The organism is Kitasatospora sp. NPDC059673, from assembly GCF_042734215.1.
Lineage (GTDB): Bacteria > Actinomycetota > Actinomycetes > Streptomycetales > Streptomycetaceae > Kitasatospora.
Window position 1 is genome coordinate 475,985 of the sequence record NZ_JBHWEN010000001.1, and the last position, 57,671, is coordinate 533,655.

General features: G+C 70.6%; 46 protein-coding genes and 4 pseudogenes (1 of these 50 cut by a window edge). 21 read left to right on the forward strand and 29 right to left on the reverse strand.

Annotated features, from left to right (window positions below; translation table 11 throughout):
- Positions 1–678: 678 nt before the first annotated feature.
- Together ACFV18_RS01900 and ACFV18_RS01905 are read right to left on the reverse strand one after the other, a co-directional pair.
- A complete protein-coding gene (locus ACFV18_RS01900) occupies positions 679–1,647 on the reverse strand; it encodes an endonuclease/exonuclease/phosphatase family protein (RefSeq protein WP_380478217.1) in 969 nt (322 codons plus the stop codon).
- A 281-nt stretch (positions 1,648–1,928) separates the two neighbouring features.
- Complete coding sequence (locus ACFV18_RS01905) at positions 1,929–2,240, reverse strand: hypothetical protein (RefSeq protein ID WP_380478218.1); 312 nt, start codon at positions 2,238–2,240, stop codon at positions 1,929–1,931.
- Between the two features lie 529 nt (positions 2,241–2,769).
- Between ACFV18_RS01905 and ACFV18_RS01910 the strand changes: the two genes are divergently transcribed.
- The 5 genes from ACFV18_RS01910 to ACFV18_RS01930 all read left to right on the forward strand — a co-directional run bounded on the left by ACFV18_RS01910 (position 2,770) and on the right by ACFV18_RS01930 (position 7,611).
- Positions 2,770–4,158, forward strand: coding sequence for a DUF1254 domain-containing protein (locus ACFV18_RS01910; RefSeq protein ID WP_380478219.1), 1,389 nt, complete (start codon positions 2,770–2,772; stop codon positions 4,156–4,158).
- Complete coding sequence (locus tag ACFV18_RS01915; protein ID WP_380478220.1) at positions 4,158–4,514, forward strand: DUF1214 domain-containing protein; 357 nt, start codon at positions 4,158–4,160, stop codon at positions 4,512–4,514. Before ACFV18_RS01910 ends, ACFV18_RS01915 begins: the two co-directional genes overlap by 1 nt.
- 989 nt (positions 4,515–5,503) lie before the next feature.
- Complete coding sequence (locus ACFV18_RS01920; RefSeq protein ID WP_380478221.1) at positions 5,504–5,695, forward strand: hypothetical protein; 192 nt, start codon at positions 5,504–5,506, stop codon at positions 5,693–5,695.
- Between the two features lie 46 nt (positions 5,696–5,741).
- A complete protein-coding gene (locus ACFV18_RS01925; RefSeq protein WP_380478222.1) occupies positions 5,742–6,458 on the forward strand; it encodes a cytochrome b N-terminal domain-containing protein in 717 nt (238 codons plus the stop codon).
- Positions 6,459–6,468: 10 nt separating this feature from the next.
- Positions 6,469–7,611, forward strand: coding sequence for a hypothetical protein (locus tag ACFV18_RS01930; RefSeq protein WP_380478223.1), 1,143 nt, complete (start codon positions 6,469–6,471; stop codon positions 7,609–7,611).
- Positions 7,612–8,370: 759 nt separating this feature from the next.
- On the opposite strand, the gene ACFV18_RS01935 is transcribed toward ACFV18_RS01930, so the two are convergent.
- The 4 genes from ACFV18_RS01935 to ACFV18_RS01950 all read right to left on the reverse strand — a co-directional run bounded on the left by ACFV18_RS01935 (position 8,371) and on the right by ACFV18_RS01950 (position 12,430).
- On the reverse strand, positions 8,371–8,499 hold the full coding sequence (locus ACFV18_RS01935) for a hypothetical protein (RefSeq protein WP_380478224.1): 129 nt from the start codon (positions 8,497–8,499) through the stop codon (positions 8,371–8,373).
- Positions 8,496–8,777, reverse strand: a complete 282-nt coding sequence (locus tag ACFV18_RS01940) for a hypothetical protein (protein ID WP_380478225.1) — start codon at positions 8,775–8,777, stop codon at positions 8,496–8,498. The genes ACFV18_RS01935 and ACFV18_RS01940 overlap by 4 nt, the downstream gene beginning before the upstream one ends.
- Before the next feature lie 492 nt (positions 8,778–9,269).
- Positions 9,270–10,820, reverse strand: coding sequence for a serine/threonine-protein kinase (locus ACFV18_RS01945; protein WP_380478226.1), 1,551 nt, complete (start codon positions 10,818–10,820; stop codon positions 9,270–9,272).
- Positions 10,817–12,430 (reverse strand): serine/threonine-protein kinase, encoded by a 1,614-nt coding sequence (locus ACFV18_RS01950; protein WP_380478227.1) that lies wholly within the window; start codon positions 12,428–12,430, stop codon positions 10,817–10,819. The genes ACFV18_RS01945 and ACFV18_RS01950 overlap by 4 nt, the downstream gene beginning before the upstream one ends.
- Positions 12,431–12,848: 418 nt before the next feature.
- Between ACFV18_RS01950 and ACFV18_RS01955 the strand changes: the two genes are divergently transcribed.
- Positions 12,849–13,439, forward strand: coding sequence for a hypothetical protein (locus ACFV18_RS01955; RefSeq protein WP_380478228.1), 591 nt, complete (start codon positions 12,849–12,851; stop codon positions 13,437–13,439).
- Between the two features lie 116 nt (positions 13,440–13,555).
- Here the strand turns inward: ACFV18_RS01955 and ACFV18_RS01960 are convergent, their stop codons facing one another.
- The 3 genes from ACFV18_RS01960 to ACFV18_RS01970 form a co-directional block, all read right to left on the reverse strand.
- Complete coding sequence (locus ACFV18_RS01960) at positions 13,556–14,032, reverse strand: hypothetical protein (protein ID WP_380478229.1); 477 nt, start codon at positions 14,030–14,032, stop codon at positions 13,556–13,558.
- Positions 14,033–14,115: 83 nt separating this feature from the next.
- Positions 14,116–15,531, reverse strand: coding sequence for a hypothetical protein (locus ACFV18_RS01965; RefSeq protein WP_380478230.1), 1,416 nt, complete (start codon positions 15,529–15,531; stop codon positions 14,116–14,118).
- Between the two features lie 744 nt (positions 15,532–16,275).
- Positions 16,276–17,463 carry a TetR/AcrR family transcriptional regulator gene (locus tag ACFV18_RS01970; RefSeq protein ID WP_380478231.1) on the reverse strand — a complete coding sequence of 396 codons (1,188 nt, stop codon included), beginning with the start codon at positions 17,461–17,463 and terminating at the stop codon, positions 16,276–16,278.
- A gap of 96 nt (positions 17,464–17,559) precedes the next feature.
- On the opposite strand from ACFV18_RS01970, the gene ACFV18_RS01975 reads away from it, so the two are divergent.
- The 3 genes and pseudogenes from ACFV18_RS01975 to ACFV18_RS01985 all read left to right on the forward strand — a co-directional run bounded on the left by ACFV18_RS01975 (position 17,560) and on the right by ACFV18_RS01985 (position 20,400).
- Positions 17,560–18,429 carry a family 1 glycosylhydrolase gene (locus ACFV18_RS01975; protein WP_380478232.1) on the forward strand — a complete coding sequence of 290 codons (870 nt, stop codon included), beginning with the start codon at positions 17,560–17,562 and terminating at the stop codon, positions 18,427–18,429.
- Positions 18,371–19,911 (forward strand): annotated as a pseudogene (locus ACFV18_RS01980) (glycoside hydrolase family 3 C-terminal domain-containing protein); the annotation flags it as partial. The gene ACFV18_RS01975 and the pseudogene ACFV18_RS01980, both read left to right, overlap by 59 nt.
- A gap of 186 nt (positions 19,912–20,097) precedes the next feature.
- Entirely contained in the window at positions 20,098–20,400 is a 303-nt protein-coding gene (locus ACFV18_RS01985; RefSeq protein ID WP_380478312.1) for a fibronectin type III-like domain-contianing protein, read from the forward strand.
- Positions 20,401–20,602: 202 nt separating this feature from the next.
- Here ACFV18_RS01985 and ACFV18_RS01990 read toward each other — a convergent pair whose 3' ends face one another.
- The 17 genes and pseudogenes from ACFV18_RS01990 to ACFV18_RS02070 all read right to left on the reverse strand — a co-directional run bounded on the left by ACFV18_RS01990 (position 20,603) and on the right by ACFV18_RS02070 (position 35,622).
- On the reverse strand, positions 20,603–21,127 hold the full coding sequence (locus ACFV18_RS01990; protein ID WP_380478233.1) for an NAD-binding protein: 525 nt from the start codon (positions 21,125–21,127) through the stop codon (positions 20,603–20,605).
- Between the two features lie 268 nt (positions 21,128–21,395).
- Positions 21,396–22,505 carry a hydrogenase expression/formation protein HypE gene (gene hypE / locus ACFV18_RS01995; protein WP_380478234.1) on the reverse strand — a complete coding sequence of 370 codons (1,110 nt, stop codon included), beginning with the start codon at positions 22,503–22,505 and terminating at the stop codon, positions 21,396–21,398.
- Positions 22,498–23,622, reverse strand: a complete 1,125-nt coding sequence (hypD, locus tag ACFV18_RS02000; protein ID WP_380478235.1) for a hydrogenase formation protein HypD — start codon at positions 23,620–23,622, stop codon at positions 22,498–22,500. The genes hypE and hypD overlap by 8 nt, the downstream gene beginning before the upstream one ends.
- A complete protein-coding gene (locus tag ACFV18_RS02005) occupies positions 23,619–23,909 on the reverse strand; it encodes a HypC/HybG/HupF family hydrogenase formation chaperone (RefSeq protein ID WP_189272948.1) in 291 nt (96 codons plus the stop codon). The genes hypD and ACFV18_RS02005 overlap by 4 nt, the downstream gene beginning before the upstream one ends.
- A gap of 13 nt (positions 23,910–23,922) precedes the next feature.
- Positions 23,923–26,217, reverse strand: coding sequence for a carbamoyltransferase HypF (hypF, locus tag ACFV18_RS02010; protein WP_380478236.1), 2,295 nt, complete (start codon positions 26,215–26,217; stop codon positions 23,923–23,925).
- A 47-nt stretch (positions 26,218–26,264) separates the two neighbouring features.
- Positions 26,265–27,029 (reverse strand): hydrogenase nickel incorporation protein HypB, encoded by a 765-nt coding sequence (hypB, locus tag ACFV18_RS02015; RefSeq protein ID WP_380478237.1) that lies wholly within the window; start codon positions 27,027–27,029, stop codon positions 26,265–26,267.
- Between the two features lie 6 nt (positions 27,030–27,035).
- Positions 27,036–27,416: a hydrogenase maturation nickel metallochaperone HypA gene (gene hypA / locus ACFV18_RS02020; RefSeq protein WP_380478238.1), complete on the reverse strand. Its 381-nt coding sequence runs from the start codon at positions 27,414–27,416 to the stop codon at positions 27,036–27,038.
- 120 nt (positions 27,417–27,536) lie between these two features.
- Positions 27,537–27,641 carry a DUF6893 family small protein gene (locus ACFV18_RS02025; protein ID WP_380330774.1) on the reverse strand — a complete coding sequence of 35 codons (105 nt, stop codon included), beginning with the start codon at positions 27,639–27,641 and terminating at the stop codon, positions 27,537–27,539.
- Positions 27,635–28,165, reverse strand: a complete 531-nt coding sequence (locus tag ACFV18_RS02030; protein ID WP_380478239.1) for a hydrogenase maturation protease — start codon at positions 28,163–28,165, stop codon at positions 27,635–27,637. The genes ACFV18_RS02025 and ACFV18_RS02030 overlap by 7 nt, the downstream gene beginning before the upstream one ends.
- Positions 28,162–29,523 (reverse strand): hypothetical protein, encoded by a 1,362-nt coding sequence (locus tag ACFV18_RS02035; protein WP_380478240.1) that lies wholly within the window; start codon positions 29,521–29,523, stop codon positions 28,162–28,164. The genes ACFV18_RS02030 and ACFV18_RS02035 overlap by 4 nt, the downstream gene beginning before the upstream one ends.
- Complete coding sequence (locus ACFV18_RS02040; RefSeq protein WP_380478241.1) at positions 29,520–30,164, reverse strand: DUF6084 family protein; 645 nt, start codon at positions 30,162–30,164, stop codon at positions 29,520–29,522. The genes ACFV18_RS02035 and ACFV18_RS02040 overlap by 4 nt, the downstream gene beginning before the upstream one ends.
- Positions 30,161–30,808 (reverse strand): DUF5947 family protein, encoded by a 648-nt coding sequence (locus tag ACFV18_RS02045; RefSeq protein ID WP_380478242.1) that lies wholly within the window; start codon positions 30,806–30,808, stop codon positions 30,161–30,163. Before ACFV18_RS02045 ends, ACFV18_RS02040 begins: the two co-directional genes overlap by 4 nt.
- On the reverse strand, positions 30,805–31,272 hold the full coding sequence (locus tag ACFV18_RS02050) for a thioredoxin (protein ID WP_380478243.1): 468 nt from the start codon (positions 31,270–31,272) through the stop codon (positions 30,805–30,807). The genes ACFV18_RS02045 and ACFV18_RS02050 overlap by 4 nt, the downstream gene beginning before the upstream one ends.
- Positions 31,269–33,050, reverse strand: a complete 1,782-nt coding sequence (locus ACFV18_RS02055; protein ID WP_380478244.1) for a nickel-dependent hydrogenase large subunit — start codon at positions 33,048–33,050, stop codon at positions 31,269–31,271. Before ACFV18_RS02055 ends, ACFV18_RS02050 begins: the two co-directional genes overlap by 4 nt.
- A 79-nt stretch (positions 33,051–33,129) precedes the next feature.
- Complete coding sequence (locus ACFV18_RS02060) at positions 33,130–34,185, reverse strand: hydrogenase expression protein HypE (RefSeq protein WP_380478314.1); 1,056 nt, start codon at positions 34,183–34,185, stop codon at positions 33,130–33,132.
- A gap of 471 nt (positions 34,186–34,656) precedes the next feature.
- Positions 34,657–34,992, reverse strand: a pseudogene (locus tag ACFV18_RS02065) (scramblase); the annotation flags it as partial.
- Between the two features lie 195 nt (positions 34,993–35,187).
- Positions 35,188–35,622 (reverse strand): MarR family winged helix-turn-helix transcriptional regulator, encoded by a 435-nt coding sequence (locus ACFV18_RS02070; RefSeq protein ID WP_380478245.1) that lies wholly within the window; start codon positions 35,620–35,622, stop codon positions 35,188–35,190.
- Between the two features lie 138 nt (positions 35,623–35,760).
- Here ACFV18_RS02070 and ACFV18_RS02075 point away from each other — a divergent pair, with 138 nt between their 5' ends.
- Positions 35,761–36,783 carry a hypothetical protein gene (locus ACFV18_RS02075; RefSeq protein WP_380478246.1) on the forward strand — a complete coding sequence of 341 codons (1,023 nt, stop codon included), beginning with the start codon at positions 35,761–35,763 and terminating at the stop codon, positions 36,781–36,783.
- A 193-nt stretch (positions 36,784–36,976) separates the two neighbouring features.
- Here ACFV18_RS02075 and ACFV18_RS02080 read toward each other — a convergent pair whose 3' ends face one another.
- Positions 36,977–39,757, reverse strand: a complete 2,781-nt coding sequence (locus ACFV18_RS02080) for a SpoIIE family protein phosphatase (protein ID WP_380478247.1) — start codon at positions 39,755–39,757, stop codon at positions 36,977–36,979.
- 525 nt (positions 39,758–40,282) lie between these two features.
- Between ACFV18_RS02080 and ACFV18_RS02085 the strand changes: the two genes are divergently transcribed.
- Positions 40,283–40,633, forward strand: a complete 351-nt coding sequence (locus tag ACFV18_RS02085) for a calmodulin (protein ID WP_380478248.1) — start codon at positions 40,283–40,285, stop codon at positions 40,631–40,633.
- Between the two features lie 418 nt (positions 40,634–41,051).
- Positions 41,052–41,195 (forward strand): annotated as a pseudogene (locus ACFV18_RS02090) (hypothetical protein); the annotation flags it as partial.
- A gap of 672 nt (positions 41,196–41,867) precedes the next feature.
- On the opposite strand, the pseudogene ACFV18_RS02095 reads toward ACFV18_RS02090, so the two are convergent.
- Positions 41,868–43,457, reverse strand: a pseudogene (locus ACFV18_RS02095) (BTAD domain-containing putative transcriptional regulator); the annotation flags it as partial.
- A 457-nt stretch (positions 43,458–43,914) separates the two neighbouring features.
- Here ACFV18_RS02095 and ACFV18_RS02100 point away from each other — a divergent pair.
- The 9 genes from ACFV18_RS02100 to ACFV18_RS02140 all read left to right on the forward strand — a co-directional run bounded on the left by ACFV18_RS02100 (position 43,915) and on the right by ACFV18_RS02140 (position 55,929).
- Positions 43,915–44,679, forward strand: a complete 765-nt coding sequence (locus tag ACFV18_RS02100) for a hypothetical protein (protein ID WP_380478249.1) — start codon at positions 43,915–43,917, stop codon at positions 44,677–44,679.
- A complete protein-coding gene (locus tag ACFV18_RS02105) occupies positions 44,676–45,704 on the forward strand; it encodes a GNAT family N-acetyltransferase (RefSeq protein ID WP_380478250.1) in 1,029 nt (342 codons plus the stop codon). Before ACFV18_RS02100 ends, ACFV18_RS02105 begins: the two co-directional genes overlap by 4 nt.
- A gap of 477 nt (positions 45,705–46,181) precedes the next feature.
- Positions 46,182–46,943, forward strand: a complete 762-nt coding sequence (locus tag ACFV18_RS02110; protein ID WP_380478251.1) for an acetyl-CoA carboxylase biotin carboxylase subunit family protein — start codon at positions 46,182–46,184, stop codon at positions 46,941–46,943.
- Between the two features lie 61 nt (positions 46,944–47,004).
- The gene (locus tag ACFV18_RS02115) at positions 47,005–48,237 is read left to right on the forward strand and encodes an ATP-grasp domain-containing protein (RefSeq protein WP_380478252.1); all 1,233 of its coding nucleotides are present in this window, start codon (positions 47,005–47,007) and stop codon (positions 48,235–48,237) included.
- Between the two features lie 87 nt (positions 48,238–48,324).
- Entirely contained in the window at positions 48,325–48,606 is a 282-nt protein-coding gene (locus ACFV18_RS02120; protein WP_380478253.1) for a 7-cyano-7-deazaguanine synthase, read from the forward strand.
- Between the two features lie 628 nt (positions 48,607–49,234).
- Positions 49,235–50,392 (forward strand): tyrosine-type recombinase/integrase, encoded by a 1,158-nt coding sequence (locus tag ACFV18_RS02125; RefSeq protein WP_380478254.1) that lies wholly within the window; start codon positions 49,235–49,237, stop codon positions 50,390–50,392.
- A 1,911-nt stretch (positions 50,393–52,303) separates the two neighbouring features.
- On the forward strand, positions 52,304–52,684 hold the full coding sequence (locus ACFV18_RS02130) for a peptidase inhibitor family I36 protein (RefSeq protein WP_380478255.1): 381 nt from the start codon (positions 52,304–52,306) through the stop codon (positions 52,682–52,684).
- A gap of 72 nt (positions 52,685–52,756) precedes the next feature.
- Complete coding sequence (locus ACFV18_RS02135) at positions 52,757–53,446, forward strand: ABC transporter ATP-binding protein (protein ID WP_380478256.1); 690 nt, start codon at positions 52,757–52,759, stop codon at positions 53,444–53,446.
- 95 nt (positions 53,447–53,541) lie between these two features.
- The gene (locus tag ACFV18_RS02140) at positions 53,542–55,929 is read left to right on the forward strand and encodes a hypothetical protein (RefSeq protein WP_380478257.1); all 2,388 of its coding nucleotides are present in this window, start codon (positions 53,542–53,544) and stop codon (positions 55,927–55,929) included.
- Between the two features lie 307 nt (positions 55,930–56,236).
- On the opposite strand, the gene ACFV18_RS02145 is transcribed toward ACFV18_RS02140, so the two are convergent.
- Positions 56,237–57,671: the 3' portion of a competence protein CoiA family protein gene (locus tag ACFV18_RS02145; RefSeq protein WP_380478258.1), read on the reverse strand. The gene runs 206 nt beyond the window's last position; 1,435 of the gene's 1,641 nt are visible here — the last part of the coding sequence; the start codon falls outside the window, past its right edge — the gene reads right to left on this strand; the stop codon is at positions 56,237–56,239.

The following is a 57,671-nucleotide window of genomic DNA, read 5'->3' on the forward strand; positions in this document are numbered from 1 at the left end:
CCGGACTCGTCCAGTGTGCGGGCGCTCTCCGGCGGTCTCCCCGGCCAAGGCCGCCGATCTCACGGATAGACCACCGATCAGGCCGCCCCCCCCCCGCTACCTCGTCACGGATTGGGTGGCCGACCGGCCTGACCGTATGTCGTCGCGTCAGGAAGCCGTCCGAGGAACACCCGAGAGGACGGAGAGGGCCGGAGCCCGACCGTCCCGGGAGCGGTGCCCTGTTGGGGTGGTGGCACGAGTGAACGCAAGCCCTACCCAAGCGACTTGACGAACGAGCAGGGCTCGCCTACGGGATCCTGATACTGCACCGGCGCCTGGTTCGCGAGTACGAGCACCGCCCGTCCTCCTCCGCCTCCAGGTCTCGCCGACCGCCTCCCGACCCGCCCCTCCTCGCCCGGTCTGCCGAAGCACCCGGACCACCCGCGCATCCTCACCGTCCTCCACGAGGCGCCCGGCCCCCTCCGGGCCCGTGACGTCTGCGAAGCCCTCGACCACGAACTCCTGCCGAAGACCATCGAAGGCACCCGGGCCAAGCCGAAACGCCTCGTCAAGCTTGACGTCCTCACCGAGATCGACATCGGCTGCTTCACCACGAAGCAGTAGCCAACCGAACGCCGGCCACCGGAAGTCCCACCCCAAGCTCATCCCGAACCGGACATCAACTCACGAACCGCCCCCTCAGAGGTTGAACGTGGCGGTCACCGGCGAGTGGTCGGAGGGCTTGCCGTGCGGGGCGGCCGGCCGTGCGCCTGTCACACTCGGGAGCTTGCCGTTGCCCGTGGAGACCTTGTCGAACTTCGCGAGCAGCGAGTGGCTGATCAGGATGTGGTCGATGAGTTCCGGCTGACCCTCGAAGATCCGGGAGAAGCCTCCCTGTTCCAGGATGTGCGGGGCGAGGTTCCACAGCCGCTTCGCGTCACCCTGGTCGGGGTGGTCGAAGCCGCTGGTGCCGATCTGCGATCCGGGAGGCCCGTAGAGGATCTGGGTCGTGGCGGCCTCCCAGCCGTCGTTGAAGTCGCCCAGCACGATCACGTCTCGGTTGGTGCCGTCGCCCTGCAGCAGCTGATCGGCGAGGTCCCGCATCGTGACGGCCTCCGCTGCGCGGCGGAAGAGCGCGTACGCGGCGAACCGGGCCCGCAGGCCCTCGTCGTTGGTGCTGTGCTGGTTGCCCGGGAACGTGAGCAGTTTCGACTTCAGGTGACAGACTGCCACGTTCAGGCTCTGCCCCGGCGCCGGTTCGACGCGTACGGCCAGGCCGCCACGGCCCATCTCGCCGATCGTGCTGCCGTCGTCACCGACCTGCACCGCCCCGAGATGTGCCGGGAACGCCACGCGCTGCTGAACGTCCAGAAGCGGCCAGCGACTGAGGACACCGACCCGGATGCCCCGAACGTCGGGGTGGTCCGAGATGGCGGTGTGCCACGTACCCGGGAGCTTGGCCACCAGATCGTCCAGCGCCTCCTGGCTGCCGACCTCCTGCACACCGAGCAGATCCGGCGCGAGATCGCTGATCACCCCCGCGAGTGCATCGACCTTCGCGTCGTACGTCGCCTGATCCTTCGCGGCACATTTATTGGCGTCGGGTGCGGCGCCCGCCGGCAGCGGCCGGCAGAAGTTCTCCAGGTTCCACGTCCCGATGATGCTCACAAGCTGCTCCCGTCGTCGTTGGCCAGGCCGGCATCAGTCTTTGGGTCGCACCCGAACGGCGTCGAGAAGTCAGGCCGGACACGCCCGCACATTCACCCCCTCTCAGGAGTTCTCCGATGGACGGACAAGAAGCGCGCCGGGCACTTCTGCCGATCCGTCAGAACAGAGCGGCGCCAGGCGGCGCGGAGAACTGATCCGGAGGGACAGCTCCATGACCCGCTACTGGGTCGATCCCGACCAGCACGACCGCTACCTGGGGCCGGAGTCGTGTCCGCGGCGGCTCAGAGCGATGTGGCCGTCAGCGGCTGGTAGCCGGAGAGCTGTCCGGTGATCCGGACGGTGTAGACGTGCCCGGCCGGGTTCGCCGGCACCGTGAACGTACCGGCGCGTGCCTCGGCGATCGGGGCGCCGTTGTCGAGCCACTGGTACCGGTGGCAGGCGCCCGCGGTCCAGTTGGTCGGGACGGCGGTGAGGGTCTGCCCGGCACTCGGGGTGCCGCTGACGGTCGCGGTGCCCTGCTGGGTCGGCAGCGGTGTCGCGTTACTCCCGGACGGGTTCGTCAGCGTGACGGTGATCTGCGCGGTGCCGTTCACGGCTCCGGTCGCGTCCGCGTGGACGGTGAGGCCGCCCCCAGTGCAGGTCTCCGCGGCCCGGAGCGCGAACTGGCGCGGCGAGGTGGCCTGGATGATCGGCTGCAGGACCGGCTGGCTGTTCCCGCCCGACAGGACCTATGTCACACATCGTCACATCATGTGCAGTCGAAGCACGTTGGAACCGGAGCGACAGCATCCGGCCAGCCCGTGGGAGGTGGACCTCCTCCCGCCTCGTGGCACCCCGGAGCAGCCCCGAAAGACACAGCCACCTGCGGCGCGGCAACGCCCCACATGGGCCGGAGCCCGGCCGACGTCCCGGAACGGGCCCCGCCCTCCATCACCTGGTCTCCATGGGGATCCGGGTGGAGTCGGATCCGTTGGAGACGGCTTGTGCAGGATGTTCCCGACCTACGGCGGAGGTCGCCCGGGAAGCGGAGTGAGCACGGCCTGTTTTCACAGTCACACACAGCGTGATCCCGTTCTAGACTCCGTGGCCGTTGCCAGCAGCCACCGATCGGAAGGAACCGTCGTGAGTGCTCCCACCGACTCGAACGTGCCGGCCGTCGCCGAGGACGCCTACGTCTTCGGCTATCCCCTGGTCCTGATGGACCTCACCCGGCAGGTCATGACGAACGCCACCACGGCGACCAGCTTCCAGGCGCCGACCAACCAGTTCTGTCTCTCGCCGCTGCCCACGCCCGACAACAAAGCCGTCGTGCGCCCGAACGTGGACACCCTGTATGCCACCGCCTGGCTCGACCTCGGCCCCGAGCCCATGGTGCTGTCCGTGCCGCCGATGACCGACCGCTACTGGCTCATGCAGATCCTCGACAACTGGACCAACACCACGCACGACCCCAGCAGCACCAACACCGCCGCCACGGACGTGCCCCTGGTGTACGTCATCACCGGCCCCGGCTGGACCGGCAGCGTGCCGAACGGGACCACGCAGCTGGCCATGCCCACCGACACCGCCTGGATCGCCGGCCGCATCGAGGTCCACGACGACGCCGACCAGGCCAACGCCCAGGACCTGCAGAAGCAGCTCGGCCTCGTCCCGCTCAGCGACTGGAACAGCGGCTCCTACACGCCGCCCGACGGCGTCTTCGACCCCTCCATCGACATGGTCACCGCGACCGACCAGCAGATCGCCGCCCTCCGCGGCCGGGACTTCTTCAACCGCCTGTGCGGCCTGCTCGCCGTCAACCCGACCACCCCCGACGACGCCGCCGCCATGGCCGAGTTCGCCACCGTCGGCATCGTCCCCGGCGGCAACGTCTACGCCCTCTCCGACGCGGACCTGGACGCCGCAGCCGCCGCCGGCCAAGCCCGCATCCAGGGCCACACCGGCCCCGACCCCGTCAACGGCTGGAGGTTCGCCACCACCGACATCGGCGCCTACGGCACCGCCAAGTCCGTCGCCAACGCCGTCGAGTACGCCCAGCGCCTCGCCCTGTACCCCTACAACCCGGACGGCAGCACCACCCCCACCGTCTGGACCGACGTCCTCGACCAGCCGTACAACGCCGCCATCCGCTACGACACCACCTTCTTCGGCACCCTCAACACCATGGTCCAGGCCGAACCCTGGCTCGACCGCGACCGCGCCCTGATCGACCAGCTCGCCTCCCTCGGCATGAAGCAGGGCACCCCGTACGCCCCCGACGCCGACACCACCCAGATCCTCGCCACCGCCGTCGCCGACGCCCACACCGGCTCGACAACCGCTACCGGGCCATCTTCGACACCCCCTACTGGGACGGCACCCACTGGGCCACACCGGCCCTGCAGGACCTGGTCGACAGCACCGCCGCCGGCTTCACCATCCCCGACGCCTACCCCGTCGACGACCGCGGCGTCACCTACACCTTCGGCTTCTTCTCCACCCGCCACCTCGGCACCGGCCAGTCCTACCTGATGGCCATCGACGACGCCGACGGCAACCCCTTCGACGGGCAAGGCAGCTATCGCCTCACCGTCACCGCCGACGTCCCGGTCAGCCAGTACTGGTCGGTGACCGTCTACGACCGCGGCACCCACACCTTCATCCAGGGCTCCGACCGACTCAGCCGCTCCTCCCTGGACCCCGACCTCACCGTCAACCCGGACGGCACCGTCGACCTCTACTTCGGCCCCCAGGCACCCGCCGGACACGAGACCAACTGGATCCCCACTCACTCCACCGACTTCGAAGTCATGCTCCGCCTCTACGGCCCGACCTCCGCCTTCTCCGACAAGACCTGGACCCTGCCCGACATCCAGCTCCTGCCCTGAGGCTCCCGTCCGTCCCCGGCCGTCCCGACCGGGCCGGCCGGGGTGCCGATTCACCGCTGCCGTCCGTGGGAGCGGCGTCCCTCCGTCTCCCGGTGATCCTGTTCGCACCGCCGCGCCCGGCACGCGGTACCGTCCGACCTCGACAAGGTCGACGCGCTGCAACGGCGGGTCACTTCCCGCACTGTCGCCGCCTGTCGGGTCGATCGTCGTTGGACACTTCGGTGATCCAGCGACAAAAGGACAACGGGTGAGCAGGGCAGGCCGCGCCGGACGCTGGCGGCCACGGTGGAGTGGATGCCGGCGCACCTGCCGATCACGACCGCAGTCCGCCTTCCCTTTGCCACTTCCCAAGGGAGAACCGCAGGTCAGAATGGGTCTTCCTCTGCCGGTGGTCGCTCGGTGGTCGCCGAAGCTGCACAGAATGGGAGGCAAGACCGACGCGCCCGACCCTTTCGAGGCGATCACCACGCGCAGCACACCCGTTCCCGAGCGGGGCCGTGTCCATCGGCGCTGCGGCCCCCACCCCGCTGCCCATCACCGCCATCGAGCGCCTGGACGAGCGGAACCAGGGGCGGGAATCGGAGCGCGACAGAAATCCGTGGAACGGGCACGTGCGAGCGGCCCCGAACCAGTTGCTCCGATTGGCACAGCGCTCGCCAGGCGGCTGAAAGGATTCGCCCCACGGAAATCCGGTCCATTCTTCCCTGTCGCGGTTTCGCCTCTCACACGATTGAGGGATTGAGGCCAGTAAAGTCCTCTTGCCCGTCCCCGCCGAATAAAATGCCAGAGAATCAAGGGGATTTCCGCGGGTTCCTTGCACACGGCTCAAGCTCACGCGAGCCTCGCTGAGCACCAGTTTCGGTGCGACTCACTCGGTGGCCCTGCCGCGCCGCTGCGCCTCTCCGAGAGGGCCACCCCTGGCTGCTGCGGCCCGGCAAGGGCATGCGGTGCAACGTGTCGTCCGACCGATCGTCGAAGGGAGGTGAAGCATGATCAAACAGCTCTGGGGGCCGGTGTTCGACCTGGTGGGCGACGGCGGCTTCAACGCCGCCACGTTCAGTTGGTTCACTCTCAAGGTCGGCAACCTCATCGAGATGGGCCTGGTCGTGCTGATCTTCGTTGCCGGCATGTTCATCAAGCTGCCCGGCGGCAAAACGGAGCCGCCGGAGGACGCGCGATGACCGGCCGGACCGTCATCTCCCGAGATGCAGCCGCCGGGAATGCCCGGTGAGCGGCGGCGGTGCCGCCCCGGGCGGCCGGGGACCGGACCCGACCACGAACACCACGGGTGCCGAAGGGTTCTCGTGGAAGCGTCCAAGCCCGTGGCTGCGGGCCTACCTGGTACGGAACCTCCCGCTGCGCAAGTTGCTGCCCGACCGGGAGCCGGCATTCGTCTCCTCGGTGCTCTACACCATGGGGGTGTTGACGCTCGCGGCACTCATCATCACGGTCGTCAGCGGCGTGATCATCGCACTGGGTGGGGTGTCGTTCTGGCACACAAACACCTTCGGCGCTTTTATGAACAGCATTCATTTCTGGGGTGTGCAGGCCATGTTCTTGTTCATGGCCGTCCACTTCATGACGAGCTTCTTCACCATGGGCTGGCGCGGCGGGCGCGGTTGGACGTGGATCACCGGTGTCCTCGCCTTCATTGTGAGCATCCTGACTGCTTTCACCGGCTTCTTGATGATGACGAACTGGGACAGCCAGTGGATCGGCCAGCAGGCCAAGGACGCGTTCAACGCACTCGGCATCGGTTCGATCTGGAACGTGATGAACGCAGGTCAGCAGTTCACCATGCACATGGTCGTCACCGTCGCCGTGCTGCTGTTCATCGTCCTGGTGCACATCGGCCTGATCCGACGCAGGGGCGTCGCGCCGCCACCTGGGGCGGAAGCACTGGAGGTCCCCGACGAGCCGGCCCGAACCGCGGTCCGGGGCTGAGGAGGCAAGGATGGCAGCACCCGCGCAGGAGCCGGGCACCACTCGCACCAAGCACCACGCGCTCGCCACCTGGCAAGGCCCCGAACGCCGCTTCGATCTCATCGCCGAGGGCACTGTCGCGGTGGTCGTCGTCGCCCTGCTGTGCGTACTTGCCGCAAGCCTGTGGGGTTCCCCGAACGGTGGTCTGACCTATCCCAAAGGCCCGACCTCCCCACCCGGGCAGGCGTTCAGCGCCAAGTACTGGGACACCAACGACCCCTCCGACCTGACCCAGACGGCGGTGCAGGAGCTGCTCGGTGGGAGCAAGACGGCCGGGTACGGCCCGCCGTTCAACACCACCTCCGGGGCATCGCAGGAGATCGCCGGGATCCGCCCGGCGGAGATCGCGAAATCGGTCTTCGGTCTGACCCTGCCGATCAACACCGCCGACGACTTCGTCCTGGCCCCGGTCTCCCGGCTCGCCGCACCCTTCGACCCCGCCGTCGCGGCGGCCGTCAGTCAGTACAAGGCCGCCGGCGGCGACCTCTCACCGGGCGCAGCGGCGACCCGGATCGCATCGCCTCAGCAGACGATCTGGCTCAACAATTACGCCAAGGCGCTGGCCGACCCGAGCGCGACGTTCACCCCCACCTCCGCCACGGTGGGCCCGGGCGACTACGGACCTGTCCCGGTGATCATCCAGGCGGAACAGCTGATCGCTCAGAACGGCAGCCTCGACGGCTATTTCCAGAGCAGTGATCAGCAGCTGAGCACCAACACCACGAAAGCGGCCATGTTCTTCGGTGACGGCAACCTCTGGGCCGACATCGCGACGGCGCAGGGCGTCGCGGGTGACCAGTGGGGCGTCATGAACGAACTGTGGAACTACCCCGGGCAGGTCTGGCTCTGGCTGTATGCCGGCATGTACCAGATTCCTGCGCTCAACCCTTCCGGAAACGCCAATCTCGACCTCGATGTCGGGCTGCTCATGATCTTGCTCGGCTTCCTGCTGCCGACGTTCGCGCCATGGATTCCGGGCATCAATCGCATTCCACGCTGGATCCCCCTCTACAAGATCATCTACCGGGACTACTACCGCAGCACCGGCGGTGGCCATCCACCCGCCGAGACGTCCGACGAGCCAGGTCCCGCCCCGTCGAGCCCCACGACATGACTGAGCCCGGATGGAGCCCCTGAACGACAATGCCACCAGCCCCCGCCGGAGCCGGGCGCCGGCTCGACGCCGGCGGGGGCCAGCCGGAGCCGGGCGACGGCTCGACGCCGGCCCGGGGCGAGTCTGGCGCACGTCCGACGCCTGTTGGCGTTCCGATGGTGCCGCTGATGAAGTGCAGCAGAGCCGTCTCCGCGGGGTCGGTGGCCGGACCGCGAAATCGCCGGACGGAGCGCGCGGCGCACCAGATTGACGGCGGGCGCGGCGGTCGTCCTGGATCCGCATCCGAGCGCCGTGGGCCGCTGGCAGGTGACCCGGGCCGGCGCCGTGAACTCCTGGCGGCCCGCCGCGAGCAGCCCGACGGAGCGAACTCCCAGTCGTCGCGGCGGCCTGACCAAACCGGCGAATCCACCCGGTCAGGCCGCGTCCTTACCTGCGGCTGAACGATCACCTCACGGGGATCGGAGGGACATCCGGATCTACTCCGCTATTTCCCGGGCCCTGCACGCGGTAGCGGCCACCGCCGATCGGCGGCGAATGACCGGCCCGAGTCCTGCGGGCCACATGGTCTCGTCCGACCCGATCACAGCGGGGAGCACGGCAGAATCCGTGAAACGCGTGCCCGAGGCCGCCTGCCAATCACCCAGATTGGCATCACTCAGGTTCGCACTGGTCAGCCTTCGGTTGACCTCCGTGACGGCGCGCACCTCCAGCGCGGACACCCGGGCGGCACCGAGCAGGCCCTGTCATCGTTCGGCGGCGTCAGCGGACGAAGATCCGGTGCGGGGTGTTCGTGGTGGTGGGCTGGTCGCGGTCCACGCGGACGCCCGAATAGGTCTTTGCCCCGTTGCGTACGCCGAAGCTGGCGGCCACGGCCAACAAGCCGGTCACGCCAAGCCGGCACCGGCGCCGCTGCCGCCGATGAGGCAAGCGATGACAACAAGGCCGATCCCCGCCACGAGCAGGAGCCAGCCGAGCGTGCTGCGGGTCCGCTGCTTCTGCGCGGCGGTCGGCTCGGATTCCAGCACGACCCTGATGGGAACGCGGCAGTCTCCGCACACTACGTCGAGAACCACGGACCCCGTTTCCGGGCGTCGGCTCGCGCCGAGCGGGAACAGGTGCCACTGCGACCGATAGGTCGTGCTGCGCAGCCCCTCGGTGCGGGTCATGCTCGTTCGGTGGCCCAGGCGAAACTGTGAGATCTCAGTAGGTACGCTCATGGATCTCGCTCCGTTCTCCCCGTGCACGGTCCCCCACAAGTCCGCGCGAGTCGCGATGCTAACAGGCGCGCATGTACACGCAGAGGCCACCGGGCAACGCCCAGGCGGCGAGCTCAGCCGCCGACTGGCGGACCAGCGGACATAGCACTTCGGCTGGTGATCCGGCGCCACACCGGGTCGACATGCTGGACGCGCTCGGGATGCTGTGGTCGATGCCGGACGCGCGGTTCGAGGCCGGCCTGGACTGGGCGCGGGTCTGGGCAAAGGGGCCCGGCAGGAGCCTGGCGGCCGTTGCGCAGCAGCCGGTCGCCCGACCCCTGGCGGCACACCCGGCTGCTCCACGCCGAGAAGTACCCCAACCCTTGACGCCCTCCAGGAGCCGGAACGCTGCGGTAGCTGCTGGCAGGGATCAACAAGGTTGAGGGGTGACACGGGAGCGGTTCACGCTCCCGCCGGGATGGCCGCCAGGGTCGCCCTCGCGACGTCCCGGGCCGACGCCTCGCAGTCGGGGTAGGTGTCGCGCTTCAGGTACACCCGGATCACCAGGTTGCCTGCGCGTACGTTGAGCTGGCATTTGGGGCCGGTGGTGGTGGCGTCGAGCCAGTCGGCCTGGTCGCCGAAGCCCAGGCCGGTCTCGGGCCGGTTGCCCGTCCCGCCGAAGTCCTGTTCGGCAGCCCGGGTGCCGTTCTGGGCGCGGGTCGAACGGTACATCTCCCAGGAGACGATGCCGCTCTCGTCCGGGACCGGATCGCCCTGGCTGAGGGGGGCCACGGGGAACCAGTGACACTCGGTCTTGGCGTGGTTCCCGATGTTCGTGTCCGATCCCTTGTCCGCCTGCAGCTGATCCTTCATCGGAATAACGGGCGCCATCTGCGCGCAGGTCGGCATCGTGTAGTAGGCGTCGGGCGGTTCGCTGCCGCTGCCTTTCTGGCTGGGCATCAGGTAGCCGCCGATGCCGAGTCCGGCCGCGAGCAGCCCGCCCACGACCCACCACCTGATATGGCGTGGGGCGCGGGGACGGGGCGGTGGGACGGGGAGGTCGGGCACAGTGCGCAGCGCGGTCGGCGGGGCGGCCGCGGTGGGCGGCGCCGGGTACTCGGCCCCGCCGCTCAGCAGATGCTCGGCGCGGGCCCGCTGCGCCGCCACCATGAGCTGCACGGCGGGTGGCCACGGCTCGGTCGATGGGGGCACCGGCCCGAGCAGGGCCAGTAGTTCGGCCGGCACGGGGCGGTCGGCCGGCTGCTTGGCCAGGCAGCGCGCGACGATCCCGTGCAGGGCCGGCGGCAGGGCGGTCAGGTCGGGTTCGGCGTGCACGACGTTGTAGAGCGTCTGCAGGACGGACGGGCCGGCGAACGGGCTGCGGCCGGTCGCCGCCAGCACCAGCACCGAGCCGAGCGAGAAGACGTCGCTTGCCGCGGTCAGCTCCCGGCCGTCCGCCTGCTCCGGCGACATGAACTGCGGAGAACCGATCACCCAGCCGGTGCCGGTGAGCTCGGTGGTCTCCCGCCCCTCCGCCGCGCGCGCGATGCCGAAGTCGATGACCCGGGCCCCGTCCTCGGCGAGCAGCACGTTTTCGGGCTTGAGGTCGCGGTGGACCAGGCCGGCCCGGTGGATCTCCGTCAGGGCCGTTGTCAGGCCGACCGCCAGCCGGTGCAGTGCCGGTCCCGGCAGTGCGCCGGCCTTCCCGACGGCTGCGGCGAGCGACGGGCCGGCCACGAACACGGAGGCCAGCCAGGGCTGTTCGGCGTCCGGGTCGGCGTCCAGCACCGCCGCCGTGTACGCCCCGGAGACCCGGCGGGATGCGGCCACCTCGCGCCGGAAGCGGGCCCGGAAGTCGGGCTCGGCCGCGTGCCGGGCGTGCACCAGCTTCACCGCTGCCGGGCGCCCGTCCGGTGTGACGCCGAGCAGCACCCGGCCCATGCCGCCCCGGCCCAGTTCGGCGAGCAGCACGTACGGTCCGGCCTGCCGGGGCAGTTGGTTCTCTCCGCTCACAGGGCCGCCACCGCCGCCAGGCCCTGGCGGGCCATGTCCTTGGCGAGGTTCTGGCAGACCGCCCCCGTCGGGTAGTGGACGCCCTTGACCATGATGAACATCTCCAGGTTGACGTCCCGAACGTACAGCTCGCAGTTGGCATCATCGGGGGTGGCATACCACATGCCCTCCTCGCCGACACCGAGGTTCGGGTCGCGCGGGGTCTTGGCGCCGAGGTACATGCCCTCGTAATGCTGCTTCGCGAGTTGGGCACCGGTGAGGCCCCCCGGTCGGGAGAGGAAGAGGTCCCAGTAGACCTCGACCTCGTCGCCCGCGCGGCTGTTCCAGACGCAGGAGTTCGCCGGATGCTGCTGCCCGTCCGGGCCGGGCTCCTGGCCCACGCCGTCACTGTTACCGCTGGGCATGCCGAAGTCGGCCGGAGCCTTGATGCTGCGGTCGGCCTGCGCGCAGGTGGGAACGGTCTTGGTGTACTTGTCGGCGACCTCGGCGAGCGGGGTGCTGCCGGGTGTCGGCACGGGGTCGGGGGCCACCGCCTGGTACACCTTTTCCGGGTCGGCTGTCAGCACCAGGGCCGCCACTGCGGCGAGCACCACGCAGGACGCGATGACGGGGACGAGCCAGCGGGGGCGGCGGCGCGGGGCGGGGGGCGGCGCGACGGGGGCGGTCATGGTGGGGGCGGTGGCCACAGAGGCGGTCACCGCCGGAGCAGGGGTGACCGGGGGCGCGGCCTGAGCGAGCCGGGCCGCGGTGCTTCTCTTCTCTTCGATCTGCGCGTACACGCTCGCCGGCCACGGGCGTCCGGTCGGGGCCAGCGGGCCGACCAGCTCCAGGAGCTGGCTGGACGTCGGCCGGTCGGCCGGCTCGTTCGCCAGGCACGGGTCGACGATCCGGCGCAGCCCGGCCGGTACCGCGGCGAGGTCGGGCACGCCGTGCGCGACGGCGTGCATCACGGCGAGCGGCGAGTCACCGGCGTACGGGCTACGGCCGGTGGCGGCTGTGACGAGTGTGACGCCGAGTGAGAAGACGTCGCTCGGCGGCCCCGGCTGCTCACCGCGCACCTGCTCGGGCGACATGAACGCGGGCGAGCCGATCACCGCTCCCGTGCGGGTGAGCACCGTCTGGTGGTCGGCGGCGCGAGCGATCCCGAAATCCACCACCCGGACGCCGTCGGCCGTCAGCAGGACGTTCGACGGCTTGAGATCCCGGTGCACGAGCCCGACCCGGTGCACCTCCGCCAGCGCCTGCGCGAGCCCGGCAGCGAGCAGGCGCACCGTCTGCTCGGGCAGCGCCCCGCCCGCCTCCAGCGCCTCGGCGAGGGTCGGCCCGGCGAGGAAGAGCGAGGCGAGCCAGGGGGTGGGCGCATCGGGGTCGGCGGCGATGACGGGTGCGGCGTACGCCCCGGAGACCCGGCGGGATGCGTCCACCTCCCGCCGGAAGCGAGAGCGGAACCCGGGGTCCTCCGCGAGGTCGGCGTGCACCCGCTTGATGGCGACGAGCCGCCCGTCCGGCGCCACCCCGAGCAGTACCTGCCCCATGCCGCCCTGTCCGAGCACCCCGGCCGTGCGGAACGGTCCGATGTGCGTCGGGTCGTGAGATGCCAGTGATTGCACGCCAGGTCCCCCTTGCCGTGAGTCTAATGCCTTGCCGGTTGGCCGCCTGCTCGATGAGTCCCGAGCAGGCGGCCAACTCCTTTCACGCAAGGCAAAGTTGATTCCAAACGATTGCTCGCGCGGCTCGCGCGACCTGACGGAGGCCCAGGTGCTACCTCGGCCAGAGATGTCCAACTCCGTTCACATGCGTCCACCGGCGGCCATAACAGCTGGTCCCAAAATGGCCCCAAGGCCCAGCAACGACCCCGGACACGCCGAGCAACAGCACTCCAACCACCACCTGCAGCATCCCGCACCCGCCGACGGGGCGGTTCGCCACCCGGGCCGAGGCCGCACGGGAGATGGCGGCGGTCCTGGACGGCGAGCTGCGCGGAGTGCACGAGAACCGCCGCACCACGGTCGCGAGCTTCCTGCGGGAGTGGCTGGTCCTGCAGAAAGTGCGGCTGCCGCACTGTGCCAGGCCCGCCAGAGCGAACACACCCCGCCGTGCTGGCGCGTCCTGCACCGCGTCACCTTCGTCAGCCGCAAACTCCCCGGAGTGATCCCCGCCGACGCACCCCGCTTCGGCCTGGAGAAGGCCATGCGCGCCGTGGACATCTCCAGCAGCTTCGAACTCGTCCGCCGCCTGGAGCCCTACGTCGACCCGGCCGCCCAGGACACCGGCGAACTCGCCCGCCAAGTCCGCGAAGCCATCACCCTCCACCTGCCCGAACTCACCGACCACACCGACCAGATCACCCGCTTCATGGCCGACTACTACAGCCTCGCACAGCCCCTCCCCGCACTGTCGCCGGCCACCCCGGCCGGCGGCAACCGGAAGGACAGTCAGGCACGCGGCCCGCCGCACCGCCACCGGGTCTGCCCGCGCAGGTGCCGCGTCGGAAGCGACTGCCGGTCCGGCCCGACACCGCGCTGCACCGGCACCGGAACCCGGCAGCCGACCGCGCACCCCACCGTGCCCCGGCCCTGCGCCCCGCCCCGCCTCGTCCCAGAGAATCCGGGCTTGTAGCGGACGTACTCCTCACCCGCGACTTCTTCGAAAGGGTCGCCCTGCCCGGAGCGAATCCCACGCCTCCGGCCTGCCGGGTCACCGGCGGCCCGGCCACCCAGGGTGTCCGGACCTGACTACCTGGCCCGCCAGGCATCACGCGCGGTCTCGACGGCGTCGACGGCGCGCAGCCATCGTCCTTCGATCCCCTCCAGTACGGTCAGCCGGATCCAGGTCCATCGGAACCACCAGGACAGCTGCCGGAACGGGATGAAGGTCAGAGCGTCCCTGATTGCCGTGTCCGCCACCCCGCCGAGTCCTTCCGCTCGCAGCGCCGCGTAGATGCCGGGAGTCAGACGGCCCGAAGTTCGGGCGAGGTCGCCTGCGGCCACGCAAGCCAGCTGCCGAACCTTGAACCGGTCGGCTCCCAGAGCACGCTCGACCCTCGCCGCGACAGCCTCGAAGTCGTCGCTCGCGAAGACCAGCTCGATCACCTCGGTCCCGGCGTCGGGGCCGCCCCGATCGAGGGCGGCATCGACCGCGGCAAACCTGGGATCGATCCCGCCCGAGGTCGGGTCCGGCATGGCCGGCGTGCCCTCCTCTGCTTCACTCATCAAGCCCTGCCCACTCCTCGCCGGCTGTCCTCGCGGGGTCCGGACCCGCTCCTTCCTGCATGGTGTCGCCTCGGACGGGCCGGTCAGGAGTGGGCGCCCCCACCCGGCTCGCCTTCGGCTTCGGTCGTGAGGGATCCGCCGTTCCGGATCCGGTGCGCCATCAGGCTGCGGAGGGCGCGAAGGTGGGGCGTCTCGCCGGGCAACGCAGAGATCGTTTCCCCGGTGCGGAGGACGACGCCGACCTCATGGTCGGCCGTGGTGACGTGGTGGATGTCCCGCCATGGGTACGCCGTACCGTCGACGGTCAACGCGGCGGCGCTCAGGGTGAATTGGCCGTAGGTGACCGACTCTCCCCGGTCGAGTCGCTCCTGGGTCCGCGGGACTTCGTAGGCCGCGAGCAGCTCGGCGAACCGGTCCACCTCCCGCTGCCCGAGGAATCCGAGCAGTTTGGTGCCGGCGGGGGAACGCAGCTCCAGGCAGCGGTGGTAGGAGGTTCGTGAACTGCTCCCGTGGCCACTGCTGCTCCTCAGGGCCTGCATGAACTCGAAGGGGACGACGTCCTGCCAGGAATGGGGTTCGCATCCCCGCTCGGAGGCGATGACCATGCCGGACTCGTACCCGTACACGATGGGCGCCCTGGCGGTGTCGCGTCTGTCGCGTCGGACCGTGAGCACCACGACGGCCACCGCCGCGACAAGGAGGACGACTCCCACCAGGCTCGGGGCCGACCCGAAGCCGGTGGCCGCCACCAGGGCGACCCCGAAAACGATGAGCAGGACCGCGCCCATGCACCCGCCGACGAAAACGGCACTGCCCGGCATCTTCTTCCTGGCGACGAACGAACCGAACCCCTCCGCTTCGGCCACGCTCCGTGCCTCCGGCGCATCCTGCTCCGGCTCAGGTGCGTAACCGTCGCGACCAAGCCGAGCGAGGTCCCGTTCACCGTCCACCAGCCCCCACGCCGCCCCCGCGGCCGTCAGCGCGGAGAGCACGATGCCGACCCACAGGAGCTTGTAGTCCTGGTCCGCCCTCCCCAGGTCTCCCGGGTGGGCCGGGTCGACCCGCAACGTCACGGGAAGAGACCCCCCGAAGTTGCCGTCGCCGAGGTACTCCCGCCCGTTCACGACGTAGGAGTAGTGGCACTTCTGCCCGTGCTTGCCGGAGTCCTCGCACTCCACCGTCAGGGCCTGGACACGAAGCGTCGCGGTGTCGTCGAGCTCACGGCCGTGGAACCAGACGCTGACGGTCAGCGCGAAGGCCACCGCCGCGACGCACAGCATCAGGACCCAGACGAAGGCGAGGACGGCGGTCGCCCGCCTCTTCACCTCGTCGGCCGGCACCTCGCATATGCGCCGGGGCCACGCCACGGCCACCGCGACGAGGCCGAGGCCCGTGATCAGCCAACCCGCTTTCCACTGCGGCGAGAACCACGTCCCCGACGCGGTGGTGAGAGCCCCGGCCACCACCACGCACACCGCGGCCACCGCCGCACCGCGCACCGGACCCGGCTCGGCTGACTTCCCCGTACTTCCCTGATCGGCCACAGGATCTCCAAGGTGAGTGCACATCGCCGGGCATTCGCGGGTGCCGCGAGCCGGGGTACCAATCTCAGGCGTTTCAGCGCGACCAGGCGCAACAGGTCAGATTCCCGGCGGCTCTCGACTTCTCCTCGACCGCTTCGCCGCTCACCCCAATGCCCCTCCGTCGTAAGGCAGTTGTGGCGGCCTGGCGCTCGGACAACAACGCGACTCGCCGTCACGGACACTACTGGAAGCCATGCCAATGGTGGAAGTGGTTCCAATACCAGGCGAGTGTGAAGTCGCCCCCGTGGCAGCGAAAGAGTCCTCCCGTAGGAGCCGTGCACACGGTTCGACCGGGCCCCACAGCCCGAGCAGTCGGCCCCGTCGACGGTCGACCGCGCCTCCACCCGCACCACGGAACCTGCCGGGCCCCGGAGCGTCGGCGCGCTGCCGAGGTCGCCGGTCTTCGGCTGGACCACGGAACGTAGCACACGCACCGTTTCGAAGATCGACACGACCTGCAAGCGATCACCGTCACACTCGATCCAGCCTCTCCCGATCTCCAAACGGCAAGGTCGGACGCCCAGTTGGTGTTCTCACCGCCCACACCATGGCACCGGGGACTACCCGACGGAGCATCTCGGGCGGGTGCGGGCACCCCCGGTACGGCTGGCGTCGTGGGCGGGTGCTTCCCGTCCGGGACGGCCGCCGGGCGCCGCGGTGTCAGCGTGCGAGCGGCTCGCGCGCGATACGTCCGTGCGGGCGGGGCGGGATCGCGTCCTCGATGAGGGTGCCCAGCTCCACGTCCTCGGGCTCGTAGAGCCAGGCGATGAGCCCTCCGAGCGCGAGCGCGAGGAGCCACTGTGCCGCTGTGCGCACCTCGTCCCGCGCTGCCGGTCCAACCGCTGCAAGGTCGCGCTCGATGCTGGAGAGGCTGTACTCGAGTCGTCCGGTCATCAGGGCGTGCGCGGGATGGGAGGGCGTGGTGGCCTCGCACATGAGCACGATCTCCGCGGCGGCCTGCCAGCGGGGGCGGGCCAGGAGCGCCGCGAGTCGGCTACCGGGGTCGGCTTCGTCCGGTGCGGGGGTCGTGAGCTCGGCGATGACCAGGTCGAGGAGGGCGCGCTTGGTCGGGGCGATGTGCACCAGCGCGGCCTTGGTCAGGCCGGCCCCGTCGGCCACGGCCTGCATCGAGGTGCCGTAGTAGCCATGGGCCGCGTAGAGGCGGGCCGCGCTCTCGAACGCCCTGACACGCGGCGCCGGTGCCGGCCGCGTGGCCGCCTCCTCGGTCGGCGGGGCGTCGGGCGGACGCACCGTGGGCGGGGGAGCGGCGGGGATCCCGTGCCTCGTCAAGTCGTCCTGGTAGGCGCCGAGCAGGCCGGGGATGTCGATCCGGCCGGGGAAGTACAAGGAGAGGATCTGCAGGCCGTCCCACGCTGCGCCGAGCCGCTGGGCGGCGAGCTTCACCGATCGTTCGTCGCCGCCGAGGCCGCCGAGCAGTCGGACGCCGAGCCGCTTGCTGATCCGGTGGCGGGTCCGCATGAGCTCGTGGCCCGGGTGCTCGGGGCTGGTCGCCTCGCCGATCAGGGCGGTGAAGAGCGGGATCCACCCGGCCTCGGCCTCGTTGCGCCGGGCCACCTCTGCCACGGAGAGGGGCCATTCCGCGCCGCCCGCGCCGTCCGCGAGCCAGCTCCCGTGCTTGCGGTCGAGCCGGTCGACGAGCGCGGTGAGGATCTCCTGCTTGGAGCCGAAGTGACGCAGCAGTGCCGGGTGGGAGATTCCCGAGGCGGCGGCGATGTCGCGCAGCGAGGTGGCCCGGTAGCCCGCTTGGATGAACAGCCCGTGGGAGGCGTCCAGGATGCGTTCGACGCGCTCGCGCCCGGTCCGGTAGCTGCCCCGCTTCATCGCCATCGCTCCAGTATCGCGCCTGTGTCACCTCTCCAATTAATACCGCCAGCATGGTAACTTTTCGAGCCGAGGGCGGACCTGTGACCGAAGGAGACCGGTATGACCGGCTTGCGCGAGGATTTCCTCTGGGGAGCTTCCACCTCGCCGCACCAGATCGAGGGCAACAACGTGAACGCGGACTGGTGGGCGACGGAGAACGCCCCCACCTCCCCGTTCCCCGACCGCAGCGGCGACGCGGTCGACAGCTACCACCGCTACGCCGAGGACATGAGGCTGCTGGCGGACGCCGGGCTGAACGCCTACCGCTTCGGCTTCGAGTGGGCACGGATCGAACCGGCGGACGGGCACTTCTCGCGGGCCGAGCGGGACCACTACCGCCGGATGGTCGACACCGCCCACGAGTTGGGCCTGGCACCGGTCGTCACGCTCCAGCACTTCACCCTGCCCCGGTGGTTCGCCGAGTCCGGCGGCTGGCGGCGCCCCGATGCGGCCGACCGGTTCGCCCGCTACATCGAGTTCGTCTCCACCGCGCTGCGGGACGTGGACTGGGTCTGCACGATCAACGAGCCCAACATGCTCGCCGTGTTCGCGAGCGTCCAGGAGGCCTGTCCGAGCGCCATGATGGGCCAGCAGGCCGGCGAGGCCGACACCGGCCAGGCCGGCGGGCAGGCGGCCACCGAACTGGCGACGGCGCTGGCCGCCGTCCGCCCCGACCAGGCGCTCGGCGACACCCTCGCCAAGGTGCACCGCCGCGCCGTCGAAGTGGTGCGCGCGACGACGAACGCGAAGGCCGGCTGGACGGTCGCGCAGCAGTCGTTCACCCCCACCCCGGGCAACGAGGAGGTCTTCGAGCGCGTCCACCACGACTGGGAGGGCTTCTACCGTCGCCTCCGTCCAGGCGCACGGCGTCGCCACCACCGCGAAGCACTACGTCGCCAACGACTCCGAGACCGACCGCTTCACCGTTGACGTCCACGCCGACGAGCGGACGCTGCGGGAGGTCTACCTGGCACCCTTCGAGCGGATGGTCGACGAGGGAGCCTGGCTGGTGATGTCCGCCTACAACACCGTCAACGGCGTGACGATGTCCGCCAACCCGCTGCTGCGCGACCCGCTGAAGGACGAGTGGGGCTTCGACGGCGTCGTCGTCTCCGACTGGGCGGCGGTGCGCGACACCGAGCCGTCGGCCGCCTCCGGCCAGGACCTCGTCATGCCCGGCCCGGAGGGGCCCTGGGGCGAGGCACTCGTCGAGGCCGTGACGGCCGGACGGGTCCCGCAGAGCGCGATCGACGAGAAGGTCGCCCGGCTGCTGCTGCTCGCCTCACGCGTCGGCGCCCTGGAGAGCGGCCCCGCGGCCACCCCGGTCGAGCCCTGGGACCGCACCGCCATTGCCGACCTGCTGCGCGAGGCCGCCGCCGACGGCATGGTGCTGGCCCGCAACGACGGCACCCTGCCGGTCGAGCCCCGGGACGGACTGACGGTCGGCGTGATCGGGCAGCACGCCCTGCGCGCCCGGGCCCAGGGCGGCGGCTCGGCGACCGTGTTCCCCTACCACGTCGTCACGCCAGTCGAAGGCCTGCGAGACGCCTACGGACAGGACGCCGTCACCTACGCACCCGGCCTGCCGCCGGCCGACGAACTGCACGCCTTCACCCGGGGCACGGTCACCGCTCCGGTCTCGGGCGCCGACGGGGTCCGCGTCCGGTATCTCGACCATGACGGCACCGCGTTCGATGAGGAGATCATTCCCTCCGGCCGCCTCGCCTGGCTCGGCGACCCGCGCCTGGCCATGGCCGACCGCATCGAGCTGACCACCCGCCTCGTCCCCGACCGCGACGGCCGGCACGACCTCGGCTTCGCCGGGGTCGGCGGCTTCACCTTCGAGATCGACGGCGAGACCGTCAGCGCCGAGTCGCTCGCCGCCCCCGGCGGCGACCCCGTCACCGCGATCCTCAACCCCCCGAACCGGGTGGTCTCCCGCGACCTGAACCACGGCCAGGCCGTCGAGCTGCGCCTGACCTACCGCCCGGAGCTCCCGGGCGGCTTCCCCGTCGCGATGGTCCAGCTCGGCTACAAGGACCTCTTCGGCGACCCGGCCGAGGAGCTCCGCCGGGCGGTCGAGGTGGCCGCCGCCAGCGACATCGCCGTCGTGGTCGTCGGCACCACCGAAACCCTGGAGTCGGAGGGCTTCGACCGGTCGGGCCTCGGCCTGCCCGAGGGCCAGGACGAGCTGGTGCGCCGCGTCGCCGCGGCCAACCCCGCACGGTCGTGGTCGTCAACTCCGGTGCCCCGGTGCTGATGCCCTGGCTCGACGAAGTGGCCGCCGTCGTCCTGTCCTGGTTCCCCGGCCAGGAGTTCGGCGCCGCGCTCGCCGACGTCCTCACCGGCGCCCGCGAGCCCGGCGGGCGGCTGCCCACCACCTGGCCCGCCCGCGAGGAGGACGTCCCGGTGTGGACCGTCGAGCCCCGCGAGGGCCGGCTCGCCTACACCGAGGGCCTCCACCTCGGCTACCGCGCCTGGCTCAAGCGCGAGCAGGCCGGTGGCCGCGGACCGGCGCTGCCGTTCGGCTCCGGCCTCGGCTACACCACCTGGCGGATCGACCAGCCCACCGTCAGCACCGCCGGGGACCGCGTCGTCGTGCTGGCGGACGTCACCAACACCGGCGCCCGGCCTGGCAAGCAGGTCCTCCAGGCCTACCTGTCCCGCCCGGAATCGACCGTCGAGCGGCCGGTCGCCTGGCTCGCCGGCTTCACCGCCGTCCGCGCCCAGGCCGGCGAGCGCGTGCTCGCCCGCATCGAGATCGCCCCGCGGGCCTTCCAGCACTGGGACACCGACGCCCACGCCTGGACCACCGAACCCGGCACCTTCACCCTGCGCCTGGCCACCTCCGCCACCGACCCCGGCCACGCCCTCACGGTCACCCCTCCCACCGGGGCGTAATCCCGGCCCCCGCTCCCGGCCTCGCGTCTGCGCCCGGGAAGGGGTGCCCGCCGTGGAACCGAGGTCTTCTCCTTCATCGAGACCTTCTGTAACCGCAGGCGGCTGCGCAAGCACCCCGAGTGGGGCTACCTCACGCCACTCGAGACCCGCCAGCGGCATCGGGGCGGGTGCCGGGGTTCGGCGACGCGCAGGAGCCGGCCGTCTACGTGCAGGGCGGGGGTGGCGGACAGCACAGCGGTGGACGCGTCCAGGGCGGCGGCGGACAGCCCGGGGTGACGGCCAGGACGGCGCGGTCGAGGAGCTGTTCGACGCGCTGGCCCAGGCGCCGGTTGAAGACTCGCACCACCAGGCGCAGGTCCGGGTTGAGTCGGGCGGGCGCGCGGGCGGCGTGCAAGTTGGCCTGGTTGTCGTCGGAGGTCAGGGCGAGCGCGGCCGCGTGCTCGACGCCGGCCGCGGCCAGGGCCCTCTCGTCGGCCTGGCCCGCTTCGGTGACCTCGGCAGTGCGCTGCGGGTCGGCGGCGAGCGCGGCGATCCGCGGTCCGTGGCAGTGCTGGAGCAAGGGGACGAGTAGGACGACGTGCTGTCCGTAGCGGTCGGCGAGTTCGACCGCCAGGCGGTGGGTGAGCGCGTCGCCGCCGCACACCACCATGTGCCCGCCGGACTGCGACGGCGCGCCGGGGGGTGCGGGGACCGGGCAGCGGGACCGGGCGGTCGCGGTCCGTGGCACCGGGTGGGGTGCTCACCCGTGCGGTCTCCTCACTCGGCCGCCCCAGGTCTCCTCCCGAGCGCGATTCGTTGATGACCCGTCACATTGAGCGGGTGAGCAGAGGGCCGCTCCGTGCCGGCTCGCGCCCGACGAAGCCGGGCCGGACCGCAGGTACCCGCACCCGTGCAGATGACAGCCGAGAGCACGCTCTCCCCCGGGCACCGGTTCCAGCGTGCCGGTGTCCGTCCGCACACCTTCCTCGTTCCGATGGGCAGGCGTTGCTGCGCGATCAGCAGATTCTCGGTAGCTGCTCGCCAATGGGCAGGTCCATCACCCGGGTGGCGCCGAACGCGGTTCGAGCGACGACCATGCCGGGGTGGTCGGGGACGCATTCACCGATCACTGCCGCGCCGACGCCGAGCGGGTGCGCGCGCATCGCGTCGAGCACGGCGTCGGCGGTCCGGCGGGGCACGAAGGCGACCAGCTTGCCTTCGTTGGCGACGTACAGCGGGTCGAGGCCCAGCACCGCACAGGCGTTCGCCACCTGCGGCGGAATCGGCACCGACCGCTCGTTGACCACGACACCGACCCCGGCGGCCAGCGCGATTTCGTTGAGAGCGGCGGCGAGACCACCGCGGGTGGGATCGCGCAGGACGTGCAGGTCGGGGGTGACGGCGAGCATCGCCTCGACCAGGCCGCCGAGCGAGGCGCAGTCGCTCTCGATCTCGACTCCGAACTCCAGGCCCTCGCGCACGCTCATGATGGCCACGCCGTGCAAACCGATCTCCCCGCTGACGATCACCACGTCACCGGGAGCGGCCCGCTGCGGCCTGATGTCCACGCCGGCCGGGACCAGCCCGATGCCGGCCGTGTTGAGGTAGATGCCGTCGCCGTGACCGGCCTCGACCACCTTGGTGTCGCCGGTGGCGATCTCCACTCCGGCCGCCCGCGCGGCAGCGCCGATGGCTCGCGCGACCCGGTCGACGGCGGCCATCTCCACTCCCTCTTCAAGGATGAAGCCGCAGGACAGGTAGGCGGGCCGCGCGCCGCTCATCGCGAGGTCGTTGACTGTGCCGTTGACGGCGAGGTCCCCGATGCTGCCGCCGGGGAAGAACAGCGGCCGCACCACGTAAGAGTCGGTGGAGAAGGCGAGCCGCGCGCCGCCGAGTTCCAGTACGGCGGAGTCGCCGAGGCCGGCGAGGGCAGGGCCGCCGAACGCGGGGGCGAACAAGTTGGCCACCAGCTCGGCGGACATCGCCCCGCCGCCGCCGTGCCCCATCACCACCCGGGGGTGGTCGCGCAGCGGCAGCGGGCAGGACCACCCGGAGAAGTCGGGCGCCGAGGGCGGCCCGTCGGGCGCGGTGGTCGGCAGCGCGGTGAGGATCTCGATGTCAGCCAACGAAGCTCGCCTCCTGGGGAGTGGTCGGCGCGCCCAGTCGCCGGTAGAGGTAGTAGGCCGCGCACGCCCCTTCGCTGGACACCATGGTGGCGCCGAGCGGGGTGCGCGGGGTGCAGAGCGTGCCGAAGGCCTCGCACTCGTTCGGCTTGAGTTGCCCTTGCAGCACCTCGCCGGCCCGGCACTGCGCGGGCTCGCAGGTGGTGATCCCGGAGACGTCGAAGCGGTGCTCGGCGTCGTGGTCACGGTAGCGCGGAGAGAGCCGCCAGCCGCTCTGCGGGATCACTCCGATGCCGCGCCAGGCCCGGTCGGTCACCTCGAAGACGTCTTCCAGCATGGCCCGGGCCGCCGGGTTGCCCTCGGGGCGGACGGCCCGCGGGTAGGCGTTGTCGACGGTGTGCTCGCCGCGCTCCAACTGCCGTACGGTGCGCCGGATCCCTTCCAGGATGTCGAGCGGTTCGAAGCCGGTGACCACGATCGGCACCCGGTGGCGCTCGGCCAGCGCCGGGTACTCGTCGATGCCCATCACGCTGCACACGTGCCCGGCGGCCAGGAAGCCCTGCACCCGGCAGTCGGGCGAGGTCATGATGGCCTCGATGGCCGGAGGCACCCGGACGTGCGAGACCAGCATGCTGAAGTTGCGCACGCCCTGCTTCCGGGCCTGGTGGACGGCCATGGCGTTGGGCGGGGCCGTGGTCTCGAAGCCGATGCCGAAGAAGACCACCTCGCGGTCCGGGTTCTCCCGGGCGATCCGCAGCGCGTCGAGCGGCGAGTAGACCACCCGGACGTCGCCGCCCTCGCCGCGGACCCGGAACAGGTCGCGGTCGGTGCCGGGCACCCGCAGCATGTCACCGAAGGAGCAGAAGATCACCTCGGGCCGGGCTGCGATGGCCAGCGCTCGGTCGATCACCTCGAGCGGGGTGACGCACACCGGGCACCCCGGCCCATGGATCAACTCCACCCCCTCCGGCAGCAGTTGGTCGATGCCGTGCCGGATGATGGTGTGCGTCTGCCCGCCGCAGACCTCCATCAGCGCCCATGGCCGGGTGACCGCCGCGCGGATGTCGGCCAGCAGCCCGCCCGCCAACCCCGGGTTCTGGAACTCCTCCAGGTACCTCACTGCCGCTCCTCCGTCGCGCCCGTTCCTGCCGCCGCCTCCCATGGGTCGCCGAACTCCTCCTGCAGCAGGCCGAGTTCCGCGAAGAGGTCGAGGGTCTTCCGGGCCGACTCCTCGTCCAGCCGCTGCAACGCGAAACCGACGTGCACGATGGCGTACTCACCGACCTCGAGGTCGGGCAGGTACTCCAGGCACACGTCCTTGACCACCCCGCCGAAGTCGACGACCGCCATCCGCGTCCCGTCCCTTTCCGAGATCTCCATCACCCTGCCGGGCACCGCCAGGCACATCCCTGCTCTCCTCTCAACCCGCGCCCGGGCCGCCGGCCCGGGCGGCCACCATCAGCTGGCCGAGCGCCAGCCCGCCGTCGTTGGGGGGCACCCGGCGGTGCCGCAGCACGGTGAAGCCGTCCTCCCGCAGCCCGTGCGCGCAGGCCGACGAGAGCAGCGCGTTGGCGAACACGCCACCGGTCAGGGCGACCGTGTCCGTGCCCTGCTCATCGCGGGCGGCCCGGCACTGGGCGCGCACCAGCTCGGCCACCGCGGCATGGAACCGGGCGGCGACCAGGCCGCCGGACGCCCCTCGGGCGAGGTCTGCGACCACGGCGGCCAGCACCGGCTCGGACTCCCCGAGCAGCACGCTGCCGTCGCGCCGGAGCCCGAAGGCGTACCCCTCGGCGGGCCCGTGGGCCAGCGCTGCGGCCTCGAGCTCAATGGCCGCCTGCGCCTCGTACTCGGCCAGCTGACAGACACCGGCCAGCGCGGACACCGCGTCGAACAGCCGCCCCATGCTGGAGGTCGGCACGCAGTTCAACGACCGATCCAACTGGGTTTCGAGTACCGCCAGTTCGTCGCGCGGGCAGGCCCGGACCGGCGCCAGGTCGGCCGACCACGGAATGCCCGCCGCCCACAGGTGGGCGAGCGCCATCCGGTACGGCCGGACCACCGCGGCGTCGCCGCCGGGCAGCGGCACGTACGCCAGGTGTCCGAGCCGCCGGAAGCCGTCGTAGTCGGCGAGCAGCACCTCGCCGCCCCAGACGGCGCCGTCGTCGCCGTACCCGGTGCCGTCGAACGCGACCCCGATAACGGGCCGACTGCCGTCCAGCCCGTGTTCGGCCATGACGGAGGCGATGTGCGCGTGGTGGTGCTGTACCGGCTGCACGCGTGCGTCGCCGAAGGACCGCCGGGCGTGCCGGGCCGACCGGTAGTTGGGGTGCCGGTCCACCGCCAACACCTCGGGCTGGACTCCGGTGACGGCCTCCAGGTGCGCCGTCCCGCGGTCGAAGGCTTCCAGTGTGGCGAGGTCGTCCATGTCCCCGATGTGGCCGGACAGCCAGGCGTAGCCGTCGCGCGCCAGCGCGAAGGTGTTCTTGAGGTCCCCTCCGACGGCCAGCACCGGCCGGACCGGCACGGGAAGCGGCAGCGGCAGCGGCACGTGGCCGCGGGAGCGCCGGACCGGCAGCTGCCCCCCGTCGACCACCCGTACCACCGAGTCCTCGCACGGGACGTGGATGGTCCGGTCGTGCGTCAGCCAGCCGTCGACCAGAGGAGCCAGCCGGTCGAAGGCGTCCTGGTCGTCGGTGACGATCGGCTCGCCGGAGAGGTTGGCGCTGGTCATCACGAGCAGCCCCGGCCCGGGCGGCGCGAGCAGCAGGTGATGCAGCGGGGTGTACGGCAGCATCACGCCGAGGTCGGGGCTGCGGGGCGCAACGGCCTCCAGCGCCGCCACCGACCCCGGCGCCGAGACTTTCGGGCCCACGCGGCGGAGCAGCACGATCGGCCGGGCCGCACCGGTGAGCAGCTCCTCCTCCACCGGCCCCACCTGCACCAGCCCGGCGAGCTCGGCGAGGTCCCGGGCCATCAACGCGAACGGCTTGGAACCGCGCCGCTTGCGCCGGCGCAGCCGGGCGACGCTCGGCACGTTCAGCGCGTCGCACGCCAGGTGGTACCCGCCGATGCCCTTGACGGCCAGGATCGCGCCGCCCCGGAGCATCCGGCGGGCCCCGTCGAGGGCGTCCTCGCGGCGGGTCGTCCGGTCACCCGGTACGACGAGGGAGAGTTCGGGCCCGCAGGCGTGGCAGCAGACCGGCTGGGCGTGAAAGCGCCGGTCGGCGGGGTCGGTGTACTCCCGTGCGCAGTCCGGACACATCGGGAAGTCCGCCATGGTGGTGTTGGCGCGGTCGTACGGCAGACCGGTGACGATGGTGTGGCGCGGCCCGCAGTTGGTGCAGCTGATGAACGGGTGCCGGTGGCGGCGGCCGTGGGGGTCGGCCAGTTCGGCGAGGCAGTCCGCACAGGTGGCGGTGTCCGGCGGGACCAGGGAGCGCCGCAGGCCGTCGCCGCAGGACGGGGTGATGGCGAAGCCGGTCGCGCCGGTTGGCGGCAACGGCGCATGTTCGACTGCGTCGACGCGTGCCAGCGGCGGCGCGTCGCCGGCGACGCGCCTGCAGAACGAATCGAGCGCCTCGGTCTGCCCTTCGATCTCGGCGAGCACCCCTTCGCCGGTGTTGGTGACGGTCCCGGCAAGGCCGAGTTCGGCGGCCAGCGCGAAGACGAACGGCCGGAACCCGACGCCTTGGACGACCCCGCGCACAGCCACCCGCCGCCGCTCCAACCCGGCTGCCGGCGAAGCTTCCTGACCGACCTTCACAGGTGCTCCGCGGCAGCACCGTCGTGCGAGTGCGCATCCCCGTGGGAGTGCAGGTGCCCGGGCCCGTTCGCCGACGCTCCCGCCATCACCGGCCGGTGCACCTCCGCACCGTCCAGCACGGCGCACGCCCGGTCCAGCAACCCGCCCACGCCCTGCCCGGTCCGGGCCGAGGTGAACACCACCTCCACCCCCGGGTTGACCCGGGCGACGTTGGCCAGGAACGCCGTCTCGTCGAACTCCACCGCCGCAGCGAGGTCGGCTTTCGTCACCAGCACCAGGTTGGCCAGCCCGAACGCGGTGGGGTACTTGAGCGGCTTGTCCTCGCCCTCGGTGACCGAGGCGAGCGCCACCCGCAGCGTTTCGCCGAGGTCGTACGAGGCCGGGCAGACCAGATTGCCGACGTTCTCCACGAACAGCAGCCGGGTGCCGTAGGGCAGCCAGCCGGCCAGCTGCCCGGTGAGCATCTCGGACTCGAGGTGGCACAGCCCTTCGGTGAGCACCTGCTTCACCGGCACGCCCGAACGGGCCAGCCGCAGTGCGTCGTTCTCCGTCGCGAGGTCGGCGGTGAGGGCGGCGACGGCAATCCCGCGGTCCCGGGCCAGGCAGAGTTCGGCCTCGAGCAGCGCGGTCTTCCCGCTGCCGGGGCTGGAGAGCAGGTTCACCGCGACGGTGCCCTGGGCGGCGAGCCGGGCGCGCAGGGCGCGGGCACCGTCGTCGTTCCGGGCCAGGACCGCCTGCCGGAGTTCCACCGTACGACACATGGGAGTTCAGCCTTCCTGTCGGGCTCCGGCGCCCGCCGGGCGCTCGGCCCGTTCAACGCCGATGATCTGCAGCTCGCGGCCGGCCAGCAGTTCGACGCCGGAGCCGTCGCAGTTCGGGCAGCCGAGGTCGGGCGGCATACCGACGGACCATTCGGTTTCGCACCCGAGGCACCTCGCGCGGGCCGGCACCGTCTCGGTCTCCAGGACCGCGCCTTCCAGCAGCGTTCCGGCGCAGGTCAGTTCGAAGCAGAACTCGAGAGCCGAGGGCACCACGCCGGCCAGTTCGCCAACCTGCAGCCGCACCAGGACGACGGCCTCCATCCCGTGCTCGCGCGCCGCGGCGTCCACCTGTTCGACGACTGCCGCCGCGATCGACATCTCGTGCATGGGCCCCGTTCCCGCTGCTGGGAGGCAACAAGGCTTCATTGAAGAGCGCGGCGGCGGCAGCGGCTCGGAGCCGCACCACCGCCGCGCCGGGGGGCTACGCCGTTCGCAGCAATCCGCGGCTCACATCCGGCTGATCCTCACGTACCGCTTCACGTCGTCCAGGTTCTGCCAGATCACCGCCGCCACGGCCGTCACGACGGCCGCACAGAGCAGCTTCTTCACCATGCCGTTGTCTCTCTCTCCACTTGCAGGTCCGCCTTCGCGCCCGTCAGCTCCTCCGCGCCGACGATCCGCAGAACCACCCGGACCGCCTCCTCGACGGCGGCGGCAACCGGTGTGCTCAGGCCGATTCCCTCGTCCAGCGACTCCGGCTCGCAGCCCACCACGAGCACCCGCTCGGGCAGAGTGCCTCCGGTACCTGCGGCCAGGGTGCCGAGCAACGCGAGTACGGCGTCGGGTCCCATCCGGTGCCCGTCCAGGACGGGCACCTCGACCGGGCCGGCGTCCGGTTCGATCAGGTGGACAGTGCCCGGCCCGCCGCCTCGCGCGGTGGCGTCGACCAGCACCAGCAGCCGGTAGCCGTCCAGGGCCTGGTATGCGAGGTGGACGCCGCGCACGCCCACGTCGAGCAGTTCGACGTCGTCCGGCAGCGGGTGCTCCCTCAGCCGCCGGACGGTCTCCACCCCGAACCCGTCGTCGCCGAGGAGGATGTTGCCGACCCCGGCGACCAGGACGCGGCCCGTGCTCATGGCCCCTCCAACAGGGCGATCTCGTCGGGCTGGAAGTAGCGGAAGCGGCCCTGGGCCCGCCACAGGTCCGCGCCGGGGTCGTCCTCCACCGTCACGGCGAGGTGGACCGAGCCGTCCACGTCGTGCAGCACGGCCTCGACGAGGGCGGTCCGCCCGTCCAGGAACAGGTCCTGCGCGTCGGTGCGCCGCCGCCCGGGCCTGAGCACGACCCGGCTGCCCGCACCGACCTGCCGGCCGTTGACGACGACCCGGTCGTGTTCCGGGTCGGCCTCGGGGTCGTCGCCCGGATCCCACCACGGCCGGCCGGGCACGTTCCCGGTGATCTCGCGCAGGCCTCGGACGGCGCCGTGCAGGCGTTCCAGCACCTCCGGCGGCATCGAGTCGGCGAGGTCGATCACTGCGCCGGCCCGCTCGTCGGTACCGCGGGCCTCGCGCTTCTCACGGTCGGTCAGGGCGGCGGTCCGCAGTGCGAGAATCTCGTCGATCTCGGTCGCGTCGTAGAGCGCGCCGGGGCTCTCGGGGGCGATGCTCGGGTGGTCCTCCAGGATGATCGGCGAGGAGAGCAGCACCCGGCAGCGCCCGGGCGGCCCGGCGAGGACCGGCCAGGTGTGCTCGTTGCGGCACTGCGCGACCGCCTCCCTGGCCCACTCGGGCGGGTCGGTGACCGACAGGAAGGAGCCCCGATCGAGCCCCAGCAACAGGTGCGCCGAGACGAGCGAGTGCTGCAGCGCCGCCTCCCGCCCGGCTGCCGGCGCCGCCGTCCGGACGGTGGTGTTCTCCACCACGACGGTCAGCCGCTGGGCCGCGTACGGCCCCGGGACCGCGCAGGCCGTCAGCCTCAGCACGCCCTCGACCGACTCCCGTCGCCGGACCAGCCGTCCGATCAGCACGTCTTCCTCATGGAGGATTTCGATGTCCTCGCCGGCCAGGAGGTGGAACGGGTGCACTACCCCCTCGGCCGGCTCCGTGACCGGGAGCAGTAGCTCGATGCGCTCCTCGACGCCTTCGTCCCAGGGCACCATCACCCGGTCGGCGAGCTCCAACTCCTCGACCGGCTCGAACCCGCCGCCGGGCAGGGCGCGTTCGACGGTGCGGCGCTGAGCCCGCAGGAAGCGCAGTTCCACAGCCAGTCGGTCGCCGGGGCGCGGCTCCATCAGGCACTCGGTGCGCTGGTGGGAGTGCTCGCCGCTGTCCTCGCCCCAGCAGGGCGGGACGAGCACGCCGAACTGCCAGCGGAGCCGGTTCTTGGCGGCCGAGGCGCGGTAGGGGTACAGCACGTACCCCTCGAAGAGCACGGCGTCGGCGATCTGCCGGGCCTGCGCGAATCTGCTGTCGAACTCCTCGGTCAAGGCGGTCACCGGGCGGCGTCCTCGAGCTCGGTGGCGGTCAGCAGTTCCCGCACGGTGGCCTCCCAGGAGGGCAGGGCGCGGCGGGAACGGTAGGCGAGCAGCGCGTCCATCACGTCCTCGGGCAGCCGCAGCCAGCCGCAGCCGGGGAAGTGCCGGTCGATCGCCTCCCGCCACACCGCGACGGGCATCCGCACCGAGGCCTCCCGGTCCCACGGGACCGGGGTGACCTGGAACCCGCGGGGCCCGGCGAACGCGGTGCCCGAGAACAGAAGCAGCAACGGGACCTCCCCGCCGTCCAGCGCCCTGAGGTAGCGGGCGGACGCGACGTCCATGTCGTAGGTGCACGGCACGGGCAGGTCCACCTCGGTCTCGCCGGTGAACCCGGGGACCATCAGCGGCACCTGGGCGAGCTGGACCGGGTTGAGCGTCGTGCCCCAGCGGGAGCGCTCGCCGAACAGGTCGGCGAGCCGCTCGCCCTCCGCCTCGCCGTAGCCGCGGCGGGCGGGTTCGATGCGAAGCTGGCAGCGGAGCGCGAGGGCGTGCACCCGGGCGGCGGCGGGCGCGGTGATCCGCAGCCGGAAGACGAGCGTGGGCCCGGCGGCGTGCGGATCGGTCGTCACGCCGGTACAGGCGAAGCCGAGTTCGGTCATCGGGAGACCTCCGCCGCCAGCGGCCTGACGCGCTCGTCGAGCCGGGCGAAGAAGGCGTCGAGTTCGGCCCGGGCCTCGGCGCCGCCGTCGAACCCCCGCCAGCAGCGCCGCAGCCGGCCGACCAGTTCGTAGCAGGTGTCGATGGGCACCAGGTGGCACTGGACGCCGTCGTCGGTGTGCCGCAGCAGCAGCGCCTCGACGTCCGGCTCCAGGACGGCGGCGAGCCGGCTGCCGTCGAGGGCGCTCTGCCAGGCGGCCTCGTCCGGCTCGCTCTCGGTGGCACCGGCCGGGCCGGGGTAGAACACCACCAGTCGGTCCTGCCTGGCGTTGCGGAAGAGGAAGGCGGTCCCGACCGGGATGCCGAGCGCCGCCCAGGCGTCCTCGCCGATCCGGTGGTCCGGGTCGATCAGGTGGCGGTCGGGGACACTGCGGTAACGGCCGCCGGCCGCGCCCGGCTGCTGGAAGAGCAGCCCGCACGCGGTGCAGACGCAGGTCAGGGCCTGTTCCTCGGTGTCCACCAGGTGCCGGTGCTGCTGCGGAACGCGCTGGCCGCAGAAGGTGCAGCGCTCGGGCTGCGGAGGGGCCGGTTCGCGCAGCCGGCGCAGCAAGGCAGTGCCGAGCCTGTCGAGTCGACGGATGCTCACCGTGCCTCCGCCGGGCTGGGCGGGCGGGCGGAGATCTGCAGCAACTGCGGGGCCTGTTCCAGCTCAAGCGCCGTCACCTCGGGTGCGTGGCAGGCGAGAACGGTCTCGATCTCCTGCTCGGAGCAGCCGCAGCCTCCTCGGGTGCGGCGGAGCCGGGCGGTGCCGGTGGCAGGTTCGTAGCCGGACAGTTCGATCGGCTCGGCGAGGGTGGCGAGCGCCCGGCGGATACGGGCGGTGGCGTCCTCGGGGTGCAGGTCGTGCAGGACGAGCAGTCCGGCCACCACCGGGTCGTCCAGCAGCCGCTCCAGCGCGGGCGGCGGCACCGCCCGGACCAGGCGGGTGAGGCCGTCGCCGTACATCTCCATCAGCTCGCGCACCAAGTGCTCGCCGGTCTCCTGCGCGCCGTACGCGGCGAGCCGGTCCAGCGCTTCCTGGACCCGTTGCCCGGTCTGCTCCGCCGTCATGCGAGCCCGCTCAGGCCGGTGGGCACGTGCATCTGCTGCACGGTCCTGCCGCCGCCCACGTACATGTGGACGCCGCAGGGCAGGCAGGGGTCGAAGCTGCGGACGGCCCGCATGATGTCGATGCCCTTGAAGTCGTCCGGGGAGTTCTCCTCGAAGATCGGCGTGTTCTGCACCGCGTCCTCGTACGGGCCGGGCGTGCCGTAGCTGTCGCGGACGCTGGCGTTCCACGGGGTCGGCGGGTACGGGTGGTAGTTGGCGATCTTGCCGTCCCGGATCACCATGTGGTGCGAGAGCACACCGCGGACCGCCTCGGTGAAACCGCAGCCGATCGACTCGTCCGGTACCTCGAAGCGCTCCCAGGTCTGGCTGCGGCCGGCGCGGACCTCCGCCAGCGCCTTCTCGGCGAAGTGCAGGGCCGCGGCGGCAGCGTAGGCCTGGAAGTAGGTGCGGGCGCGGTTGCGCTCGATGGCGTTGCTCCACTGCGGGATCTTCCACTCGAAGGTGGTCTCCGGCTTGGTCATCGAGCGCGGCAGGTTGATCACCACGCTGTGGCCGGTGGCCTTGACGTAGCCGATGTCGACCAGCCCGGACAGCGCGGTGGACCAGAGCCGGGCGATCGGGCCGCCGCCGGTGTCGAGGGCCAGGTGATTCTTGCCGTCGAACCAGCGTGGGGACATCACCCAGCTGTACTTGTCGTCGAAGTTGCGCTTCTGCGGCTGCGGGATGGTGTGCTGGTTCCACGGGTGGCGCGGGTCGACCGGGTTGCCGAGCGGGTCGTGGGTGACGAACAGTTCCTTGCCCTGCCAGTCCTCGTAGTAGGAGCTGCCGAGCAGGATCCGGATGCCGAGGTTGATCTCGGTGAGGTCGTTGGTGACCAGTTTGCCGTCGACCACGATGCCGGGGGTGACGAACATCCGCCGGCCCCAGTCGGTCATGTTGCGGTAGGTGAAGTCGCAGTGGTCCGGGTCGTTGAGGCTGCCCCAGCAGCCGAGCAGGACGCGCCGCCGACCGACCTCCTCGTACCCGGGCAACGCCTGGTAGAAGAAGTCGAAGAGGTCGTCGTGGAGCGGCACGACCTTCTTCATGAACTCGACGTAGCGCATCAGCCGGGTCAGGTAGTCGGTGAACAGCTGGACGGTGGCCACTGTGCCGACTCCGCCCGGATAGAGCGTGGAGGGGTGCACGTGGCGCCCTTCCATCAGGCAGAACATCTCCCGGGTATAGCGGCTGACCTGCAGCGCCTCGCGGTAGAACTCACCCTCGATCGGGTTGAGCGAGCGCATGATGTCGGCGATGGTCTTGTAGCCGTGGTCGCCGGCGTGCGGCGCTTCCGTGCGCTCGGCCAACTCCAGCACGCCGGGGTTGGTCTCGCGAACCATCTTCTCGCAGTAGTCGACCCCGACCAGGTTCTCCTGGAAGATGTTGTGGTCGAACATGTACTCGGCGGCCTCGCCGAGGTTGATGATCCACTCACCGAGGTGCGGGGGCTTCACGCCGTACGCCATGTTCTGGGTGTAGACCGAACAGGTGGCGTGGTTGTCACCGCAGATGCCGCAGATCCGGCTGGTGATGAAGTGCGCGTCGCGCGGGTCCTTGCCGCGCATGAAGACGCTGTAGCCGCGGAAGACCGATGAGGTGCTGTAGCACTCCGCCACCCGCTTCTGCTTGAAGTCGATCTTCGTGTGGATGCCCAGGCTGCCCACGATCCGGGTGATCGGGTCCCAGGACATCTCCACCAGGCCGCTGCCGTCCCCGGCCGCCTTGGTCATCGGTGCCATCGTGTCTGTCGTGCCCTTCTGAAGGGGTGGGAGGAGCGGCGGGCGGGCCGCCACGCGGGGTGCGCAGCGGCCCGCCGGGTCACCACGGGGCGCGGTAGCCGGTCGTGAGCTTGCGGCCGGTGCGGCGCCACCTGGGTTCCTTGTCGAGGGTCTTGAGGGTGATCGCCCGCAGCCGCCGGATCACCGAGCCGTACGCGGAACTGGCCGCCGTGGAGACGGTCGAGCCGGGAGGCGGGTCCATGAACGGCATGAACTTGTCAGGAAATCCGGGCATCGTGCAGGCGATGCAGATGCCGCCGACGTTCGGGCAGCCGCCGACCCCGTTGATCCAACCGCGCTTGGGGACGTTGCACTTCACGACCGGGCCCCAGCAGCCGAGCCGCACCAGGCACTCCGGCGTGCCGTAGTCGGTGGCGAACTGTCCCTGTTCGTAGTAGCCGCCGCGGTCGCAGCCCTCGTGCACGGTGGCACCGAACAGCCAGGCGGGGCGCAGCTTGTCGTCCAGCGGGATCATCGGCGCCGAGCCGGCCAGCTGGTAGAGCAGGTACGTCAGGGTCTCGGCGAAGTTGTCGGGCTGGATCGGGCAGCCGGGCACGCAGACGATCGGCAGCCCCGCCTTGGACTTCCAGTCCCACCCGAGGTAGTCCGGCACACCCATCGCACCGGTCGGATTGCCCTCCATGGCGTGGATACCGCCGTACGTGGCACAGGTGCCGATCGCGACGACGCCGGTGGCCTTCGGAGCGAGCCGGTCCAGCCACTCACTGGTGGTGATCGGCTGACCGGTCGCCGGGTCGTCGCCGAAGCCGCACCAGTAACCCTCCTCCTTGATCTCCTCGTTGGGGATGGATCCCTCGACCACCAGGACGAACGGGTCGAGTTCGCCTCGGTCCGCCTTGAAGAACCACTCAACGAAGTTGTCGGCGCCCTGCGCCGGTCCGCACTCGAAGTCGATGAGCGGCCAGTGGACAGCGACCTTCGGCAGGCCCGGCAGGGCCCCCGTGACGATCTCCTCGATGCTCGGCTGCATGGCGGCCGTCAGAGAGACCGAGTCGCCGTCGCAGCTGAGCCCCGCGTTGATCCAGAGAATGTGCACCACGTCGGTGTCGGTGGCGCTCGTTGTTGCAGCACCCATGAGGATGCCTCCTCGGAGCCGGGAGAGCCGGACACAATGGCTCAGAACCGTCTTAACAGCGGTTGGCCCGGCACGCCGGTCCACACGGCCGTGCGGGACATCCGATGGACCGCGGACAGGTCCGCCGTTCGGCTCAACACACCGCCGCTCGGGGGCGAAGAACTGGCGGCGCATCACCGCCGGCTCCTCGGCACGGTACGCGGCCGGCGGCCGACTGCGTTCATCGACCTTCCGGACGGCCTTCTTCGCCGCGATCCGGCCCTCTTGCCCCATAGCCGAACCGGGGGTTCCCTTCATGGTGCTCATCGCCGCGTTCGGGGCCACGCTGCTCGTCGCGGTCCTGCTGTCGGGCCTGGCCGCTCGCACCATCCCCTCCACCTCGTCGCTGTTCCTCGCCGCGGGCGCTCTCAGCGGCGGCCTCGAACGCAGCCACTCGCCTGACGACTGACCACAAGGGGGGCGCCGACGATGGGAGAAGTTCCAGGCCCGCCAGTTCTCCGCCTTGATGGCGCCAACCTTCCGACCACCGACCTCCATCGCGAAGTTGATCTTCCCGAGGACGTTCTGCTGGACGATCTGGCCGACCTCCTGGCCGTCCGGCCGCTGCACGATCACCCGCGACTTGATGATCTTCGCCGGGCGGGTCAGCAGCAGCACCGGGGTGCCGTGCGCGTCACGGATCTCCAGCTTGTGGGTCAGGTACTGGTCGATGGAGGAGAGCAGCCGGAGCACCTTGCGCAGGCTGCTCTGGAAGACCTGGACCACCGAGCCCAGCGTGGCGCCCTGCTGGTCGAAGACCGCGTACTCCAGGACGGGCTCGGCGACGGTCCGCCGCGGGCAGCCGGGTGCCTGTCGACCACCCCGCTGTCCCGCAGGGTGAAAGTCACCGGGTTCGCCTGCGGCGACCGTCGCGATCGGCCGCGAGCCGCTGAGCTCGGAGGCAGACGCAAGCCATCGAATCAGGCCGTGACCTCGCCGTTCGCTCGGGCGCGTCGGGTCCGGTCAGGCGGCCGCGTTGTAGCGCTCAAGATGACGACTGAACTGCTGGAGATCCTCTTCCGCCCAATCCGCGAGGCGCTCCAGAAAGGCCAGGCGGCGGTACTCGTTGGCCTGCTCCCCGACCTTTCGGCCGGCAGTCGAGGGGCGCAGGATCCGGCCCCGACGGTCGTCGGGATCGGTCTCACGAACCACCAGCCCCAGCTTCTCGAGCGCGCCGACCTGCCGGCTGACGGTCGATTGGTCGAGCATGAAGTAGGTGGCGAGGTCCGTCGCCCGGCAGTCGCCGCGCTCGGTCATGACGTCGAGCATGCTGCAGGCGACCAGCGACATTCCGGGGTGCAGGCCCCCGGCGCGGCCGCGGGAACGCCGGGCGAAGGCCGTCAGCTCCCGCTGGATCGACTGCAGGGTCTCCTCGAAGGTTGGGGCACATTGTCTCATTGGTTGTATTTACCAACAGCACCTCGCCGCCAGGACGGACCGCCCGATCATGAAGACATCAGACGGGGCCGAATCGGCCCAGCCCACCGCCCCCACCACGCCGCACCGAACCGCTGGCACAGCATCGGGCACCTGGCCGTGCACCTGCTCACGCCGCTACTGATGTGCCTGGGCATGGCGCTCGCCTACCAGGGCGCCTTCCACCAGCCGGAGCCCCACCACCTGAAGGTCGCCGTGGTGGGCACCACCGCGCCGGACCAGGTGCTGGCGCAGACCCTCAAGGACCGGGCGGGCGACGCGCTCGACGTCACCACCCTGCCCGACCGGCAGAGCGCCGAGCAGCAGCTGCGCGACCGGGACCTCGTCGGCGCGTACGTCCCCGACGCCAACCGTCCGGAACTGCTCGTCGCCAAGGGCAACTCCGACACCTCCGCGATGGCCGCGGAGGCGGTGTTCCAGCCCGTCGCCGCGCACCAGGGCGTGCCGCTGGCCGTCACCGACGTGGCCCCGCTCGCGGCCGGCGACCCGACGGGGCAGGGGATCTTCTTCCTCCTGGTCGCCCTCAGCATCGGCTCCTACGCCAGCGTGCCGGTGATCGGCACGGCAGGCGCGGCCCTCGGCATCCGAGTGCGCGCACTGGTCGGGCTGGCGACCTCGCTCGTCGTCAGCGCGATCGGGATCGTCACCGCGGGACCCGTGTTCCACATCGTCGACCACCAGCAGGTCGCGATCTGGGCGCTCGGCTGGCTCTACTCGGCGGGCATCGTCGCCATCGGCACCGGCCTGCACGCCTTCCTCAAGCGGTGGACCACGCTGACCATGATGGTGCTGTTCGTGATGCTCAACTTCACCACCTCCGGCGGCATCTACCGTCCCGAGCTGCAGAACGGCTTCTTCGGCGCGCTGCACGGATTCTGGAACGGCGCCGGATTCATCGAAGGCGCGCGCAGCATCCTGTACTTCGACGGTGGCGCGGGCCTCGGCGGGCGGGTGCTCTCGCTCGCGCTGTGGCTCGTGGTCGGACTGGCGCTGCTCGTCGCCGCCGGTATCTACGAGCAGCGGCAGCGGACTGCCGCGGTGACGGGTCCGACGGCGGAGCCCAGGTCCGACGAGCTCACCGAGGACGAGCTGGAGGAACTGGAGGAGACCGTCGCGGTCTGACGCGAGCGCGCCACTGAATGCCCAAGGGACGGCGCATCCCTCCGCAAGACGGGCAACGAGTCCTTCTCGCTGACGGATCGACAGCAACCGAGTGGATTCCTCGACACCGGAGAATTCCCGGCGCGCAGCCCGCGGCACCCGCGGCACGGTCTCCTCACACCGACGCGTGCCGGCGTGCCGGGCGTTCGCGGGCTCACGGGTGCAGCTCGCCGAAGCCCTCGAACCGGAACTCCGGCGCGACCAGCGACTGTTCGGCCCAGATGACCTTGCCCCGGGCCGAGTACCTGGTCCCCCACCGTTCGGCCGTCTGCGCCACCAGGAACAGGCCCCGGCCGCCCTCGTCCGTGGTGGCTGCGTAGCGCAGGTGCGGGGCGGTGCTGCTGCCGTCCGAGACCTCGTGGACGAGGCTGCTGTCGCGCAGTATGCGGACCCGGACCGGCTCGGTGCCGTAGCGGATGGCGTTGGTGATCAGCTCGCTGAGGATCAGTTCGGCGGTGAAGGACAGGTCCTCCAGTCCCCACGCGGACAGTCGGTCGGCGCACTCCTTCCGGATGCGTGACACCGAGGCGAAATCGAACGGCACGTCCCAACTGGCCACCTGGTCGGCTTCGAGCAGCCGGGTGCGCGCGACCAGGAGCGCGATGTCGTCGGTGGGGCGCGACGGCACCAGCGCGTCGGACACGGCCTGGCAGATGTCGTCCGGGGAGTGCCGGACATCGGCGCCGGCCAGGGAGCGGCGCAGTGCCTCCAGTCCGGTTCCCAGGTCGCGGTCGCGGTTCTCGACCAGCCCGTCGGTGTAGAGCACCAGGGCGGTTCCGGGGGCCAGTCGCAGCCCGGTGGTTTCGAAGGGCAGTCCGCCCACGCCGAGCGGCGGCCCGGCCGGCAGGTCGACGAACTCGGCGCTGCCGTCGGGCTCCACCAGCACCGGCGGTGGATGTCCGGCCCGCGCCATGGTGCATTCGCCGGACGTCGGATCGTAGATCGCGTACAGACAGGTGGCGCCCGTGACGGCCGCCCGCTCGCCCTGGCCCCCGATGTCCCGCTCTCCCCCGGAGTTCTCCGCCGGGTCGAGGCGGGTGACCAGTTCGTCGAGGCGGGCGAGCAGTTCGTCCGGGGGCAGGTCGAGGGCGGAGAGGTTGAGGACGGCCGTGCGCAGGCGGCCCATGGTGGCGGCGGCGTGCAGGCCGTGGCCGACGACGTCCCCGACGACGAGCGCGACGCGGAAGCCGGGCAGCGGAACGACGTCGAACCAGTCCCCTCCCACCCCGTGCAACGCCGGCAGGTAGCGGTAGGCCGCCTCCAGGGCGCTCTGCTCGGGCAGTGCTCCGGGCAGCAGGCTGCGCTGCAACGCCTCGGCCATCGTGCGCTCACGGGTGTACCGGCGGGCGTTGTCGAGGCAGACCGCCGCGCGGGCGGCCAGCTCGTCGGCGAAGGAGAGGTCGTCCTCCTCGAACGGTGGCGACCCCGCCCGCCAGAAGTGGACCGTTCCCAGGGTCGTGCCACGTGCCCGAAGGGGTGCGCAGATCAGCGAGTGGACCCCGTACGAGAGCACTCGGTCGGCCGCCTCCTGGCCGGGCGCCCGCCAGGCGTCGGACCGGCGCAGGTCGGCGACGAGCGCGGCGCGCCCGGTCTCCAGCGCGGTCTCCTCCGGGGTGCCGGGGCACGGATCGAGCCGCGAGCCGACGGGGAGGAACGGCCCGTCCTCGCCGACGCCGCCGACCGCGACGCGGCGGATCCGCGGGCCCTGCGCGGTGCCGGGGTCCGGGGGCTCCTCACCGTTCAGCACGGCGTCGGCCAGCTCGACCGTGGCGAAGTGCGCGAAACCGGGAACGGTCACGTCGGCCAGCTCCTGCGCGGTCTGCACCACGTCCAGGGTGGTGCCGACCCGTAGCCCGGCGTCGTAGAGCAGTTGCAGTCTGGCCCGCGCGGTCTCGGCCTGCCCGGCCAGTGCGCGCAGTTCGGTGGTGTCGCGGACGGTCGCGACGCTGCCCGGCTCTCCGCCGAACGGTGCGGTGGGGCGGTTGTTGACGGCGAGCAGCCTGTCCCCGGCCCGGTGCACCTCGTCGGTGGCGGCCCGCCCGGACGCCAGCAGCTCGGCCAGCGCGGGATCGAGCCCGAGTTCGGAAGCGGCCCGCCCCTCCACGTCGGGCGGCAGTTCGAGCAACCGGTGGGCCTCGTCGTTGGCCAGCAGCACCTGTCCGTCCCCGCCGACGATCAGCACACCCTCGCGGACGGCGTGCAGCACCGCGTCGTGGTGCTCGTACATCCGCGTCATCTCGGCCGGGCCCAGGCCGTGCGTCTGGCGTCGCAGCCGCCGCCGGGCCAGCGCCGCCCCGCCCGTGCCGACCGCGAGCGCGGCCGCCGCACCGCCGATCAGGATCGGCAGCTGCCGGCCCACCGCGCTGCCCACGTGGGCGACGGTGATTCCGACCTGGACCACGCCGGCGACCGAGCCGTCCGGCCGGTGGACCGGCGCGCCGGACTCGACCACCCGCCCGACGGGCGTCCGGAAGCTGTCGGTGGTCGGCCCGGCGAGGGTGTGCTCGAACGGACCGATGACGTGTTTCCCGATCAGGTCGGGGCTCAGGGCCGTGTAGCGGATCCCGGCCGGGTTGGCGAACACCACGTAGTCGACGTTGCCCTCGTGCTCGACCTTGTCCGCCAACGGCTGCAGCACCGCGGTCGGATCGGGACCGTCCATCGCGCTCACCACGCCGGGGGCCCGCGACAGGGCGACGGCCACGGCCCGGGTGCGGCCCGCGGCCTCACCGGTGGCGGATCGCCGGGCCTGCAGCACGAGCGCCGTCAGCGCCACGCCGACCAGCAGCAGCACGACCACCAGCAGCACCACGAACACCTGCCCGGCAACGGTGCGCACCCGCAGCCGCGAGCGCACCCCGCTTCGGGCGGATCGCTGTCCGTCCGACCCGCCCGGTCCGGCACGCCGAGCGGCATTGCCGTCCGCTGCATTCATCCAGGCCATCCCCGCGCGTTCGGGTCCCAGCTCTCTCCACGCTGCCACCCCGCCCGATGTCGCGCACAGCGGGAGAAGGACCGGAGGTCCGACGAGGACCCCGACCGGGTCCGAGCCCAGGGTGCACGGCATCCTCGTCCCGGCCCGCGTACTGCGGGCCGCGCCACCGTGCGCGGACGCCCTCGACGACCCTCGGGGGCGACGCGGCAGTTCGCGCAGCCCGGGTGACCGGTCGATCGCCATCCGCACCGGTCCCGAGTCGCCCCGCCGGCGCCGCGCGCTGTCCCCGGCCGCGGCTGGTTCGTCATTGTCCGCTTATACGGCCCCGGGAGGCCTTCTTCGATCGCCAGTACACCCCGGCGACTTCGAGAAGCTCCCGGCGTCCGGCGTCCGACCGGAGTGCCGCACTCGGGCCGGGGACCCGGCCGGGTGGTGTTTCGAGCCGATCCGCGATCCCGGAACGGCGCTGCGCTACTGTCCGGAGCCGAAGAAACCTCGTGACCAGTACTCGCACCGGAGCTCCCCATGGCGACTGCCCGATTCGGTCTCGAAGCGGCCCCGGACGATGACGAGTTCGCCTTCCGGCTGGACGACGAGGAGAAGATCGGGCAGGCCCGGGCCATCCTCGCGGGTACCGAAAGCTCCAAGGTCCACGTCCAGGGCCGGGTCGTCGCGGAGACGGCGGACCACAACCCGGACTGGAACTTCCATCTGGACCCCGGCAGCATCACGTTCTTCCAGGAGGCGGACGCGGACTGCGACGCCTCGGCGCACTACGTCGCGACGCAGCTGGACGACATCGGCCAGGAGGGCTTCCTGCCGGACAACATCTGGGCGCCCGCACGCTCGAAGATCACCCGCGAGCTGGACGGCTGAGCACGCCCGCCACGCCGGTGCGACCTCGTGGTCTCGCTCCGAAGCCGGGTGGGTACGGGCGACTCCCACCGTCTGGCGATCGGCGAAGCGGCGGGCGTCCAGTTACGTCGTTACGTAGCGCAGGCGGGGCGGGAGCGCGCTTCGACCTCACTGCTTTCAGTGAATGCCGACGATGCGTCAGTTCCCTTCTCTGTGAGCCGACCATGATGCCGATCGGTATCCGTTCGCAGAGGAGGTGGTTCCGAAATGACCAGTGACCCGACTCCGTTGGTCACCGAAGCGACGCTCACCGACATTGCCAGCGCGGTACCACGTGCTGGCCTACTCGCCGCGCGGCATCGGCATCAAGGGCTGGCCGTCGACCTCCGAGGGCTTCGTCGACGTGGCCGGGCCCAACGACTGGGCCGACGGCACGTTCGTGATCGACTACGCGCAGCAGTTCTTCGAGCCCAGCAGGCTCGGGTTCCTCGGCGAGTCCTACGGCTCCGGGATCAGCCAGCTGGTCGCCGCGCACGACCCGACCGCCCGCGTCGCCGCCGTGGTCGCGCTGAGCACCTGGGGGAACCTCGCCACCAGCCTGTACAACAACGGCACCCGGCACCTGGAGGCCGTGCAGACGCTGATCGACTTCACCGGCGGCCCGCTGGAGGAGAAGTTCGACGAGGGGACGCAGCGAATCCTCGAGGACTTCCTGAGCGGCCGGAACCTCGACGAGCGGGTCGCGTGGGGCACCCAGCGTTCCCCGGAGGCGTACGTCGACCGGACGAACGCGCGGGGCATCCCGGGCGACCTCGACCAGGTTGGAGGCCTCCCCCGTGAGCAGTTCGATCGCCTCGGTCACCGAGGACGGCACCGGTATACCGGTGAACGAGTGAGTGATGTCCCGCACGGGACGGAAGGGGCCCTTCGCCAGCGGAGCGCACCAGGACCCGGCCAGCTGAAGGTGGTAGTCGATCAACCGCCTGCGAGCGCCGTCCCTGTCTGCCTCGCTGTCGTGTTCCGCGCACACGCGCACCGCATAGTCACGGACGAGGTCGTGGAAGTGGTAGCGGCCGGGCTTGTCCTGAAGCAGGAGGGCGTCGTCGAACAACGACTCGAGGATGTCCTGAGTCCGGTCAATCGGAAGGTCGGCAAGCACGGAGGCGGTTCGCGCGTCGAAGGCGGTCCCCGGGTGGAGGCTCAGCAGCCGGAAGAGTCGACTTCCGCCACCCGACAAGTGCCGGTACGACAGTGCGAGTGCGGCCGATACGCTCCGCTCCCCGAAGTCGAGGAACCTGGCTCGCCGCTCCTGGTCGTTGAGCTGCTCGATGAGGTACTGCACGGTCCAACTGGTGCGGTCGCGAAAGCGGGCGGCAGCGATCCGGATGGCCAGCGGCAGGCGGCCGCAGAGCTCGACGACCTCGGCGACTTCGTCCGGGTAGGGGGCCACGCGCCGGGCCCCGACGACACGGGTGAACAACGTGACCGCGTCGTCCAGCGGCATCAGGTCGAGGGACAGGGGTACGGCACCCTCCAGAGCCGACAGCCGGCGTCTGCTGGTGATGAGCACGAGCGGTCCGTTCGTACCGGGCAGCAGCGGCCGCACCTGCTGGACATCCACCGCGTTGTCGAGAAGGATCACCGCCCTCTTGCCGGCCATGGCACCGCGCCAGGCGACGGTCCTGCCCTCCAGGCCGGGGGGGATGAGCTCGTCGGGCAGACCGCACTGGCGCAACAGCATGCCGAGGGCGTCTCCCGGATCGAGTGGCTCCACGCCGGCGGCGAAGCCTCTCAGGTCGACGAAGTACTGCCCGTCCGGGTAGTCGGCCGAGACGGTGTGCGCGAATCGCACCGCGAGGGTGGTCTTGCCGATTCCGCCCATCCCGTTGATCGCCGAGATCACGAGGGACACCGAGTCGGACTGTCGGCCGTCCTCCATGAGCTGGAGCATCTCATCGTGACGCCCGGAGAACTCGCGCGGATCGTGCGGCAGGAACTGCCGCAAGGTCTCCCTCTCGGCAGTAGTGGTGTCCGACGCCCGCACAGGCGGCACCGGAACAGGCGACCACTTCGATGCAGATGTCTCCGCCACGGGAAGCCCGTGCAGGATGCGCTCGTGCAGAGCCTTGAGGTCGTCGCTCGGGTCGAGGCCAAAGCCCTCGGCCAACTGCTGCCGGCCTTCCTCGTAGACCTCCAGCGCGTCGGTCGTCCGCCCGGTCGAGTGAAGCGCAGTCATCAGGGTCGCCCGGAGCGACTCGCGCGACGGGTTCAATGCAACCAGTTCGACCAAGTCACCCGCCACGAGTGCTCCGTCGCCTCGCCGTACGCGCAGTTCCAGCAGCGACTCGATCGCCGAGAGGCGCTCCTCCTCCAACCGGGTGGCGACATTGCCGAAATAGTGCCCGTCGAGACCGGCCAGCGCCGCTCCGCGCCACAGCGCCCTCGCGCTCGTGAGCAACGAGATCGCCGTGGTCGTATCCCCTGACGCCACGGCTTCGTTGGCGCGCCCCACAGCGGACCGGTATCGGACAAGATCGATCAGGTTCTCGTCGAGGTCGATCCGGTAGCCGACCTGGCTTGTGACGATGTCCAGCTCCGGCACCTGCGCGACAATCCGACGCAACGCACCCACTGTGTTGTGGACCTGCTGGCGGGCCGATCGCGGGGCGACCTCCCACATGACATCGATCAGCCGGTCCGTCGGAACCATGGTGTTGGCGTTGAGCAGAAGCGTAGCCAGCAGACGGCATGAACGAAGGCCACCGATCGCCAGCAGCTCTCCCCCGGCTTCGACTTCCAACGGCCCCAACAGGCGAACGTCGAGCTCCATCCGATCCCCCCACATGTTCTTGTCCGCGCCGGTCGCGATGTCGACGACGTGTCCATCCAACCCGTACGACCACCTTGGTCCCACCCGGACCGCACGAAAGGTTCCGGCAACAGTGCAGCCGGAGGAGACTCCCAAGGTCAGCCGAACAGTAGTCGGGCAATAGCGGTGCTCAGTACGTTCGGCCACGTCCGGTGACGGACGCAACACCCGGAATGTGTACTACTTCAGATAGGGGAGATGTCGCATGCGTTTCGCAGCGATTGGCGCCGTCGTCGGTTTGGTCCTGATCGGAGCCGTATGGACCTCTACGGACAACTCTGCGCCGGTACGGCCCAACGCCACCTGTCAGTCGTGCGCGGTGTGACAGCACCCACATGGCACCGTCCGGCACGAAGCCGCCGCTGACTACGCACCGGGTCTGCCGGAGGGCATGCGCTGCTACGGCGCACACGCCCTGTCGCTGTGGTGTCGAATGACCGCGATCGTCCTGCTCACCGTCGCCGCGTCCGGATACCGACCCCGGTGGACGTGCGTGCCCCAGTGGTTCGTCACCTGGAGCCTGGCGGCCAGCATGACACTGCCCGACGGTGGCGACGAAGCCGCGCTCATCACAACCATGCTGCTCATACCGGTACTTCTGGGAGATCGCCGCGTCTGGCACTGGACCGGGCCGCAGGAACCCCTCGCTCCGGTGTGGGCCGGCAGCTCCTGTGCCGCCTGGTACGCCATTCGCTGCCAGATCGCGATCATCTACCTCGTCGCCGCCCTCTCGAAACTCTTCACGCCCCAGTGGCGGGACGGCACTGCGATGTATTCGGTCTTCGTCGACCCCAACTACGGTCTCCCGCTCGGGATCCGGCAGTTCCTCGGTCCAGTGATCGCCTCTGACGTGGTCGTCGGATCGCTCACTTGGGGTGTGCTCGCCATCGAGCTGGCCCTCGCCCTGTCCGCCCTGGCGCCGCGAAAGGCCCGTCGCGCGGCCGTCTGGCCAGCAGTCCTGCTCCACGGCGGAATCATCGCGACCATGGGCTTGTTCAGCTTCGGACTCACCATGATCGCGCTCGTACTCTCGCTGCGGATCGGCGACCGTGCATCGTCACTCACGCACCGGCGGACCGGCGCGCAGACAGTGGAAGCTCGTCCCGATGTTGTTCCCCGGCAGGCTCTGCGGCTTCCCGCACCCCGTTCCGACTCGTCCCCTCCGAACGACCCTACCGCCGACTTGGAGCTCCGTTGACCCTCGACATTCGACCACTGGATCCGCGAACCGCGTCCGAGCCGCTGCTGTCCGACTACCACCTGATGCGGGCGGCGGTCGTGGCGGAGGACTTTCCCGAAGACCCGCCGCTGACCTACGAAGGGGCAATCGGCCGCCTTCGCACACCTCCGGTCGAGGACGGCGTGTGCCGTTTCTGGACCGGCCACCTCGACGGAAGGGTGGCTGGCTCGGCCAGGGTGTCGCTGCCCGAGGACTCGAACAGCGGAATCGCCGGCGTCGAGGTCCACGTCCACCCGGAACTGCGCCGTCGCGGGATCGGCACCGCCCTCATCCGCACGGCACTGGCCGCGGTCCGGGAATCCGGGCGCGGCACCATACTCGGTGTTCCGATGAAGCCCGACTCGCCCGGCGCACACTGGGCGGCCCTGATGGGCTTCAGGGTGACCCACAGCACCGTGATGCAGGTTCTGCTCGTCGCCGAGGCCCCCCGGGCACTGTGGGACGTACCGGTCCCGGCCCGCTACCGCCTGGCTCACTGGAACGGCGCCACACCCGAGCAGTTCATCGACTCCTACGCGGTGGCCCGGCAAGCGATCCACGATGCCCCGTTGGGGGACACGAGTTACCGCGAAACGGTGTGGACCCCCGAACTGATCCGCGCCAACGACCGCGAACTCCTGGACGCGGGCGTGGAACAACGAGTCGTCATCGCCATCGACGACGCCGAGGACCGGGTCGCCGGCGTCCACGTCATCCACAACTACCCCCATCGCCGCGAGTTCGGCTACATCCACGACACCTCCGTCCTGGTCGGACACCGCGGCCACGGTCTCGGCCGAACCGTCAAGGCCGCCATGATGCGCTGGCTCGCCGACGAACGACCCGACGTGGAGCGCATCTTCACCACCACCGCCACCACGAACACCTTCATGATCGACATCAACCACTCGCTCGGCTACCGAACAGCCCGCACGATGAACTGGGTCGAGACCACGACAGCCGACCTTGCCAACCGGCTCGCCGCCTCCTCGCACAACCGCTGACACCTGACCGCCCCCCGGCCGACCGGCCACCACCGCGGCCTTCTCCCCTCGGAGACTTCCGCAACACGTTCCGACCCGACGATCTTTTGCACACAGAGGCGACGGCCCGCACCGCACGGTGCAGGCCGTCGCCTCTGTTGCAATCGACTTCTCTCGAAGAACTCGCCTTGCCCAGAAGCAAGTTCAGGAGGTGAGTGGAGAACCTGCCGCTACTTTCCCCCTACTGGCGGCCGGGTGCCCATGAGTATTCCTCGGGTATGGCACTGCCTCATGTTTGACACAGGGACGATTCCACCGGGAAGCGCTCTCGAATCGAGCCACTGCCCTGAAGGGGCGGCGCCGATTCCATGACTGGTGAAGAACCAAGGGGGGAACCAGGTGATCAGGCCATCGGCCGTCTCCAACGTGCTGTTCGTCGGGGGGAGGCGCACAGAGGCGATGGAAGCAGCGCACAGCGCGGGAATGACAATCGGCTACTTGGGCTCCAAGAGCGCCCTCTCCGAACGCCATCGGGAGCTGGCCGAGACCGTCCTCCTGGTTCCCGACGTCTCACCGGACCGAGTGGTACAGGCGGCAGTAGCCCTGCACGGTGTTCAGCCGTTCGACCTCGCGGTCACCATGAACGACACCTACCTGCAGGCGGTAGCCCAGATCAATCATGAACTGGGGCTCACCGCCAACCCGTTGGAGACCACCACAGCGGTCAACGACAAGGTGTTCATGCGCGAGCAGCTGCGCGGCGGTGAGGTCGGCCAGGTCGCCTTCGCTGAGGTGCGCAGCACGCAGGACCTCCTCGCGCTGGCCGGCGCCCTGGGCTTCCCGCTGATACTCAAGCCCTCCCGGGGCACCGGAAGCCAGCAGATCCACGCTGTGCACGACGAAGCCCGACTGCGGGAACTGGCCGAAGAGTTGGACTTCTCCGTCCCAGCCAAGGAGCCTTCGGCACCGTGGCTGGCGGAGGAGTTCCTGACCGGCCGCGAATTCAGCGTGGAGACGTTCAGCGCGGCCGGCGAGCACCATCTGCTGGCCGTGACCGAAAAGTTCAAGACGGCGACCTTCGTGGAGATCGGCCACCTGGTGCCGGCCCGGATCACCGCCGAGCAGCAGGACGTGATCGCCACCGAGGTACGGCGGCTGCTGACTGCGCTCGGCGTGCAGGAGGGCCCGGCCCACACCGAGATCGCCCTGAGAGTCGGCCTGTTCGCGGTCGAGGTCGCACCGTCCGCCGCTAAGGCCTGACGGCCACCAGCCTTCGCCTGGTGGCACCACCCGTATCCCCGCACATCGAACGGTGACCCACATGAACAACGGAGCCAAGCCCCTATTGCTGCTCATCGGCAGTGGGGCCCAGATCTGGCGCGAGTACATGCTGCGCGCCATGGCCACCCGGTACCGGCTGCACCTGCTGTCGCCGACGGCCCCCACTTGGGAGTCGCCCTACATCGCGGCGCACTCCGCGGTGAACACCCTGGACCCCGAAGCAATGGTCAGGATCGCCAAGGAGAGCCCAGAGGACTACGCCGGGGTGCTGACCTACGAGGAGACCCGCGTCGAGTCGGCCGCCGCAGTGGCCGCCGCCCTCGGGCTGCGGACAAGCCCGGTGGCGGCGGTGCATGCCTGCCGGGACAAGTTCGCCGGCCGGCAGGCGCTGAAGGCTGCTGGCGTCCCACAGGCCGAGTCGATCGCGGTCGCCGACTTCGAGGAGGCACGGCAAGCCGCCGAGCATCTCGGCTATCCCGTGGTGGTCAAGCCGCGGGCGCTGTCCGCAAGCAACGGCGTGTCGCTGGTGCGGGCCCCGCAGGACCTGGTCGAGGCGTACCGCGAGGCCACCGCCATCTGGTTCGACGAGGTCCCGACCTTCGACCGCCCAGTGCTGGTCGAGCAGTACCTCGACGGACCAGAGATCAGCGTGGACGCAGTCTGTCGGGACGGCCTGGTCACGATGCTCTTCGTGGCCCGGAAGCGAATCGGCTTCGCGCCGGGGTTCGAGGAGGTCGGCCACGTGGTCCGGGCGGACGACCCGCTGCTGGCCGACCCGATGCTGCTGCACGTCCTCCAGACCGCCCACACCGCCGTCGGCCTCACCGACACGGTGACCCACACTGAACTGCGGCTGACCGCGTCCGGCCCGCGGGTGGTGGAGATCAACGCGCGGGTCGGCGGCGACCGGATCCCCTACCTGGGAGGGCTCGCCACTGGTGTCGAGGTCGGGCTTGTCGCCGCCGACTTGGCAGCGGGCGCAGTCCCCAGGACCACGGCCTCCCGGCAGCAAGTGGCGGCCATCCGTTTCCTGTACCCCGAACACGACCTGACGGTGGAGTCCGTGGAGGTCGACCGGGACCGGCTGCCCGCCGAGATCCACGACGTACAGGTGCTCGCCGGGCCGGGCCGACAGCTCCGGCTGCCGCCGACCGACCACGTTCGCTGCCGGTACGCCCTGGTGGTGGCCGTCGCCGCCACCGAGCAGGAGTGCGAAGTGGCTCTCGACCGCGCCGCGACAGCGGTTGTCGTCCGTGGCATCCCGCTCACCTGAGCCGAATCCCAGCACCGCCGCGGCCGGACCAACGCTCGGCCGTGGCCATCGAACGAGACAAAGCACTGACACAACAGGGGGAACACGGTGTCGAAAATCATCGCCATCGTCTCGGGAGGCATGGACTCCGTCACGATGGCGCACCTGCTCAAGGGGCAGGGCCACGACCTGCACCTGCTCTCCGTCGACTACGGGCAACGCCACCGAGTTGTCCAGCACCGCCCACCATCAGGTAGCGTTCCCAGGCCGATCAGGGCGCGACCACCATGCGACCACCACCCTGCGACATGCACAAAAAGGCGCTCCCATCATTTCGATGGAAGCGCCTTCCGACCTGCGAGAACTCGCGGTCGGGACGACAGGATTTGAACCTGCGACCCCTTGACTCCCAGTCAAGTGCGCCTACTACCTTGCTGATTGGCCGCCTGCTCGACGGGTACCGAGTGGGCGGCCAACTCATCTACTGCACATAGGAGTTGATCCAGAAGGAGTGCTCATGCGGCTCGCGCGACCTGACGGAGGCCCAGGCGTTAGGTCGGTCAGAGATGTCCAGCTCCGTCCATATGCGTCCACCAGCGGCCATGACAGCTGGTCCCAAAATGGTCCCAAGGCCCAGCAGCGGCCGTGGACACGCCGAGTAACAGCACTCCAACCACTACTCGCCGCATACCGATGACGCAGCTCGAAACAGCAGCCTGCAAGGTCGCCTGCTGCAGGGCATCCGGGGTGGATCAGAACCGTCTACCCATCGACTACGTGCCGTGATCTTCCAAGCGGCGTGTCGTCCTGCGCGTGTCGCCGCCGGCCGACCAAGGCGCGCTTCGCGCCCTGGTCGCACGCTCTACCGACACGCCGAACGGGGTCGCGAACCTTGGTGACAGAGAGCACCGAGTGCGAGGAGGGGTCCATGGGACAGCGTCCACAGCGGGGCAGGGTGTACCGGCGGTGCGGCTGCTCGGACAGCAACGGAAAGCAACTCGGGCCGTGGTGCCCTCAGTTGGCCGGCGATGTGAAGCACGGGAAGTGGACGTACTGCGTCGACCTCGCCCCCGACGAGGGACAGCGCCGCACCCGCCGGCGGGGTGGGTTCGCTTCCCGGGCCGAGGCGGCGCGGGAGATGGCCGCAGTACTGGACGGCGAGCTGCGCGGAGTGTACGAGAATCGCCGCACCACGATTGCGAGCTTCCTCCGGGAGTGGCTGATCCTGCAGAAAGTGCGGTTGGCACCGAACACGTACGCGGGCTACCAGGCATGCGTGGAGCGCGACCTCATCCCGGCATTCGGCCACCACCGGCTCCTCGACCTGCGGCCCAAGCACATCGACGAGTGGATCACCGCCCAACTCGACGCCGGCCGGGGCAAAGTCACCGTCCACCGGGCCGCCTCCACCCTGCGCAACGCGCTCAACGCCGCCGTACGCTCCTGGCGCCTCCGCTACAACCCCGCCAAGCACTCCGTCCCGCCCAAGCCCCGTGCCGCGGAACGCACCTGCTGGACCCCCGACGAGGCCGCGGCGTTCCTGCGGCATGGTTCGGAGCAGTACGCGGATCAGCTGACCGATCTGTTCGAGGTCATGCTCGGCACCGGCATGCGCCGCGGCGAAGCCCTCGCCCTCCACTGGTCCGACGTCCACCTCATGGACCGCAAGCTCTACGTCCGCTGGACCCTCGCCGCTGTCAACAACGGCGAGTTGACGTTCGGCGAGCCCAAGACCGAGGCCAGCCGCGCCTGGATCAGCCTCTCCCCCAGAGTCACCGCCGCCCTCCACCGCCAAGCGGCCATCCAGATGGCAGCCCACCCCGACGGCCGCCTCGAAGGACTCGTCTTCTCGAAGCCAACCGGCGCTCCCCTACGGCCCCAGTGGGTCCTCAACCAACTCCGCAAGCGCACAACCGAGGCCGGCCTGCCCCGGATCGGTCTACACGACCTGCGCCACACCGCCGCCAGCATCATGATCGCCGAAGGCATCCCCCTCGCCATCGTCTCCAAGACCCTGCGCCGATCCACCCTCGCCACCACCATCAACCTCTACGGCCACCTCTTCAAGGACTCCGCAGACCAGGCCGTCGAGGCCCTTGTCCGGGCACTCGACCAAGCGGCCAACCAGCAGAACCTGTTTCGGGGTCGGGGTGGTGATGGCCTGCGAGCGGCGTAGCCGCCTGCGGCCCAGTAGATGCCGGCAACCTCGTCAGGGGGTCCGGTGGCCGTTCGCGAGACGGTGTCGGAGGTCGCGGATGATCTCCGTCCAGCGCCACGAGCCGGGACCGTCCCGGTACGGCTCGCCGATCGGGTGCCACTCGGCGAGTTTGTCAGCTGATTCGCGAGGCTCTCCCAGTTGGTCGCGTCCGTGGCGCCGCCGTCCCTTTCGAGCCTCTGCGCGACGGCGTGGAGGCGGTGTGCCGCACGGTAGTAGGAGACCTGGGAGTCGGTGAACCTGCGCACCGCGAAGCCATGGCACTTGCTGCACCAGTCGAACCCGTCGCGGGTGAGGAGGTCCGCAATGGTCAGTAGGTCGTCGTCAGCGGCGACACCGCGCTCCCCGGAGTACGAACAGAACGCCGAGTGGCCCCTGCGGTTCCAGCCCGGCTGGGCATCGGTCGTGTAGACCTGTACGCCGGCAAGGACGCCGAGCGGGATTCCGCTGCCGCCGTGCCGCCGGTCGGTGCCGGGCGTTTTAAACGGCCGCAGGTCGAGGTGACGGACGCTGGCCAGCAGACCGTGCCACACCGCGATCGGGACCGTGCGCCGTCGTCCTTCGCGGTCGCGGCTGTCATCGAGCGTTCGCAGGTCGGCGGCACCGCGTGCCATCGCCAGGCACCGCAGGCCGTACTCGACGTTCTCTCCGCGCCACGGCAGCCAGGCGGTGGCGCGGTCGCCGTCTGCCAACCCCAGGTCCGCACCGAACCGCGGATCGTGCGGGTCGTGGACGGGAGCGGGCCAGATGCGCTCGCCGTCCTCGGGCCGCGGTCCGATCTCACGGACCCACGCCTCGATGACGCTCGCAGGCAGATCCGACGCGCTCGCAACGACGGTCCCCTGCCACCCGGCGGCCAGCCGCTTCTCCACCGTGGTCAGCGGAAGCACTTCGGTCCCCATGCCAACCGAGAACACCAGGTACAGCTGGTCCTCGCCCACCGACACCGCGCGCAGTGCGCGCAAGTGGTCCGCAGCGAGCGGCTGCCGGTCGTAAACGGGGGCATCGTCAAAAATCCCGGGCCTGATGTGGTGCAAGGGCGCGCCGGCCTCGCCGCCGAGCGGAATCTCGGTGGCGGCAGTAACGGCTTCGCATTCGACGCGAGAGGAGCGGGAGGAGAGGAGCCGGTCGGCGACGAGTGCAGGGACCTTCAGGGTGAGGGTGCGCCGGCCCCAGTCTGCGGCGGTGAGACTGGTGACGAGCAGGTTCGGCGCGAGGGCGACGCCGGTCAGGGCAGCGGTGCCGAGCGCGGAGCCCGTGGTCATCACCGCGCGGGGGCCATAGTGGTCGAGCAGTCGTCCGATCGGTATGCCCGCAAGTGCGGAGGTGGAGCAGCCGCATGCACTGATCTTGATCCGCTGGCGGCGCGTACCGAGCCTGAACGCAGCTGATGACCGCCCGGGCGATCATCCGTGAGGCGCAGTCCGGGCGGGGTTCGTACTGAGCGTGGCTCCGAAAAGACAACGGCGTCTAACACTTCGCCACGCGCCTGCACCGGAGGCAGGGGTGCGGGGCGGGGCCATCCGCCGGCGACACGGAAGGAGCGGCACCCTCCGAAGCCGGACATGTCAGAATATTTGACGCAATCCATGAGCGTTTCAAGGTATTGCAATAAGTTTGCATTGGATATGCATTTCCGCCCGATCAGACACTTTTGAAAGGGCGCGAATTTCAAACATTACGGCGGCGTGAACCGGGTCACTTCGAAAAGGTTTGAGTACCGATTGCGCCCGGGCCGCCACTGCCCGTAAGTTCGTCCCGCACCGAATGTGGGGGGCGGGAATCCGGGGGGATCTCCGGTATTTCGCGCTGCCCTGTATCTGTTCAGCCATGCCCGCGGCCATGTCCGCGGGCCCATCGAAAGGCGGAAAGATGCACGTCAAGCGCATTGTCGCCGGGCTGGCCGTCGCGGCCATCTCCTTCGGCGTCCTGAGCAACGCGGCTGTGGCCATCGCGGCGCCGACCGGCTGCGACTCTGGCTACATCTGCCTGTACCGGGACGACGACTACAAGGGCGGCGGCTGGTTCCGCAACCAGCCCGGCAACCACTGGAACCTCAACGACGAGGGCTTCGGCGACGAGATGAACTCCTGGTACAACAACTCCGGGGTCGACGCGAAGTGGTTCGAGAACGTCAACCTGGGCGGGTACTCCCGCTGCATGAACTCCAACTCCAGCAACCACAGCCTGAGTCTGATGGACTACGATAACGCGAGTTCTGTCGCCATGTACACGGACCAGTACGCCTGCTGACGCACCATCAGAAGCGCGGGGGCCTCGACGCCGTCGAGGCCCCCGCCGCGTTGAAGGAGACTTGTGGCCATCGTGCACGCCGACGCAGTCGGCAAGGTTTTCACCATCGGGAGCGAGACGGTCCGGGCCGTGGACGGGGTGTCCCTGACGGTGGACAGAGGCGAGATGGTCGTCCTGGTCGGCGACAGCGGTTCGGGGAAGTCCACGCTGCTGAACATGATCGGGGGGCTCGACCGGCCTGACTCCGGAGCCCTCACCGTCCTCGACACCGACGTCCGCACCGCGTCCGACCGGGACCTCGCCCGGCTCCGGCTGGCCCGGGTCGGCGTCGTCTTCCAGGACTTCAACCTGGTCAAGGACCTCACCCTGGCGGAGAACGTCGCACTTCCGCTCGAAGGGATGGGGACGGCCCGCCGCGAGGCCAGGGACGCCGCGCACGCCGCGCTGGCCCGCGTCGGGCTGGAGAATCTGGGCGCCCGGTTCCCGGCCGAGGTGTCGGGAGGGCAGCAGCAGCGGGCCGCCATCGCCCGAGCCGTCGTCGGCGAGCGGGATCTCATCCTCGCCGACGAGCCGACCGGCTCGCTGGACAGCCGGACCGGCCGCGAGATCATGGAACTCCTCGCCGGTCTGCGAGCGGACGGAACCACGGTCATTCTCAGCACACACAATCCGGCCAACATGGATTACGGATCCCAGATCGTCGAGCTGAAAGACGGCCGCCGAATTTCCCGCGACCGGGCCGAGGAGAACGCCGAGTGCTGATCGACCGGACCAGGCTGACAGTCGCCGCGCGGGTCGTCCTCGGCCGAGGACGACGGCGCGTGATGATTCTCGCGCTTTTCATCGTGCCCGTATTCATGGCCGCAATTGTCGCCGGCTGCCTGCAGGCCACTACCCCCACGGCCGAGCAGCGCACCCGCGGGCAGATGGCCGCCGCGGACGCCACTCTCACCGGAGCCCCCCAGGCGAAGGAAGAAATCGAGACGCTCCTTCGCCGAAGTTCACCCGGTATCGCTGCCGCACCGGTCCTGGAGTCCCTGGAATTTCCCGTCCTCCTGAATCAGGAGACCATCGCCGTCCACTACCGCGAGACTGACTGGTCCGCGCCGGTCGTCGAGGACTGGGTCGAAGTCCGGCCGGGCGGATCCCTCCCGACCCGGCCCGGCCAGATCGCCGTCAGCGACAAGATCGCCTCCACCTACCACCTCGACATCGGCGACACCCTGCGCTACCGCTGGTCCGACGACGCGGCCACCGTCACCGGCATCGTGCGAGAACCCCTCGCCTACGGTGGCGGGCTCGTCCTCGCCGCCCCCGGCCAGAGCACGCACTGGCAGGACAGGACCCACGACCGGGAAATGCTCCTCACCGAGTCCTGGCTGCTCGCCGGCAGCCCCGGCGACCTGAACCGCCTCCAGGACACGGCCGTGAACACCGGCCTGCAGTTCAAGTCCCGCACCGCCGTCCTGGACGGCCGCTCCCTCATCGAGAAGGAACCCGGCGTCGTCCTGCTCCCCGGCCTGCTGCTCGTCTGCGTCGGCGCCGCAGCCGCCTTCGGCGTCCGGGTACGCCAACTCAAGCGCGAATTCTCCCTGCTGTCCGCCATCGGCCTCGACGCCGCCTGGATCCTCGGCGTGTGCCGCCTGGCCGGACTCATCGCCTCCCTGAGCGGCTCACTGGTCGGCTTCACCAGCGGCACGGTGCTGAGCACGGCCCTGCGCCCCGTCCTGCGCGACACCGTCCAGCACGACCTCTCTCCCATCGACATCCCCTGGGTGCGGGGCGTCGTCCTTGTCGTCCTCACCGCCGTCGCCGGCACCGCGGCCGTCTGGCTGCCCGCCCGCGCCGCGCTCACCGGGCCGGTCCAGCGGCAGCTCGCAGCCGCGCCCGACACCCGATCGAAGACCCGCGCGGCCCTGGCCAAGCGGATCGTCGCAGGATTCAGCATCGCGGCACTGTCCGCAGCGTTCGTCGTGTCCTCCCGCTCGGCGTCCTCCGTCATGGGCCTGCTCGGCTGCGCCGGCCTGTGCGCGGCGGCCCTGATGGTCATCCCCACGGTCCTGCGCGTGATCGCCACCGCGGCCCGCGACACCTCCGTCGCCGGCCGCGTCGCCATGCGCAGCCTCGCCCGGGAACCCCGGCGCCCCGTCGCCGCGGTGGCGATCGGGTTCTTCTCCGTATGCGTGGCCACCGCGACCCTGACGATCCTCACCAGTTCGGCCGCCGACGCCAAGGCCACCTACGTCGGCTCCCGGCACCTCGGCCAGATCGAGGTCGTCCTGCGCCACACCACGGACATCACACCCGTCCGCCAGGCCTTCGAGGACGCTGCCGCGCCCGCACCCGTCACCGAGGTCAAGGCGCTGATCGCCGCCCGCCCCGCCGCCACGACGGACCGGCTCGTCGCCCTCCCGTGGAATCTCGCCCCGGCAACCGACGTCGATCCGGAGGTCCACCCCAAGAGCATCCAGGCCATCGACACCCCGGACGAGTTCCGGGCACTGACCGGACGCGCCCCCACCGCCCGCGAACAGGACGTCCTGGACCGGGGCGGCGTCCTCGTGCTGGCCGCCCCCTACATCGTCCGCACCCAGGCCATGGTCCTCGCCTACGACGCCACGGGGCAGCCCAAACCCGTACGCATCGACAACGCCCAACTGTCCGACCCCGTCGACGCGGTGACGCTCAACCGGGCAGGCGCCCTCATGTCCAGCCGCACCGCCGCAAAGCTCGGAGCCACCGTCCAGACCCAGACCCTCATCGCCACCAGCCCGAACGAGATCACCTCGGCGACCGAGGACAGGACCAAAACCGCACTGGAACGCCTGGGCATCCCCGGCACCGACCTGCGGATCGAGCACGGGCCCAGCAGCCCGCCCCAGAACGTCTGGTACATCCTGCTCACCGCCGCCGGCGCCGCCGTCATCGCCTCACTCGCGATCGCCCTCTCCGCCTCCGCCCAGGAACTGCGCCCCGACCTGCGCCGCCTGCACGACATGGGCTTCCACCGCGCCGTCCAACGCAGGATCCTCGCCTACCAGTCCCTCATGATCGCCGCCCTCGCGACCGTCGCCGGCGCGGCGGCAGGACTCGTCCTGGCCGCCGCCCGCCTGTGGCCCTACAACGCCGCACTCACCGTCGACTGGACCACGCTGCTCACCGCGGTGGTCGGCGTCCTGGCGCTCAGCGTCCTGCTCGGGGCCATGCTCGCGCCGAAGGGGGAACAGCTCAGGGCCAGTGCTTGACGAGAGTGCTGCGGGGCCCGCGACGACCCGGGCCCGCAGACTCGCGAGCAGCCTGTGCCCTGCCCGCCGACGTCGGCACAGCGGTTCCCTCCCCGCGAGAACGGGAGAGGGAACCGTTGCGCGTGGTTCGGATCTTCCCGGCGGTTGCTTTTGGCCGCCGCTCTGGTCCTGCGGGATCTCGGTGTGTCCGAGGACCTGCTGGTGCAGGCGGTCGACGACTCCCGCTGGAAGGTGAGTTGAGCGGCCTGCCGGAACGCGGCTGCTGCCCGGGCTCCCCCACCGTCGGGAACCCGGACATCGTTGAGGCCTACCAGCCGTGCTGAAGGATGGTCCGCTCCTCGTCGAGGCGGGCACGCAGGAGGTCGTCGGCGTCGGGCAGGGGACGCCCCAGCCGTTCGCAGACAGCGCGGTGGATCGCGAGAGCGTCCTGGCCGCCGACCGCGGCCAGGACGACCGACCACAGCGGCCGGTCGGCTGGGGTCCCGCTTTCGGCGATCACCAGGACCTCAATTTTCGCCAGGTGGCCGAGCTGCCGCAGGCGCTTGATGCCGGTACGGTCTGCAAGGGACCCCCAGGTGCGGGTCTCCCCTTCCCGGCCCGCCTTCTTCAGCGCTCCGAGCAGCGGCTTGGCGAGTTCGGCATACTCGGCGGTCGCCTTCTGCGTCTCGCGCCACCGGGGCGCAGCCGGGGCGGCGCCCTTCCGCTGCTGGGCGGCCTCCAGCTCGGCCCGGACCTGCTCCTGGCGCTGGCGGAGCTCGGCCCGCTGCTGCTGGAGCGCTTCCTGCTGCTGGTGCTCGGCCAGGATCCGCTGTTGCCGCGCGGCCGCGAGGCGCTTCTCGGCTTCGGCGCGGTACTGGGCGGTCAGTTCGGCGACCAGTGCGCGGTCCTCCTCCGGGGTGCCGGGGTCCGAGGTCAGCTGCTGGGCTTCCTCCAGGAGCTGTCGGGACAGCGTGCCGGGCTTGGCCCGGCGCAGTTGGATCATCACCTCGGCGCGGCGGCGGGTTTGCAGGGTGAGGCGCCGTCGGCCGGCGGATAGGGCCTCGGTCAGGTGCCGGTGGTCTTCCAAGCTCTGGTCGTGGGTGAGCAGTTCCTCGATCGTGGTCAGGGTGGCGCGGAGCCGCTCCGGGCCGGCCCAGTTGAGGTTCCGGATGGCGGCTTGGGCCGCCTCGTGGTTGCGGGCGGCGGATGCTGCCGCGGTGTCGGAGCGGGTCACCGTGACGATCGAGCGCCGCTCAGTCGTGTGCTGCGGCGGCACGGGGACGTTGGTGGCGGACTGCTCGGTCTGGGTCGTCTCGGGGCGGGCGGCCGGGGCAAAGCCCTGCGGAGTGAGGATGAGGGTGCGCAGGTCGTTCCAGTCGGTCCGGGCGGGCCTCTGGGTGCCGATGATCAGCGGTCGGCGGCCGTCGCGCTCGCTCTCGTAGCGGATGCGGTGGACGTAGCCGCGGGCGGCGAGACGGTCGGTGGGGATCAGGACACCGGTGCCGAGGAGGAACTCGGTGACCTGGTCGTCGTCCCAGTCCACGGACTGTGTCCGATCGAGGTGGACCAGTAGGCGGCGTCCGTCGGCGAGGTCGAAGACGATCGCGGAGCCTCGGGGTTCGGGAAAGTCGAAGGTGACGGCAATGTCCTGCGACTTGAGCCAGGCCGCGAGGTCGGCCTTCATGAAGAGGTGGTCCGCGCTGTCCTTGCTGCGGGCCAGGCGCCCGCACTGGATGCCGTGCTCGTCTCCGGCCGAGCGGTAG

Bases quoted from the DNA above. Each gene is read 5' to 3' on its own strand.
- ACFV18_RS01915 (WP_380478220.1), top strand. From the start codon at position 4,158: ATGGCCATCGACGACGCCGACGGCAACCCCTTCGACGGGCAAGGCAGC.
- ACFV18_RS01920 (WP_380478221.1), top strand. From the start codon at position 5,504: ATGATCAAACAGCTCTGGGGGCCGGTGTTCGACCTGGTGGGCGACGGC.
- ACFV18_RS01930 (WP_380478223.1), top strand. From the start codon at position 6,469: ATGGCAGCACCCGCGCAGGAGCCGGGCACCACTCGCACCAAGCACCAC.
- ACFV18_RS01940 (WP_380478225.1), bottom strand. From the start codon at position 8,777: ATGACCCGCACCGAGGGGCTGCGCAGCACGACCTATCGGTCGCAGTGG.
- ACFV18_RS01960 (WP_380478229.1), bottom strand. From the start codon at position 14,032: ATGAGTGAAGCAGAGGAGGGCACGCCGGCCATGCCGGACCCGACCTCG.
- ACFV18_RS01970 (WP_380478231.1), bottom strand. From the start codon at position 17,463: ATGGCGATGAAGCGGGGCAGCTACCGGACCGGGCGCGAGCGCGTCGAA.
- ACFV18_RS01975 (WP_380478232.1), top strand. From the start codon at position 17,560: ATGACCGGCTTGCGCGAGGATTTCCTCTGGGGAGCTTCCACCTCGCCG.
- ACFV18_RS02005 (WP_189272948.1), bottom strand. From the start codon at position 23,909: ATGTGCCTGGCGGTGCCCGGCAGGGTGATGGAGATCTCGGAAAGGGAC.
- hypB (WP_380478237.1), bottom strand. From the start codon at position 27,029: ATGTGTCGTACGGTGGAACTCCGGCAGGCGGTCCTGGCCCGGAACGAC.
- hypA (WP_380478238.1), bottom strand. From the start codon at position 27,416: ATGCACGAGATGTCGATCGCGGCGGCAGTCGTCGAACAGGTGGACGCC.
- ACFV18_RS02025 (WP_380330774.1), bottom strand. From the start codon at position 27,641: ATGGTGAAGAAGCTGCTCTGTGCGGCCGTCGTGACGGCCGTGGCGGCG.
- ACFV18_RS02030 (WP_380478239.1), bottom strand. From the start codon at position 28,165: ATGAGCACGGGCCGCGTCCTGGTCGCCGGGGTCGGCAACATCCTCCTC.
- ACFV18_RS02040 (WP_380478241.1), bottom strand. From the start codon at position 30,164: ATGACCGAACTCGGCTTCGCCTGTACCGGCGTGACGACCGATCCGCAC.
- ACFV18_RS02050 (WP_380478243.1), bottom strand. From the start codon at position 31,272: ATGACGGCGGAGCAGACCGGGCAACGGGTCCAGGAAGCGCTGGACCGG.
- ACFV18_RS02055 (WP_380478244.1), bottom strand. From the start codon at position 33,050: ATGGCACCGATGACCAAGGCGGCCGGGGACGGCAGCGGCCTGGTGGAG.
- ACFV18_RS02060 (WP_380478314.1), bottom strand. From the start codon at position 34,185: ATGGGTGCTGCAACAACGAGCGCCACCGACACCGACGTGGTGCACATT.
- ACFV18_RS02070 (WP_380478245.1), bottom strand. From the start codon at position 35,622: ATGAGACAATGTGCCCCAACCTTCGAGGAGACCCTGCAGTCGATCCAG.
- ACFV18_RS02080 (WP_380478247.1), bottom strand. From the start codon at position 39,757: ATGAATGCAGCGGACGGCAATGCCGCTCGGCGTGCCGGACCGGGCGGG.
- ACFV18_RS02085 (WP_380478248.1), top strand. From the start codon at position 40,283: ATGGCGACTGCCCGATTCGGTCTCGAAGCGGCCCCGGACGATGACGAG.
- ACFV18_RS02100 (WP_380478249.1), top strand. From the start codon at position 43,915: ATGACCGCGATCGTCCTGCTCACCGTCGCCGCGTCCGGATACCGACCC.
- ACFV18_RS02115 (WP_380478252.1), top strand. From the start codon at position 47,005: ATGAACAACGGAGCCAAGCCCCTATTGCTGCTCATCGGCAGTGGGGCC.
- ACFV18_RS02130 (WP_380478255.1), top strand. From the start codon at position 52,304: ATGCACGTCAAGCGCATTGTCGCCGGGCTGGCCGTCGCGGCCATCTCC.
- ACFV18_RS02140 (WP_380478257.1), top strand. From the start codon at position 53,542: ATGGCCGCAATTGTCGCCGGCTGCCTGCAGGCCACTACCCCCACGGCC.